We start from the raw sequence: 57,521 nt of genomic DNA on the forward strand, positions 1-57,521 counted from the left end.
CCCAGTAAGTGGTCGACGTGAGCCGCCAGTACATATAGCGGCCCGAGGTGACCACCGAGAGCATGATCATCACCATCGTCGCGTAACGGCCCGGCATGCGGCGGAACCACAGCGCGGTGAGGAAGCAGCAGGTCGCGAAGGTCAGTTGCTCATAAAACGCGAGCGGCACCGTGAACACGAAATACAGCATCACCAGCGCGAACAGCGTGACCAGACCGGTCACGATGCGGCTGTTCCAGAACCGGGCGTCGGCGAAGCGTTCGAGCCGCGACGGCTCGGCGCCCTCGAGGCTGTGCGAAGAAGGCGTGCTCATGCGACTTTCCCCGGTGAGACGGCAATGGCATCGACCGCCGTCATGAGCCAGTTGCCGCACGAGCGGAAATCCGCGGCCGCCTGGCTGAGTGGATCGTAGTGAATCAGCGTGGTGTCGCACGCGAGCGCTTCGCTCACGCCTTCGTCCAGATGGATCACGCCCGGGAAGAGCTTGTCGCCGAGCATCTGGCGCAGGACCTTGAGGACGTCTTTGGTCAACTGGCGCGACTGGTCGATCTGGTTGACCACGTAGCCCACGCCGCCGAACTCGGGGCGCGGCGCCGCGTAGGTGTCGATCAGCCGTTCCATTAGCGGAATGGCCGCGTAGGAAGCCGCGTCGGCCAGCACCACGTTCAGCGCGAAGGTGGCCGCGCATAACGCATTGCGCACATACGCGGACGAACCTGGCGGCGTGTCGACGATGACGACGTCGGACGGGTCGAGCCGCAGCGCTTGCAGCGACTGGGCGAGCCAGCCCGGCTCCTGGTCGATATAGGCTTCGAAGCGGCGCCGGTCGTCTTCGATCAGCGCGCCGTAGGGCAGCACCGTCACGCCGTCTACGCCGTCGAACATCACCGTTTGCCACGGATCGCCGGTCAACGTGGCGCGCGACAAACCGTCGATGCTGTCGAGCGGCACGCCGAAATGCAGGCGCAGCGCGTTCTGCGGGTCGAGGTCGAGCGCGATCACGCGCCGGCCGCCGGCGGCCAGCACGGAGGCGAGATTGGCGGCGAGGGTGGTTTTGCCGACCCCGCCTTTGGCGGACACGACCGCAATGACTTTCATGAGCGACGAGGGCCGTTGACCAGCCACGAGTTGGAGGCGCCGGGCGTGGCCGCACGCGAGGTGCCGGCCGGCGCCGGCGCTGTTTGAGCGGGGGTGCCGCGCAGACGGTCGAAGACCGATTGCAGCGGTGCGGATTCGCCCGGATTGCCGGCGGCGGGTTGCCGCGGCGCGGCGGCGGCTTGAGTGGCGAACAGTTTGCCGAGGATCGACGCGGGTGGCGTGAGCGCCGCCGGCGCGGTCGGGTAGGTCGGAGCGTGCGCCTGAGCGGGTGTCTGCGCGGGCGCCTGTGCCCATGCTGAAGGTGCGGGTGCCCGCGCCCATGCGGGTGCGGGGGCGCGGGGCGCCGTCGGGTTGAGTGGCACGCTCGCCATCGTTTGTGTGACAGGTAGCGCCGGCGTGCGGAACTGGCCCAACGGCGCAATACTGGCAGGCGGCACGGCAGCGCGAGCCGGTGCAGCGGCAACCGGCGGTATTGATGTCGATGGCGGGGCGACGGCTGGCGCGGCTTGCCTCGCCAAGGGCGCCGCCGCGTCGGTCCGCGTCACGGCCGGGGCTACCGGTGCTGTCGGTGCTGTCGGCGCGGCCGGGGCAGTTTCCGCGCCGGATGAGACCGCGGTGCCGTCGTTCGTTTCGAGCGCGCCGAAACGCGATGCGCCGCTCGGCGCGGCAGATTTGGCGGCAACGACGACAGGCGGGATGTCCCGCCGATGTGATCGTGTAAACAGCGGCGCCTTCGCCCGCGTGACCGAGGCGGCGTCTTTCGGCACGTCATCCTGACGATCGGCAGCCGCTGCCGCTTCCTCGGCCGCCTTGCGGGCCGCTTCCTGTGCCAACGTCTCGCTATCCGCCTCGCGGCGTTGCCGGATCGCCGGGATCGTGGGCTGCGTCAGATCCAGCGTCACCAGCAATGGCCAACGCGTGCGCGCCGAACGCGCCTCGTTTTCACGGCCGATTTCCTGGTATGCGTTGGCGTCGCCCCCAAAATGATCGAACAGTTTCTCGATGTCGCTCGATGAACTCATAGTGCCGCCGTGTTTTTAATGAACTGCCTGACTTGCTTGACTTGCTTGACTTGCCTGACTTGCTTGACCTGCATGACCTGCCTTGAGCCAAACCAGCCACCTGCTCGCCGCGCCGGCAATGCTGGCGCCGCCACTTCACGCGCACCGGTCTGGCGCGTTCCTCTCCTGCCTGCTGCCTGAGACTCTCCGCCGGCTCATGCCCAATGGCTCGAACTCACGCTTTGCCCGGCGGGACCCTCAAGCCGGATGCCGGCCCAGCCGAAACTCGATCGCGGTGTCCGCGCCGAACTCGCTCGTTTGCACGACCGACAGACCTTGCGCGCCCAATGCGCTCAACCAGGTCTGATAAACGCCTTCGAGAAATGCCGGGGTCCATGCGAGCGCCGGATTGCCGAACGCCTGCAGCGGCGCACAGTAATGCACGATGCGCAAAGACTCGGCTTCGTCGGACAGTTCGACGTAGCCCCAATCCATGTCCTGCCAGAGCAGATTCAACGCATGAGCGAGTTCCGCCGTGGACCCGCAAGCGGGCAGTTGATGCGCCGCGGCAAACCGGCAGCCGACTCGGTACATCAGTTGGCGCAGTTCGTCGCGGCCGATCTGCGCTTCGAACTCTGTTGCCAAGGCGCTCAGCATGCCGCGCCATTGCGGCGAGATCTGACGTTCCAGCAGGTAATCGAGAATTGGGACCATATTTTCCGGGAAATGGCCGTTGCTTCAGCCGTGTATGAAAACGGGCGCCGACGGTTGAATGCAAATGAAAGTGTTAGGGAAAGCCGCGCGTTGCACGCGTCCGATGTTATTTTTACCGAACTGTCCAGTCTGTCCGCCACACTTCGCAGGAGTCTACTTAAGACATTAACTTTTAGCCACTTTACATTCGTCTGAGATATACACGCAAACGATTGGCTTAACTTTCTCGCAACCACGTAATACTTACGTCATTTTTGCGGTCTCAACTTTCATCCGGGCCGGTAAGCTTACGAATTTGCGCGGCGCTATTGCGCATGCAACGGGAAGTCCTGCAGACGGCAGGAATGCAGCGTGTCATGACGATGCCGTCTGTGATTCAAGACAATAAATGTTCAATCCACTCACTATTCTGGTTGTCACGGTGCTGTCGAGCGCCATGGCGATGGCCGTGCTCGGTTCACTATGGCGCGCGGCGATACCCGGCGTCGGCTACTGGATCTCGGCCAATGCGGTCGCGATCGCGGCGCTTCTTGCCTTTGCGCTGCAAGGCCACGGCCCGCGCTGGCTGACTATCGTGGCGGCCAACGAACTGCTGGCTATCTCGCTGCTGCTGCTGGTGGAGGGCTGCTACCGCTTTCTGGGGCGACCCACGCGGCCATGGGCGGCCTACGTCGGCGTGCTCGGCGTGTTGATCGGCATAACTTACTGGACTTTTGTCACGCCCGATTTCAGCGCCCGCGTGACCGTGGTGTCGGTGTATCACGGGGGCCTCTACGCGATGCTCGCCGTCATCATGCTGCGCTACCGTCCGTCGAACCGGCCGCGCTATTGCTATTACTTCCTCGCGGTAGCGTCGGTGCTCTTATGCGCGGGGCATCTCTCGCGTGGTGTCATGTACAGCTTCGGCGTGCTGCTGCAGACCAGCTTGCTGCAGGTGACGCCTGGCAATGTCGTGTTTCTCGCCATCGGTATCCTCGCGCCGCCGTGTCTTTCGATCGGGGTCATGATGCTGGCGCACGATCGTCTCGCCGAGCGGCTCGAGCGGCTTGCCAATGTGGACGATCTGACTGGCGCGCTGTCGCGCCGCGCCTTTCTCGCGATCGGCGAGGCGCTGCTGGGGACGACGCAGCGCACCGGCTCGCCGGTGGCGATGGCCATTATCGACATCGATTCGTTTAAAGCGGTCAACGATCGCTATGGCCACGCTGCCGGCGACCAGGTGTTGGGCCATTTCGCCGCGTTCGTCAGCGCCAACCTGCGGGGCGGCGATGTGTTCGGGCGACTGGGCGGGGAAGAGTTTGGCGTGTTGTGTCCGGCAACCACCAGCGCCGAGGCGGTGCGTTTAATGGATCGTGTGCGGGCGCGGCTCGCGTCGGCTGGGGCGGGGGAGTTGCCGCGTGGACTGGAATATACCTTCAGTGTCGGCGTGGATCAGCACCGGCCCGGCGAATCGCTTGCCCAGTTGATGGCGCGTGCCGACGGCGCGTTGTATGCCGCCAAGGCCTCGGGACGCAACCGCGTGATGGCCGCATAGCCCTTACGGGGCGGGGCGCAATTCTATTTGCGGACAGGGCATAAATATTTGTCAGACGGTTGCCGTTATACATGGGCCAAGTGACCGGAGCCAGCCTGATAACTATCAATATGCTTTCCACTTCAACGAAGCAACTGTCCGATTCCGGTTTGCGCGATCGGTTTCATCGACGGTCCCTGGAGCATCAGCGTCCGCTTTCGACCGTGACGATGGCGTTTACCGTGATCGCCTTCCTGTGTCTCGTCGCGGCGCGCAACATGGTTGCCGGGCCGGCGACGCCGCTTCCCTACCGGCTTGCCTGCGCGCTGGTGCTGGCGCTGCTGGTGATGGCGATTCCACGGGCGGGCTCGACGTGGATGTTCGGCGCAATCGGCGTCGCGTACTCGCTGGTGCTGGTGGCCGGTCTTGCGCTGAATGTTTCGGGCGTCGAGCATCCGTTGCTGTGGATTCTGCCGGCCATGGTGGTGATCCCGATCTGCGCGGCGCCCCTATGGCTTACACCGCTGCATTTTTTCATCGGCAGCGCGCTTTTCTATGGGGCGGCATTTGCGTTGCTGTTTGGCGGGCCGCGCACGCATGACGTCGACGTTATCGTGTGGATGTGGATCGTAGCGATCGGCGCCCCCACTTCCATTGTGTTTCACTTCGGCTTTTATCGCTTCCGGCGCAATCACTTTCTGCTGGAGAGCCAACTGGCGCAGCTTGCTGCCACCGATCCGCTGACCGGGCTGCAAAACCGCCGCGCGTTCGTCAAGCAGGCCGAGCGCCGCCTTGAAACCATGACGGGGGATGCACGGGTCAGTGCGATTTTTCTCGACATCGACAATTTCAAATCGCTGAACGACCGCTTCGGCCATGCGGTCGGCGACCATGCACTGTACCAGGTTGCCCAGGTGCTGATGGAGGAGACTTCCGCGGACGACAGCGTGAGCCGGATCGGCGGCGAGGAGTTTGCCGTGCTGCTGCGTGACGGACTGGCCGGCGCCCTGGCGCTGGCCGAGCGCCTGCGCGGCGCGATTGCCGCCATCGAGCGGCCGGACGGTTTTATGACCGCGAGCTTCGGCGTGGCCGAGCACCGGGGCGGCGAAAGCATCATGGTGCTGCTCGACCGCGCCGATGAAGCTTTGCTGCGCGCCAAGCATTCGGGCAGAAACCGCGTGTGCGCCGAACGCGCACTACCGTTCGAGGCGCTGCAAATGCTTTCCGATGCCGCACACGGGGAGGGCGGGGCGACCGCGCTGCGGCATCGCTGGGACGACTATTATCTGACCTCGCACTTCCAGCCGCTCTACAGTTTGTCGCATCAGAAGCAGGTGGGGTTCGAGGCTTTGCTGCGCGGCGAGCAGGATGACGGCACGCTGGTGCCGCCCGTTGTTCTGTTCGCGCCGAAGCCGTCCAGCGACGAAGGCGAACTCGATCGCGCGAGTCATGCCGTGCATCTGGCCAATGCGCGCAAGGTGCTGCCCGGCGACGCGTGGCTGTTCCTCAATATTTTGCCGGCCACGTTTATTGCCGACGGCTATGCCGACCAGCTCGCCCTGATTGTGCGAGCGGTGGGGTTCGAGCCGGAGCGGGTGATTCTGGAGATTCTCGAATCGCATGGCGGGAGTGTCGACGACATGTCGCGCGCGGCGGCTTTATATCGTGAGCATGGTTTCCTGATTGCCGTCGACGATTTCGGCGCGGGTCAATCGAACCTTGACCGCCTGTTGCGGATTCGGCCGGATATTGTGAAGCTTGACGGCGAGTTGATTCGCGCGACCAGCCACGGCTCCGAGCAGCCGATTTTGCCGAAGCTGGTTTCGCTGTTGCATCAGGCGGGGATGCTGGTTGTGGTGGAGGGTGTGGAGACCACGGAGGAGTTGATCCTGGCGGTCGAGTCGAATGTGGATTTCGCGCAGGGGTATCTGCTTGGCCGGCCGGCGGCGGAGCTTGCGCCGCCGGAGTCGGTGCATCGGCGGATTGATGATGCGTTCGACGTGATTGCCCAGGGGCGGGCGCATCAGTATGCGTTGTTCGAGTCGGAGGTCGAACCTTATCGGGGTGCGTTGAAGCTGGCTGCCGATGCTTTGCTGCTGGGTGTTCCGATGGAGGAGGCGTTTGCTTCGCTGGCGACGTTCGAGCGCTGTATCAGCGGGTTTATTCTCGACGATTCCGGACGGCAGATCGGGAATGAGGTGCGGGGGCCGGCATGGAGTAGCGATGGCGCTTCGTTGCATCCTGTGGCGAATCCGCAGGATGCCAGATGGGATCATCGGCCGTATTTTCGTAATGCGGTTTTGCTGCCAGGGGTGGCTGTGGCTAGTAATCCTTATCTTTCTTTGGCCAGCGGGCGGCCTTGTGTTGCGGTTACTTTGGCTGTGCAGTTTGCTGGGGGAAGGTGTGTTGTGGGGGTGGAGCTGGATTGGTCGGTGGTGGGGTTGCCGTGGCCGGCGGGGGATTGAGGTTGCGCGGGGCGCTTTTTTGTTAATCTGGATTTTTTGGCATTGCCGTCTTGCGCTCTTGGTCTTTTTGTCTTTTGGCCTTTCCTTGCTTTGTTAGTGGTCTATTAGCGTTGCCCCTGTGCGGGGCGGCACCTACTTTTCTTTGCCTGCCGCAAAGAAAAGTAGGCAAAAGAAAGCGGCTCACACCGCCAGCTCATAAGCGGGTCCCCCGCACAGCCACGGTAGTGGTGCATCTGGAATCTGTCGCCTCGCACATTCGGCTTTAGTGACAAGGCCGTCATACCTCCGGCGGCGCTACGCGCGCCGATACCCCGTTCACAAAACCGGTGGTCGTGTTTCGCGGTCAGCCGAACTTGACGCGGCGGCGCTATCAAAACCTACGACATTTGTGCATTCGGCACCTCGCGGAGGCGAAGCCGAAGGCTCTCGCTGCGCGAAGCCCCCCGGTTTCCCTGGCAGACCCGTCCGCGACGCACGCAGTGCGGAGTGGGAACTGATGAGTCCTTTGTCAACGGCGCGGAGTGTGCGAGGCGACAGATTCCAGATGCACCACTACCGCTACTGTGCGGGGGACCCGCTTAAAAATTAGCGGTGTGAGCCGCTTTCTTTTGCCTACTTTTCTTTGCGGCCGGCAAAGAAAAGTAGGTGCCGCCCCGCACAGGGGCAACGCTAATAGACCGATAAGAAATCAAGGAAAGGCCAAAAGACCAAAAGACAAAATGACCAAAAGACCAGAAGGGCAACGCCAAAAAGCCAGCTCAACAAACCCGCCGAGCAGGCAAAAACCTCTCCCCGCTGCGAAGCAGCCTAATACCCTCCTTTAACACCCGCAACCACCCCAGCGGTATTCTTATACAAGGCGGCCAGATCAGCCGCCGCCCGACTTAACAAACCCGTATCCGTCCCCACCGCAACAAAACTCGCGCCCGCCGCGAGATACTCACCGGCAATCCCAGCATCAGGCGCCAGCACCCCCGCCGCCTTGCCTGCATCCCGAACCTTCCCGATACCGCTGCAAATCGCCTCGCGCACGCGTGCATCCCCTGGCTTACCCAGCAACCCCATCGAAGCACTCAAGTCCGCCGGACCGAAAAACACACCGTCAACACCATCCACCGCCGCAATCGCGGAAAGATTGTCCAGCCCCTGCACGGTCTCCACCTGCACCAGCACACACAACTCATCCGCCGCGGTGTTCAGATAGTCCGGGATCCGGTTCCACCGCGAGGCCCGCGCCAACGCACTCCCCACGCCACGGATACCCTGTGGCGGATAGCGCGTCGCCGCAACAGCATCCGCGGCTTGCTCAGCCGTATCGATCATCGGCAGCAACAACGTCTGCGCGCCAATATCGAGCAACTGCTTGATCAACGCACTATCGCTTCGCACCGGCCGCACCACCGGATGCGATGCGTAAGCGGCTACCGCCTGCAATTGCGCCAGCGTGCTGCGGACGTCGTTCGGGGCGTGCTCGTTGTCGATCAACAACCAGTCGAAACCGGCAGTGGCCAGCAACTCGGTCACGTACGCGTCGGCCAGGGCCGCCCATAAACCGAATTGCGGCTTGCCCTCGGCCAACGCGCGCTTGAATGTGTTTTGCGGTAGAGACATGTCGCCCACTCAAATGAAATTCAAACCGATACCACCCAGCGGACCATAGTCGACATGGAACGTGTCGCCCGCTCGCGCGGGGATCGGGCTCGTGAACGAGCCGCTCAGAATCACGTCGTTCGCATTCAGCACTTCATCGTAAGGCGCGATCTTGTTCGCGAGCCATGCGACGCCCGTGGCAGGGTGATTCAGCACGGCCGCAGCGAGTCCGCTTTCTTCCACCGCGCCGTTCTTGTAGAGCAAGGCGCCTACCCAGCGAAGGTCGACGTCCAGCGGGCGCACCGGCCGCCCGCCCAGGACAATGCCGGCATTCGCCGCGAAATCGGAAATGGTGTCGTAGACCTTGCGCGGCGCCTTCGTCTCGCGGTCGAACTGTTCGATGCGCGCGTCGATGATTTCCACCGCGGGTGTCACGTAGGCGGTGGCGTCCAGCACGTCGAATAGCGTGACGCCTGGGCCCTTCAAGGGTTTGCTCAGCACGAAGGCCAGTTCGACTTCCACGCGCGGGGAAATGAAGCGGTCGGCGCGGATGTCCTGGCCGGCTTCAATGAACATGCTGTCGAGCAGCGGCGCGTAATCGGGTTCGTCGATCTGTGACGAACGCTGCATCGCGCGTGAGGTCAGGCCGATCTTGCGGCCCTTGATCACGTGCCCCGCAGCGAGTTTGAGTTTCACCCATTCGCGTTGAATCGCATAACCGTCCTGGACGGTCATCTCGGGATACTGGGCGGAGAAGTGACGCAGTTGGGTGCGGGTCTTCTCGGCGTTGTCGAGTTGCAATGCAAGCTCGCGGATAGTCTGTTCGTCTAGCATGATGGATTCTCTATATGCGGCGGCCGGCCCCGGAATCAGGTCGGCGTCCTAGCCTTGAGCAGCCTTAAGCCGCGCGTGCAAATTGTTGTGCTTCCACGTGCCGGATTCGCTGAATTCATTGATCTCCAACGACAACGCGAGGCCGTGTTTTTCAAACTCCGTGGCGAAGTGCTGTTTGATTACCTCAAACAATGCATCGCCTGTGGCTTTCTTCGCGGCGTCCGAGCGGCCCGCGCCGATCTTCAGGTCCGCGTGCAGGAAGGCGGCGTCCGCCCGGCCGTCGGCAATGCTGTATTGCGCGCAGCGCAAAGCGCGCACGCGGATGCCGCCGAGCGGATAAACGCGTTGTTCGTTCTCACGCTGCGCATCGAGGCATTGCGCAAGCGATCTGCAAAGCCGCCCGATGCTGTCTTCATCAGCAAGATTGGCGCTGTATTCGAGTGTCAAATGCGGCACGGCAAGCTCCTTTCTCGTGGCTTAAGCGGGCAGCGGCGTGACGGGAAAGATCGCATTGATCTGGCCCGTGCCCGAACTGCCGAAATACGGCGTGACGACTTCCACCTTGCCCTCGTAACGATCCCAGCCGAGTGCGCCGAGCAGCATTGCGGTGTCGTGCATGCCGCCTTCGCCCCAGCATTTTTCGTTATAGAGCGGCAGCATCTCGCAGAAGGTCTTCCAGTCGCCGGCTTCCCACAACTCGACCACCTTGCGGTCCATCTGCTCGAGAAACGGGCTCCACACCTTGTGCATGAACTGTTCGGCGGTACCGTTGTTGGCGAAGTGGTGGCTCAACGAGCCGCTTGCCAGAATCGCCACGGTGCCGTCGTAACGCTCCTCGATCGCCTTGCGCACGGCAAGACCAAAGCGCGCGCTGGTTTCGAGTTCATGCCACATGCACCAGCCGGATACCGAGACGGTCTTGAAGTGCTGGTCGCTATTCATATAGCGCATCGGCACCAGCGTGCCGTATTCGAGTTCGAGCGTGGTCTCGCTGTGCGCGCGGCTCTTTACGCCCATTTCATTGGCGACTTCCGCAATCAGATTGCCGAGCCCGACATTGCCGGGATACGCGTACGGCATGTTCTTGATGAAGTGCGGCAGTTCGTTACTCGTATAGACACCCTCGAACTTCGGCGCGCAATTGATGTGGTATTCGCTGTTCACGAGCCAATGCACGTCGAAGACGACGATCGTATCCACACCCAGTTCGCGGCAACGCCGGCCGATTTCATGATGGCCGTCGATCGCGGGCTGCCGGCAACCCTTATGAGGGCCGTCAAGTTCGGACAGATATAACGACGGGACGTGAGTGATCTTTGCTGCCAACGCGAGTTTGCCCATCGCGATCTCCTGTTCAGTGTGGCGCGAGACCCGCTGGCCTCGCGCGCCATGGCGACGCGGGTCAGGCGCCCCAGTGCGGAATATGATGCGAGCCGAGCGATACGCACACGTTCTTCGGTTCGAGGAACACTTCGTAGCTCCATGTGCCGCCTTCACGGCCCACGCCCGATGCCTTGGTGCCGCCGAACGGCTGGCGCAGATCGCGCACGTTCTGGCTGTTGACGAAACACATGCCGGCCTGGACCGCCGCGGCAACCCGCAACGCGCGCCCGGTGCTCTCGGTCCAGATGTAGCTCGACAGGCCGTAGGAGATATCGTTGGCGAGTCTGATCGCGTCAGCTTCGTCGTCGAACGGAATCAGGCACGCGACCGGGCCGAAGATCTCTTCCTGCGCGATCCGCATGCGGTTGTCGACGTCGACGAACACCGTTGGCTGAACGAAGTTGCCTTTGCTCATGGCTTGCGGCAAGTCGGGTGCGTCGAGGCCGCCGCAGGCGAGGGTGGCGCCTTCTTTCGGACCGAGTTCGATATAGCTGCGCACCTTGGCCAGGTGTCCCTGGCTGATCATCGGGCCGACGATCGTGCTGTCCGCCAACGGATCGCCCACCGTCAGACGTTTTGCGCGTTCCACGAAACGTTCGGCAAAGCGCGCGTAGATCGAGCGTTGCACCAGAATGCGCGAACCCGCCGTGCAGCGCTCGCCGTTGTTCGAGAAGATCATGAACACGGCAGCGTCGAGCGCGCGTTCGAAATCGGCGTCGTCGAAAATCACGAACGGCGACTTGCCGCCGAGTTCCATCGAAAACTTCTTCAGGCCTGCCGTTTGCACGATACGGTTGCCGGTTGCCGTCGAACCGGTGAACGACACCGCATGCACGTCCGGGTGCGCCACCAGCGGTTCGCCGGTTTCCTTGCCGAAGCCGTGCACGACGTTCAGCACGCCGGCGGGAATCCCGGCTTCGAGCGCGAGATTGCCGAGCATCGAAGCGGTCAGCGGCGACAGTTCGCTCATCTTCAATACCGCAGTATTGCCGAACGCAAGGCAGGGCGCGACTTTCCACGTTGCCGTCATGAACGGCACGTTCCACGGCGAGATCAGCGCGCACACGCCGACCGGGTGGAACAGCGTGTAGTTCAAATGCGTATCGGTGGGATACGTATGGCCGTCGACGCGCGTGCACATCTCCGCGAAATAGGTGAAGTTGTCGGCAGCGCGCGGCACGAGTTGCTTGCGCGTCTGCGAGATCGTCTGGCCGGTGTCCTTCGTCTCGGTCTCCGAGATTTCCGGCACGTTCTTCGCGATCAACTCGCCGAGCTTGCGAATGGCTTTTGCGCGCTCCGTCGCCGGCTTGCCGGCCCATGCCGGGAACGCTTCTTTAGCCGCGCGCACGGCGGCGTCGACTTCTTGCGCACCGCCGCTGGCGACTTCGGCGAGCACCTCTTGCGTCGCGGGATTGACTGTCTCGAAGTAGTCTTTTGCGGCGCTCGATTTGCCGTTGATCAGATGTTCGATTCGCATTGCCTTGTCCTTTCTCTTTTACTGTCCCGATCAGGCGCGGCCGAAGTCCGCATCCGATGCAATCGTATTGACGAGACGGCCAAGGCCGTCGATTTCACAGACCACTTCGTCGCCCGCATTGACGTTGACGATGCCTTCCGGCGTGCCGGTCAGGATCACGTCGCCAGGTGCGAGCGTCATGAAGCTGCTCAGGTACTCGATCAGCGCCGGGATATCGGTGACGAGATCGCGCGTGTTGCCGTGTTGCTGCCGCGTGCCGTTCACGAAGGTGCGCAGTTCGAGTTGCGTGACGTCTTCGACATCGGCGGCATCGACGAACCAGGGGCCGAGCACCGTGCCGCCGTCGCGATTTTTCACGCGCAGGTTGGGGCGGTAATAGTTTTCCAGGTAGTCGCGGATCGCGTAGTCGTTGGCGATCATGTAGCCGGCCACATGTTGCATGGCGTTTTCGCGCGTGACGTTCTGCGCGGTTTGGCCAATCACGACAGCCAGCTCGCACTCGTAGTGCATGAAGGTGACGTCGGCGGGGCGGCGCGTGAAGCCGCGGTGACCGATCACGGTGCCGGGGCCCTTGAGAAAGACCAGCGGCTCTTCCTGTTTGTTGAACTGCAATTCCTTCGCATGTTCGGCGTAGTTCAGTCCTAGCGCGAAGATCGTGCCGATTTCGATCGGTGCGAGCCACACCACTTCATCCTCACGACGCACGCGGCCGTCGGCGAGACGTACGCCGTGAGCGTCCGGATAGGCTTCGTGAATCGCGCCTGCATAGGCAACGCGGCCGCGCATCATGGTTGTTCTCCAGCTTGTTCTTTTGCACCGACAAACGACACCTCGAGCGGCGGCAGTCCGCCAATCGACAGCGTGGCCGTGTCGCCGATATGCGCGACCGGCGAACCATGAGGCACGCCCAGCGTAATGACGTCGCCGGCATTCAGTGTCATGAAATCGGTCACATCCGCAATCAGTTGCGCGACGTTGCGTACCGACGATGCGGTGCTGGCAGTAAAGACTTCCTGTCCGGCAAGCGCGACCTTGATGCCCAGATCGTCAGGTGCCGCGACATGACGTGCCGCAACCACGGCCGGTCCGATCACGCAGAAGCCGTCGCGTGCGCGGAACCGCACCGAGGGGCGGTACACGCTCGCGTGCGGCACGCTCAGGTCGGCGACCAGCGTGTAGCCCGCGATGTAGTCGAACGCCTCGCCCGCGCCGACGCGGCTTGCCGTGCGGCCGATCACGATGCCCAGCGAAGCGCCGACTTCCACGCCCAACGCATTGTCGGGGACGACGACACGGGCGCGATGACCGGCGAACGTATTGCGCGGCTTCAGATAGAGAACAGGCGCCTTCGGCGGCGCTTTGTAAGGCGCGGCGTGTACCGCGTCGCCCAATGCCTGCAGCGCGGCGCGGTCGTTCAGCAAGGTTCCATACACGGCGCCGGAAACGGGGGCGCGGCAGGCCACGCCGCGCGCGAGCAGCGCGGCAGCGGTTTGCGCGTCCACGTCGCGAGGCAACGCGTCGCCCTCGGGATGCAGCAGGTGATCGGCAAGTGCAAACATAAATCAGTTGTCTCTCGGAGAAAACACTAACATGTTAGTAGTATTGCGCTTGATATCATCCACGGTCAATAGCCTGTCGGCTGATTGCGGGTTTTCCCTTAAGCTTCGACGGCTGCTTTTAACTATCTTCCGCCATGTCCGCTTCTGCTTCGATTCGAGTTTTGCATCGCAACCTGCCGATGCTGTTGCTGCGCGCCAGAGAAAAAATGATGGAGCGGTTCCGCCCGCTGATTACCGCTCACGGGCTGACCGAACAGCAGTGGCGCGTGATTCGCGCGCTCAATGAGCACGGCCCGATGGAGCCGCGCCACATTTCCGACATCTGCACGATTTCGAGCCCGAGCATGGCGGGCGTGCTCGCGCGCATGGAAAGCATGGAACTGGTGACGAAGGAACGTTTCGCGGAAGACCAGCGCCGCGTGCTGGTGTCGCTCACCGATACGAGCGTGGAACTGGTGCGCGTGATCTCGAAGGATCTCGAGGCGCACTATCGCGAACTGGAGCGCAAGGTAGGGCCGGAGATCGTCGAGCGTGTGTATCGCGCGGTCGACGATCTGCTTGCGGGCCTCGAAGAAGAGGACGAGTAAAGCGGCAGGTCAATCGCCCTGGCCGGGCGCCGGGGTATTTGCCGCGGCGTTCTCCCTGAGGCCGAGCAGCCACGGAATCTGGCTTTTGTCGTGCATGCCGAGCTTCTTGTACGCGCAGCGCAGATAGTGGCGCACGGTGGTGGGCGAAATCGCCATGCGCTGCGCGACTTCCTTATGTGAGAGCCCGTCGCCGTACAGCTTGATCGCATTCAGTTCGCGCGGACTCAAACGGTCGAGCGGCGAGCGTTGGCGCGCTTCCAGCTGAAACAGACCGACTACCGGCGAACAGCTTACCGTCACCGATTCGCCGACATACGGCTGGCCCGTATCCGCATGCAGATGCGCGATCAGCGGCGCGGGCAGATGCTGGTTCTGATAGCCCGGCCACTCGCTGCGCAGAATAGTCTCGAACGCTTTATCCGCCTGGTGCACCGCACCAAAACCGTCGCAGATCGCACGCGCCGGCGTTGAGACGCTCCCGCCACGCTCGCGCGTCAATTGAAACGAACGGTTGATCGTGAGTGCCGCGCTCAGATGCGGAATCACATCCTCCAGCGTTTGCGCATCCGCCGCGGAAAACGGTTTGTCGAGCGCGCGGCGATATACCGAGAAGAACGTCGCGAGCCCGAAGCGATGATCGAGCGCCGACACCACCATCAACTGCGCGAGCCCGTACTTGATCGCCCAGTTGCGAAAGCGCTGATCGATGCCGGGCGCCACGATCGACACGGCCAGCGCGCGGCCGTAACTGTTCATCGAGCCGAGCGCGAGCGGATCGCAGTCCCGCACGCGCTGCCAGTCGGTAAAGAATTCGCCCGGCAGGCCATAGACGAAGCTGTTGTGCATCACCGGACCATTGGCTGTGTGCGTAGTCACGCCGGTCCAGCCGGCGTCGAATGGTAAATGCTGCGAGAGCAGACGAAAGAAGCCATGCTCGAATTCGCCGATGCCGGCGCGGTTGGCGAGCGCATACAGGTCGAGCAGGAAAAGGCTCAGGCCGCGCGTCGCGGTGCCATTGCCGGAAAGCGTGCCTTCGAAATCGGCGCTGCGCTGTTCGAGCGGCGCGCCCGCGTAATCGTCGAGCGCAATGGCAGCGGGCATTTCACCCCACTGATCGAGAACCCGCCTGGTGTCCGCGGTGACTGTCACGCTGTTTCCTTCGGCTGTCGATAAGGCGCGTCTGGCCGCGCGCGCGGCATGCCGATCGATTATACGTGGCACTTTTTTGAAAAACGCTGCGGCCAAAATGGCCTTACACCCCCTCATTTGAACGGCCCCGGGCCGCGGATGCCGCGCCGCGTCGGCACGCCGGGCCGTTCAACTTCGCGGCGCATGCCAATCGCAGCAAGGCCGCGCGCAATCGCGTGCGGGTTTTCCTTACCGTTCATCTGGACGTCTAGTCAGCGCAATTGCCGCTACGGACACTGCCGTTGCACTGGATCGGAGATGCAACCCGCAGTGACGGACACATTACAAAAACATTGGACGGTTTGGAGCTTCTCGATGAAACGAAACGAATCACGGCAGCGTGGAGGTCGACGAAAGACGCTGGCGGTATTGAGCGCGGCGGCCGGCTTGTGCGCCACGGCCGCCCACGCGCAATCGAGTGTCACGCTGTACGGTTTGATCGATGCCGGCATTCAGTACCGCACGAACGCGGACGGCCAGCACAGCGCGGTCAACTTGCAGAACTACGGGGTGTTGCCCTCGCAGATCGGTTTGACGGGTAAGGAAGATCTGGGTGGCGGACTGCAGGCAATCTTTCGCCTCGAGCAGGGTATCAACGTGAACGACGGCACGGCTACGGTGCCGGGCTATGCATTTTTTCGCGGTGCTTACGTCGGCTTAACCGGCAAGTTCGGCACCGTCACGCTGGGGCGGCAATTCAGCGTGCTGTTCGATCGCACCGTTTTCTACGACCCGCTGCTGTACGCGGCGTATAGCGGGCAGGGCGAACTGGTGCCGCTATCGGCCAACTTCATCGACAACTCGGTGAAGTTCAAGAGCGCCGATTACGGCGGTTTCAGCGCCGAGGCGCTGGCTGCGACCGGCGGTGTGGCCGGCAATTCGCGCTCGGGCCGCGTGCTGGAAATCGGCGCGCAGTACGGCGGCAATGGCTACGGCATCAGCGCCGCGCTGCATCGGGCGCAAGGCACGGCGTCCGCGGATGGCGATACCTCGGGACTGCAGCAGACCATCGGCACGCTGGCCGCGCATTGGGACATCGCGACGCTCTCGCTGTATGGCGGCGCGGAACGGCAAACCGGCACGCTCGCGCCGTCGAAAACGGTGGCATGGGGCGGGGCGCGTTATCAGGTCAACAATTTCGTCGGCCTTGCGGGCGGCGTCTATCAGACCTGGTCGAACACGCCGAGTGTCGGTCATCCGACGCTGTTCATCGCGAGCGGTACCTATGCATTGTCAAAGCGCACGGTGGCGTATGTGAATCTCGGCTACTCGCGCAACAGCAGTCAAAGCTCGCAACCCGTCTATGAATATGACGCCACGCCGCTCAATGGCGCCTCGCAGTTCGGCGCGATGCTCGGCATGTACCACACGTTCTGAGTGTGCGTCGCGCCGGCGTGGCGCTTCGGTGTCGACAACGCCGGCCTGGTTTCGCTTTTTCCTGGACCGCATACCGGCCCTCGTTGCAACGCAACCGTTACCTCACGAGCCCCATGAAAACTTCTTCGACCTCCTCATTTGCCACAGCCGGCGCGTCCGCGACGCCTGCGGCCGCGCCACGCGAATTCGCGGCGTCCACGCTGCTGTCGCTGGTGGTGTTCGCCGCCATCACGCCATTGTTGTTGCTGGTCGCGCCGGCCGTGGCGGCGCAGCTCGGCGGACAGCTCGGTTTGAGCGCCTCGCAGATCGGCACGTACTTCTTCGTCGAACTCGGCGCGTTCAGTTGCGCGACCTTGCCGTCGCTCCTATGGCTGGGCCGTGTCGACGCGCGCCGTGTCGCGGCGATCGCCACGGCGGTGTTTTGCCTCGGCAATCTCGCCACGGCGGTGCTCATGCCGGGCTTCGTCGCATTGCTGGTGCTGCGCGCGTTGACCGCGCTCGGCGGCGGCACGCTGATGGTGCTATGCATGACGAGCGCGGCGACGAGCGGCAATCGTGACCGCGTGTATGGCTTGTGGGTAGTCGGTCAGCTGGTGGCCGGCGCACTCGGTCTCGTCGTGCTGCCGCATCTGTTCGAAGCGTTCGGCCTGCGCGCCCTGTATGTGACGCTGGCCGTGCTCGCGCTGATCGCGTCGCCGCTTACGCGCGGCTTCGATCCGGCCCTGGGCGGAGCTAGTGGCAAGCAGGCGCAACAGGCCGCGTCCGGTAACCACGGTGGCCGCAGCAGCAGGTGGTTTCTGGCGACGCTGGTGATCGGTGGCGTGCTCACCTTCTATGTGGCGATCGGCGGCGTCTGGACCTTCGCGAGCAAGGCGGCATCGCTCGCCGGACTCGACGCCGGGCATACCGGCGAACTGCTGGCTATCGCGAGCGTGATGGGAATCGTCGGCGCGGCGTGCGCGTCGTTTATCGGCAACCGGATCGCGCGTGCCGCGATGCTGCTGACGGGTTACGCGATTCTCGTCGCGGCTTTGCTCGGACTGTCGGCGCATCCGGGTTCGACGGGTTATGCCGCCGCGATCTTCGCGTTCAAGTTCGCGTGGACCTTCGTGCTGCCGTTCATCCTTGCCGCAGCCGCAAAAACCGATACGTCGGGCCGTTTGATCGCCACGCTGAACTTCGTGATCGGCGCGGGGCTAGCGGTCGGTCCGCTGATCGCCGGCGTTCTGCTCGACGCCGGCGCGGGACTCGATACGTTGTTTCAGGGCGCGGCAGCGATCTGTGCGTTGTCTTTCATTTGCCTGCTTCGCGTTGAGCGTAGCGGGCGCGAAATGCCGGGTGCGCAGCCGTGATCGTGCTGCCGAACCCGGTCGATCTGAATCCGCAGGTGAACTACAGGTAAGAGACATGATGAGCAAAACGGCATTTTTCACGGACGAACGCACTTTCTGGCATACCGGTGGCACGCATGCGCTGTTCTTTCCGATCGGCGGCTGGGTGCAGCCGCCGTCGAGCAGCGGTTACGCGGAATCGCCCGATTCGAAACGCAGACTGCTGGCCTTGATCCAGACCTCGGGGCTGGCGGCCTCGCTCGACATGCAGAGCGCGGCGCTTGCTACTGAGGAGGATTTGCTGCGCGTCCATCCGCGGGATTATCTGAACCGTTTCAAGGCGCTCAGCGATACGACCGGCGGCGATCTGGGCGAGCTCGCACCATTCGGCAAAGGGAGCTACGAGATCGCCGCGCTTTCCGCGGGGCTGGCGATTGGCGCGATCGATACCGTGCTCGAGAAGCGGGCAAGCAACGCATTTTCGCTTTCGCGGCCGCCCGGCCATCACTGTCTGCGCGACAAGCCGATGGGTTTCTGCCTGCTCGCCAACATTCCGATTGCGATCGAAGCGGCCCGCGCGAAGCATGGCGTCGAACGCGTTGCGGTGATCGACTGGGATGTCCACCACGGCAACGGCACGCAGTCGATCTACTACGACGACCCGAACACGCTGACGATTTCGCTGCATCAGGATCGCTGCTTTCCGCCGGGCTACAGCGGTGCGGACGAGCGCGGCGCGGGTGCCGGCACGGGGGCCAACCTGAACATTCCGCTGTTGCCGGGCGGCGGCCACGACGCCTATCTATACGCGTTCGAGCGCATCGTGCTGCCTGCGCTCGACGCGTTCAGGCCGGATCTGATCGTGGTGGCGAGCGGGCTCGACGCGAGCGCGGTCGATCCACTCGCCCGCATGCTGCTGCATAGCGAGAGTTATCGCGCGATGACGCAGTTGATGCGCGATGCCGCCGAACGCTATTGCGGCGGGCGTCTGGTGATCGTGCACGAGGGCGGGTATTCGGAAGCGTATGTGCCGTTCTGCGGCCACGCGATTGTCGAAACGCTGGCGGACGTGCGCACGCTGGTGACCGATCCGATGCTGGATCTGGCGATTGCGCAGCAGCCGAACGAGCGCTTCAAGGCGTTTCAGCGCGGCTTGATCGATGAACTGGCGGATGAATTCGGGCTGCCGGGTCTTTGACTGCTCGATCGCGTTCAGAACGCTTTGAAGCGCGGGCGTTGTCATCCTTATGGTTGATGCCGCCGCACCCGCGCCCTCCGTACAGTAGTCAAAGGCGCCGCGGCACCTCGCTAGAGGCGGCCCTAGCCGCGGCAAATCATCGAACTACTGGAGCCATACAGACATGACATCTCAACCCGTTTTCATCCAGGTCGGCGCACTGGCCGAAGGTTTCGCACCTGACAGCCACATCTTGCCGCCGGTCGACGATCTGACTGGCCGCACGTTGCAGCTTGAATTCGCGGATAGCCCCGCCGAGACGTTGACGTTCGTCTCCGCCGGTGTGGTGCGTACATCCAACGGTCAATTCCAATGCCGGATCACCTCGGTGCGCGACGGCATTTACTTTGTCGATTACATCGGCGGTGGCGACGGCTCGCGGCCGGCAGCGACGAGTCACGTGCTCGACGTGAAGCAGGGCCTGTGCACCTCGGTAGCCGGCACCTTGCCGAACGAAAGCGAAGCGCGTACCGATGCGTTCACGCGCGTCGAGCGAGGCCTGGAGCTGACCGGCGTGCAGGTGCGTTTGCGTCACGGCAGGATCGTGGCGCAGGGCGCACAGGCGGGTGCGCAGGCAGGCGCTGAAGCGGCATTGCATCAGCCGACGCGCGAACTGATCGGCATGCGCAACCTGTACACGTATAGCGCGACGGAACAGTACGAGCACGTCTATCTGAACGACAACTTCTATGCGTGGCAATGCCTTTCGGGCGTGGAAGCCGGTCTCGCCGACGTGGATCGCTGCCACTACATCGCCATCGCCAAAGACCTGTACCTGTTCGTCTGGCGTGAAAAAATCATTCCGACGCTCGGCGTGGTGATGATCGACCTCGAACGCAAGAAGACCGACGGCAAGATTTTTGGCTACCGGGGCAGCCAGTTCGACTCGCTGTCGAATTTCCCGGTCGGCGCACTTGCGGAAGTGCTCAATGTGACACGGTATCCGCGATGAACGGCGCCGCGCAGCAAACGATCAGCGTGCGTGATTTCGCCGGCAAGGCCGTGCTGGTGACCGGCGGCGCGCAAGGCATCGGGCGCGGCATTGCCGAGGCGTTTGCCGCGCGTGGCGCCTCGGTGGCGATCGCGGATCTGCGCGTCGACGCGGCCTCGGAAGCGGCGCGGCCGCTCGTGCAGCAGGGCGGCACGGCGCGTGCCTACGCAGCGGACATGGCCGAGTACGCGCAGATCGAGCATCTCGTTGCCGAGGTAGAGGCGGATTTCGGCAGGCTCGACGTGGTCGTGCATAACGCTGCGTATTTTCCGCTCACTGCCTTCGAGGCGATTACGCCCGCGATTTTGCAGCGCACTTTCGCGGTGAATCTCGCCGCGCTCTTCTGGCTCGCGCAGGCGGCGACGCCCGCGTTTATCCGGCAAGGCGGCGGGCGGATGCTGGCGACCTCGTCGGTGACCGGACCACGTGTGGCGTATCCGGGGCTTGCGCATTACGCGGCGTCGAAGGCGGGCGTGAATGGCTTTATTCGCGCGGCGGCGCTGGAACTGGCGAAGCATCGCATCACGGTCAACGGCGTCGAGCCCGGCATGATCCGCACGCCCGCAATGGGCAACCTGGGCGACGACGCGCATAACCGCCGCATCGAACAGGCAATCCCGCTCGGGCGGCTGGGCGAACCGGCGGATATCGCGGCGGCCATGCTGTTTCTGGCTTCCGACGCGGCCGCGTATATCACCGGCCAGACCATCGTGGTCGACGGCGGCGCGACCTTGCCGGAGTCGGCCGCCGTGATGGGCTAAGGCCTCGCTGACCTCGCTTACATGTGTTCGAACGCGAGGGTCGGCACGTCGACGATCGAGGAGCCGCCATCGGCAACGAGGGTGGCGCCCGTCACGATCGACGCGGCGGGCGACGCCAGAAACTCGCAAACGCCGGCGATTTCCTCCGCCTGCGCGGGGCGGCGCAACGGCACATCGGCGCAAACCCGCTGATAGGCCGCGTCGAGGGATTCGTCATAGCGCTGCATCAGCGGCTGCATTTCCGCGTCGGCCATCGGCGTGCGGACCCAGCCGGGGCAGACCGCGTTGATGCGTACGCCGTGCGGGCCGTAGTCGCGCGCAAGCGAACGCGTCAGGCCGATCAGCGCGTGTTTCGAGGTGGTGTAGCCGCATACGGCCGGGCCCGCAGCGAGCGAAGCGATCGAGGCGACCAGCACGATGGCGCCGCGCTGTTCGATCAGATCGGGCAGGCAGGCGCGGGCGGCGACGAAGGCGGTGTCGAGATTCGCGCGCATGGCGGCGGACCAGGCCGCGTCGTCGGTCTCGGTGGCGGCGCCCATGCCGAAACCGCCGGCACAGGCGATCAATGCGTCGATAGCGCCGCCGTCGGCCTTGATTGCCGCAATGAAACGCTGCCAGTCGGCGGGGTTGGCTGCGTCGCCGTCGAGCGCGAGGCCGCCGGTTTCGCGCGCCACCCGTTCGAGGGGCGCGCGGCGCCGGCCGATCAGCGCCACGCGTGCGCCGCGCGCAGCAAACAGCCGCGCGCAGGCTTCACCGATGCCGGTGCCTGCGCCTGTGATGACGACGGTGCGTTGTCTGGACATGGGTTCCTTACGAATATGAATGAAGGTGATCTGGTGTGATGAAAGGAGGCAACGTGAATTCAGAGTCTAGGCGTGCGGGCCGCGACGCGGAATCAGGCAAAAGGATGACAACTCAGCCGTCGTTTCAGCAGGCAAGCCGCGTCGATTTGCCAATTCGTGCTCACGCCATGGAATTGGGCGTTCGTACGATGGGCCGGAGCTGGTGAACCGGGAGAGCGCCATGTTGAATACGATCCGCGACGCAGCCGCGTCTCCAGGCGCCTTTATGCCCGCGCTGGGCGCTGCGGTGAGCGCGCTCGCACAACTGTTGCGGCCATCGGCAACGGTTTTTTACTGGGTCGGCGCGGATAACGAGCCGTCGGGTTTCGAACTGTTCGGCATGACCGAGACGATGCATCGCACCTATTTGCAGCGTTACTGCACGCTCGATCCCATGCATCCGTCGCGTTTTTCGACGCGGACCGGCAACGTGCTCACGCTCGCGGGCGAGTTGCCCGAGATGGTGCGCGGCGCTTCGGTGTACTGGCGGCGCTTCCTGAATCCGCATCAGGTGGTCGATGTGATGGAGGTCTTGCTGCGAGACGACGCATCCGGCGCACCCGGCGCCCCCGGCGCGGAGGGCACGCGGCCGGCGGCGGCGTTCTCACTGCTGCGCATGGCGCCGGCCGCCGCGTTCTCGGCGGACGACCAGCACCACGCAAGGGCAGTGCAACCGCTGCTGGAAGCGGCGCTGGTGCCGGCGCTGCGTGAGCAGCGGGCGATGCGCACCCACGCGCGCCACGGCACGGAGGTCGAAAACGATATCCGTCCAAACCTGACGCATCGCGAACAGCAGATCGCGCGTCTCGTGCGCAACGGCTTGTCGAACAAGGAGATCGCACGCGAGCTCGCGCTCGCGCAGCCCACCGTCAAAACCCACCTGTTGCGCATGTTCCGCAAGCTCGGCGTGTCGAGCCGCACGGAGATGATCGGCGCGCTCTTTCTATAGAGGACCGAAGCCATGATCGACACCTGGCCGATGGCGGGCGCGCGCGTCGAACCGGTCGAGGCCGATGGTTCGATGCTGCTTTATGCCGTCGCCGCTGTCGCGGTGGAGCGCGCCGATAGCCGGCATGGCGCGCGCTGGTTCCAACGCCGGCCGTCTGCGCTCGCCGCGGTGATTTCGCGTGAAGAAGACGTGTCCGACATTCTGCTGCGCTTGCCCGATAGCTGGAACATCGTCGATGGCGCGCGGTGTGTCGGCCTGCATGACGACGCCGACATTCTGTCCGGCGACCCGCGCTTTTGCCGCGGTTTCGTCGAAACGAATTGCGCCATTGCCGGCCATAGCGATGGCGTGCGTTTTGCGCTGTTCTTGCAGATCAACGCAGCCGAAGCGGTGTTGCTGCCCGAACGGCTATTCGTGCAGCGAGACGCTTTCGAGCGTTGCCTGTATGCGCAACCGTGAGCGTGTCATCGAGCGCACCCGAGTGCACCTGAGCGCACGCGAGTATTAGATGTTTTCCCTAATGCACGGGCTCGCTGCCGATTTGCGCTAACGGTCGAAAAAACTGCGTGACACCATGCTTCACCGCGATGGCCTCGTGGCCATCCGCAGTCAGTAAAAGACACCAACGAGAGACCCCGGATATGAGTAACGATGCAACGGTTATCGTCAGCGACGCGGTTCGCGCGTTCGTGCAACGCGATTTCGGCCTGTTTATCGGCGGCACACAGCAACGCGCGCATTCGGAGCGCCGGCTGGACGTGTTCAATCCGGCGAGCGGCGAGCGCCTCGCGACGGTAGTGGATGCAGACGCAGCCGACGTCGATCACGCAGTGAGCAATGCGCGCGCCGCGTTCGACGCGCGGGTGTGGAGCGGCCTGCGTCCCGCCGATCGCGAACGCATTCTGCTGCGCTTTGCCGACCTGCTCGAAGCCAATGCCGAAGACCTCGCGCAACTCGAAACGCTGAATCAGGGCAAGTCGATCAACATTGCCCGCGCGGTGGAAGTGGGCGCGACGATCGAATACGTGCGCTATATGGCGGGCTGGGCGACCAAGATTACCGGCGAAACGCTGGACGTGTCGATCCCGTTTCCGCCCGGTACACGCTATACGGCGTTCACGCGTAAGGAGCCGATCGGCGTGGTGGCCGGCATCGTGCCGTGGAATTTCCCGCTGATGATCGCGGTGTGGAAACTGGTGCCGGCGCTCGCGGCGGGTTGCACCATCGTGATCAAGCCGTCGCCGGAAACCCCTCTGACGGCGCTGCGGCTGGCCGAACTGGCACTGGAGGCCGGCGTTCCCGCCGGCGTGTTCAACGTCGTCACCGGTGGCCGCGAATGCGGCGCCGCGCTGGCCGCGCATCCGGGCCTCAGCAAGATTTCGTTTACCGGCTCGACACCGACCGGCAAGCTGGTCGGCACGGCCGCCGTGCAGAACATGACGCGCTTCTCGCTTGAACTCGGCGGCAAGAATCCGGCGGTGATGCTCGCCGATATCGACGTCGAGCAGGCGATTCAGGGTGCGCTGGCCGGCGGCTTCTTCAACCAGGGGCAGGTGTGCGCCGCGGCCTCGCGCATCTACGTGCATCGCAGCAAGTACCGGCAGGTGGCCGACGGTTTGGCCGATATCGCCAACGCGATGACGCTCGGACCCGGCCTCGATCCGGCGGCGCAGATCAATCCGCTCGTCTCCGCGCTGCACCGCGACCGCGTTAATCAGCACATCGCGCGCGCTCAGTCAGCCGGTCTGAAGTTTCTTGCGGGCGGCAAGCCGGTCGATCTGCCGGGCTACTACGTGCGCCCCACGGTGATCGCCGACGTGCCGCACGACGCGGCAATCGTGCGTGACGAAGTGTTTGGTCCCGTGCTCGCCGTCGTCCCGTTTGACGACCCGCTCGAAGCACTACGCCTCGCCAACGATTCACAGTACGGCCTCGCCGCGAGTCTGTGGAGCAATGATCTGAAGACCGTGATGAACCTCGTGCCGCGAATGGAGGCGGGCACTGTGTGGGTCAACTGCCATGTACCGCTCGACCCTGGCATGCCGTTCGGCGGTTTCAAACAGTCGGGCATCGGCCGAGAGTTCGGCAAGTACGCCATCGAAGGCTTTACGGAAACCAAGTCCGTGTGCATCGCGCATTGAAGCTCGCGTATTGAACTGGGCGGGCACGCGAACCATACTTAATGGAGTAAGCACTATGGGAACGAACGATTCCGCCTTCTGGCATCCGATGCAGCACCCGGCCGAAATGAGGTCGAAGCAAACCCGCGAGCCGATCGACCCGGCTCCGGGCTATGCCAACGCGGTGGCCGAAGTGGCGCGCGCTCACGGCGCACTGAAGCGGCCGATCGGCACGAAGATTATTCTGTCGCCGCCGCTGGTGGTCGAATTGGGGCAGCTCGACGCGCTAGTCGGTGCGCTGGCCGCCGGCTTCGACGAAGTGAAATTTGCATAATTGACTTGGTCAAGTGTTGAGGCGCGCTGCAGAATGCACAGGTGCATTCCAGGTTGGGGCCGCGCGCGATGAAACTGAATCCGTGGAAGTGTCGCGGTTTTTCTGAATCGAACCGCATCCGCCAGCCTGGCATTACATTGCTTCTTCATTGGCAGAACGAGGCGCCGCGAGCCGCGGTCTTCGCCTGCGTCCAGGTTGGCGCCCGTTACGACAGGCCGGGCCGTCATCGCATGAATGTAGCCTGTTCGAAGTAGGCGGGAGGGGACATGGACTTCCGGATCAGCACGCTTGCCGACGTGCACGATCATTCGCTGGCCGTGAGCGGCTGGGAGCAGGTCTATCGTCAGATGACGCCGGGCCGCTTCCAGAGCACGCTCGTGCAGGCGATCTCGAACGACTTTCATTTCTTTCGCGAGACCACCAATCGCCGTGTGGCGCAGCATGGCGTCTCGCCGGCCGGTCTGGCTTCGATCGCGGTGCCTTTGTATGCGCCGCTCGTCGGCACGTTTCAGGGGCGGCGCGTGGAGGGTTACGCGCTGCTGCTGCTCGGCGCGGGCGAGGAGTTTCGCTTCTACACGCCCGAGTCGATGCACTATGCCGGCATCAGTGTCGGCGCCGACATGATGGATGAGTTGCTGGGCGTGATGGTGGGCGAGCACGCTAGCCGTCAGGCAAGAGGCGGTGTACTGGCGCTTTCCGATGAGCAGGGCGTGATGCTGCGTGAGCGGCTCGCACCGTTTCTCGACGCTGCCGAGCGCAATGCGGCCGCGTTTGCGCATCCCGCGGCGACCAAGGTATTCCGCGACGAAATGATCAGTGTGCTTCTTGGCCTGATCGAAAGCGCGACGCAGACGCCGCCGCGAGACCTTACGCACACCACCTATAGCGACATCGTGCGGCGTTGCGAACGCATTCTGCAAGACAACGCCGAACAGCCGATCACCGTGCTCGATCTGTGCCGCGCGCTGCGCTGCAGTCGCCGAACCTTGCAAACGAGTTTCCAACGCGTAGCCAATGTGACGCCTGTCGAATACCTGCGTTCGATCCGGCTCAATGCGGTGCATCGGCTGTTACGTATGACGAGCGCGGAAGAGCTTCTGATCGGCGATGCCGCTTGCCGCTGGGGCTTCACGCATCTCGGCTATTTTGCGCGTGAGTATCGTGACCTGTTCGGCGAATTGCCGTCGCAGACACCGCGCCTGAGCTAACGGCCCGCGCGAGCAAATGGGCCCGCCGGCCCGATGTTCTGTTCGATTCTCCGCGCGGATTTTCACCATGAATGGTTCCCGCTTGCGGACGTGCCTGCGCACGTCCCGCCTGATCTTGCACGTCCGCAATCGGCTGCGTGACCAGCGCCTAAGCGTAAACCCCGGTTCGTGCTGCGTTGCCGATTTGTGCTCCCGCTCAGCATTTTTGGTTTTCTACAGTGCGTCAACACTTGCGCTGCGCCCGACTTCGTCGTGACGCGGACGAAGGAAAATCCAGGAGCCAAAACTATGAATGTCGTCGCTGAACCGTCACCGTCCACCGAGTTACGCAAAGGGGCGCTGGGACTGGGCTTCATCATTTTCTTCGTCATCTCGGCGGCCGGGCCGCTGGTCGCGATCGCCGGCGGCTTTCCGATCGGCATCATGCTCGGCAACGGCGCAGGCACGCCGGCCTTGCTGATCGCTACCGTAGTGATCCTGCTGATGTTCTCCGCCGGCTATACGGCCATGTCGCGGCACGTGACCAACGCCGGCGGCTTCTATGCGTTCACGGCTCGCGGTCTCGGCGGCACCGCGGGCGGCGCGGCGGCATTGATCGCACTGCTCGGCTACAACACGATGCAGATCGGTTTGTACGGCATGTTCGGCGCGGTGGCCTCGGACTTCCTGCACACCCACTTCAACCTCAATACGCCGTGGTGGATCTGCTCGCTTGCCGCGATGGCCAGCATCGGCGTATTCGGCTACCGGCAAATCGATCTGTCGGCGAAAGTGCTTTCGCTGCTGGTGTTCGGTGAGTACATCGTCGTGTTGATCCTCGATCTGGCGATTCTGAAGAGCGGTGGCGATAGCGGCATCAATGCAGCCTCGTTCACGCCACACGTCTTCATGAGCGGCACGCCCGCGATCGGCTTTCTGTTCTGCTTCGCCAGCTTCATTGGTTTCGAAGCAACCACGATCTATAGCGAAGAGGCGAAAGACCCGCAGCGCACGGTGCCGTTGGCGACTTACATTTCGGTGCTGCTGATCGGCGTGTTTTATGCGTTCTCCGCGTGGTGCATGGTGATTGGCGCGGGCAGCGACAAGATCGTCAACACGATCACCGCGTTGAGCGATCCGACCACGTTCCTCTATACGCTCTCCGATCACTATGCCAACAGGACGCTGACGGCGGCGATGAGCGTGCTGTTCATCACCAGCGTGTATGCGGGCCTGCTGGCTTTCCACAACTCGGCGTCGCGCTACTTCTTCGCGACTGGCCGTGAGGGTTTGCTGCCGCAAGCGCTTGGCCGCACGCATCGTGTGCATCTCAGTCCGCATATCGGTTCGCTTGCGCAAACGGCGGTGGCCGCGATCGTGGTGCTGGTGTTCATCGTCGCCCATGCCGATCCGGTTCTGACACTGTTCTCATGGCTCACGAATGTGGCGACGCTTTGCATCATCGCGTTGATGGCGCTTTCGTCGGCGGCCGTGTTCGTGTTCTTCAGACGTACCGGTTGCGACGACGCGGGCGTGATGCGCGTGGGCGTGTTGCCGGTGCTGTCCGGTCTCGCGCTGGCGGTTGTGCTGGTGCTCGCAATCTCGAATTTTCCGCTGCTGACCGGTGCTGGCGCAGGTGTGTCGTACGCGTTGACCGCGTTGCTGCCGATTTTTGCGGTGGCGGGCGTGCTCGCGGCGAAGAAGCTCAAGCAGCGCGACCGTGAAGCGTTTGAGCGGTTAGGGCGCTCAAGGTTGTAAAGCGTTCCGTAACATCCTCGCGGCGACAAGACTTGATTCGAGCTTAAAAAAGACATCGTGGAAATGGAGATCAAATGAGCTTTCGTACCATCCTTGCAGCAACGTTCGTAGGCGGCGCGTGTACCGTCGTGATGCCGCCCGTGTCCGCGGCGGACGCGGCTCTCCCGGCATCCTCATCGGCTGGCGCGGTTGCTGCGCCCGGCGTGCATCCCAATGTGCTGCTGATCGTCGCCGACGATGTCGGACGCTCGGACCTCGGCGCATTCGGCAGCGAAATTGCCACGCCGAATCTCGATGCACTGGTGGCGCACGGCCGCCTGCTCGACACGATGTATGTCGCACCGACCTGTTCACCAACCCGCTCGATGCTGCTGTCCGGGATGGACAATCACCTCGCCGGCGTCGGCAATATGGCGGAGATGATCACGCCGCATCTGACGCCCGAAGAGGTCAACCATCCCGGCTACGAGGGCGGCCTGAATCAGCGGGTGGCGGCCTTGCCGGAAATCATGAAAGACGCCGGCTACTGGACCGTGATGGCCGGTAAATGGCATCTGGGCGGCAGCGACGGCATGCGCCCGGATCAGCGCGGCTTCGAACGCTCCTATGCGTTGATGAACGGTGGCGCCTCGCACTTCAGGCAGAAAGTGATGACGATCACATCGGATGCGCCGGAGCCGACCTATCGCGAGAACGGCAAGAAGATCGACTTGCCTGCCGACTTCTATTCATCGCGGACGTACACCGACAAGCTGATTGCCTATCTGCAGGATTCGCAGCGCGGCGGCAAGCCGTTCTTTGCATATGCAGCCTATACGGCGGCGCATTTGCCGCTGCAAGCCCCCGACGACGAATTGCAGAAAGTGCGCGGCAACTACGACGTCGGCTACGACGTGATCGCGCAGCGCCGGATCGACAAGATGAAGCGCCTCGGTCTCGTGCCGAGCGACGCGAAGCCCGCACCGCTGCCCGAAGGCACAAAACCGTGGAGCGCCTTGAGCGCCGACGAGAAAGCACGTTCGGCCCGCACGATGGAAGCTTACGCGGCGTTGGTGGCCGATCTCGACCGTAACGTCGGCCGCCTGATCGACTACCTGAAAGCGAGCGGTCAATACGACAACACGCTGATCGTATTCCTGTCGGACAACGGGCCGGAAGGCAACAAATGGGACGAGGACAGCGGCAACGCCAAATGGATCGCGCAGACCTTCGACAATTCGCTCGACAACATCGGCCGCGCCAATTCGTTCGTGTTCGAGGGACCGGCGTGGGGGCAGGTGAGCGCACAGCCATTCCGCCTCTTCAAGGCCTACACGAATGAAGGCGGAATCCGTTCGCCGGCCTTCGTCTCGTTTCCTGGGCATGTTCAACCGGGCAAGAGCGAACAGGTGCTCACGGTCAAGGATCTGACGCCGACCATCCTCGATTTCGCCAATATCCAGCAGCCTGGTATCGAGTTCCACGGCCACACCGTGCTGCCAATGCAGGGCATGTCGATGAAACCCTATCTGACCGGCGAGCGTAAGCGCGTGCATGTGGACGACTACGTGTACGGCATGGAGCTGATGGGACGTAACGCGCTGCGCAAGGGCAACTGGAAGCTGGTCTACTCCTACGACAAGGCTAAGGGCCACTGGCAACTGTACGACCTCGCGCACGACCGCGCCGAACTGCACGATCTCTCCGCGAAGCGTCCTGAAGTCCTCGAGCAGATGCTGACCGAGTGGGCGCAATACGTGCAGCAGAACAACGTTGTCGAGACGTGGCGCGATACGTCTTACCCACGCATGGATTACTGAGGAGTGCGGGCATGAACATGCACATCCGGAAATCGACCGTGCGATATGGGCTAGCGATGGTGTGCGTCGTGCTCGCTCGGGCGGCGCTGGCGGCCACTGTGACGGCCGGCGCGGCGCCGCAAGCCGTGCCGCTCGGCAACCTGCAGGCGTGCAAGGCGTTCAGCGGTTTGCCGCCGGCATCGTCGGAAAGCGATCAGGTACGTGTGCCGGGCGGCAGCTTCGTGATGGGTTCCGACGGCGATTATCCGGAAGAAGCACCGGCCCGGCGTGTCAAAGTGGGCAGCTTCATGATCGATCGCTACGACGTGACGAACGCGGAGTTTGCCCGCTTCGTTGCGGCGACGGGTTATAAGACGCTCGCCGAACGCGGACTCGATCCGAAACGCTATCCATCGTTGCCGGCGGAGATGACGCGGCCTGGCTCGACGGTTTTTCTGCCGCCCAGGGACCTGCTGGTCGGTGCGATGCAGTGGTGGCATTTCGTGCCCGGCGCCGACTGGCGGCATCCCACCGGGCCCGGCAGTTCAATCGACGGGCTTGGCAATCATCCGGTCGTGCATATCGCCTATGAAGATGCGCTGGCCTACGCGAAGTGGCGTGGCCGCGATCTGCCGACCGAAGCCGAGTACGAGTACGCGGCGCATGGCGGCACCTCGACCCCCTATCCGTGGGGCGACACCTTCGCGATCCGCTCGAAGATGATGGCCAACACCTGGCAGGGCGCGTTCCCGTTTCAGAACACCGCGAAAGACGGCTTCGTGTCGACTTCACCGGTCGGTTGCTTTCCGGCCAACGGTTATGGGCTATACGACATGGTCGGCAATGTCTGGCAGTGGGTGAAGGACCCATGGCAGCAGAACCATGCGCAACAGGTGAGCGAGCCGCCGCCGAACCCGAACGTCGATCTCGAAGACGCGCTGGTGGCGAAGGCACGCAGCACGGACCTCGGCACGATCAAAGGCGGCTCGTTTCTCTGTTCGCCGATCTATTGCAAACGCTATCGGCCGAGCGCGCGCCATGCGCAGGACGTGACGATGGGCACCAATCACATCGGCTTTCGTACGGTGCTGAGACTGCCCGGGTCATAAACGCGTCGGCGTGAGCGCCGGTCAAAAAAACTAAACAACTGGATCTGGAGAGTACTTTTGAAATCACGAGAAAAAACCGTGAGGATGACGCTCGTCGCTGCGTCCTGTGCATGGCTGCTCGGCGCGCCTCTCGCCGCTCATGCGCAAAGCAGTGTGACCCTGAGCGGCATTATCGATGCGGGCATCCTCTACGCGAACAATAGCGGTGGGCATTCCGACTGGTCGACGACGAGCGGGCAGTTGACGGCGTCGCGCTGGATCATGACCGGCAGCGAAGACCTGGGTGGCGGATCGCACGCAATTTTCCGCTTGATGAGCCCGTTCAATGTCCAGAACGGACACGGCACGGGTCGCGCGTTCAATGTCGCGTACGTGGGTCTCGCCGACGATCGTTTCGGCACGGTGACGGTGGGCCGGCAGTGGGACACGACGATCGACACGGTCTCAGGTTTCGCGACCAACGAGACATGGGCCGGCTATATCGGCGCCCATGTCGGCGATGCGGACAACACCAATGCGAGCTTCAAGGTTAGCAACACCGTTAAATACGCGAGTCCGCAATTCGCCGGGCTGAGTTTCGGTGCGACCTATGGCTTCAGCAATCAGGCAGCGGCCTCGGACGGTTCGTCGGGCTTTGCGAACAATCGCCTGATGAGCGCCGGCGCCGCTTACACACGTGGACCCTTCGCGGCAGGCCTCGGCTTTCTGCAGGCGGACCGGCCCGACGCGCAACCTGCCGGCGCATTGGGCGCGCCGGGTGCCGGCGTGTACGACGACTATGAGAATACGTTTTCTGGCAGCATCGCCAGTACAGCGGGGGTGAAACGGCAGCGTATCTGGCTTGCCGGCGCTTCGTACCGGTTCTTCGGTGCGCTCACATTGGGTGGTATGTACTCGAAAACGCAGTACCGTTATCTGGACGCGACCGCGTTGACGCTCGATAACTACGAGGCGAATCTGACGTGGCAGATCACGCCGGCCTGGCAAACCGGTGTGGCCTACATCCGGACCAATGGGCGCTACTCGGGCACTGGCACGGGCGATGCGCAGCCAGGCTGGGATCAGATCAACCTCGGCACGGAGTACGCGCTATCCAGGCGCACGACGCTCTATCTGATTGGCGTTGCGCAACAGGGGCGTCATGCGGCGGCGCAGATCTATGGCGTGTCGCCATCGAGTACGCGGCGGCAACTGGTGGTGACCTCAGGCATCCAGCATCTGTTCTGAATCGATGAGGACGGCACGGCGGTGCTGTTGCGCGCCGTGCCGGTGATTCGCTGATCCTCACCAGCCTTGAAAACGCCGCCATTCGACGCTTTCGCCGTCCGCCGAAACCGCGTGATACTCGGGGAACTGTGCGCCGGTCGCGCAGGCGTGATTCGGCAGGATGCGCAGTTTCATGCCGATCGGAAAGCGCTCCGCGATGTCGTCGGCCGGTGCGCCTTCTTTCGATGACGACAGAATTCCGTGTTCCTGATTGGCGCCGCTCACGACATAGCCGTCAAGCGGGGTGCCGTTCAGCAGACAGGGTTGGCCGTAGCCGAAATCATGAGCTTGCTTCGAGGTGCCGCGGTCGCGGCTCATCGCCATCCAGCCGGCGTCGAGAATTGCCCAGCCTTTATCCGCCTGATGCCCGATCACGGTGGCGAGCACGCTGAGCGCGATATCTTCGAGCGCGCATACGCCGACGTTGTGCATGACCAGATCGAAGAAGACATAGACGCCCGCTCGCACCTCGGTCACGCCATCCAGTTGCGCGGCGGCGAGCGCTGTGGGCGTTGAGCCGACGCTGACGGCCGGGCACGGAATGCCCGCGTCGCGTAACCGTTGCGCCGCGCGTACACAGCCGGCGCGTTCCTGTTCCGCAAGCGCGGTGAGCGCCTGCGGTGTATGAAGCTCGTAGCTGGAGCCCGCGTGAGTCATCACACCGCCTACGGTGACGCCGTTCTCATGCAGAATGCGGCCGACTTCGAGCAGCGTGTCCTGTTCCGGCGTGATACCGGAGCGGTGCCCGTCCGTGTCCACCTCGATCCAGACCTCGAAGGTTTCACCGTGCTGATCTGAAAATGCGGCGACGGCTGCCGCGGCGGTCGGATTGTCCACGACCAGTTTCAGATCGCAACCCTGGCGGCGTAACGCCAGCGCGCGCGGCAGTTTGGAGGGGGCAATGCTGACCGCGTAAAGGATATCGCTGACGCCGGCCGCGAAGAAAGCCTCGGCCTCTTTCAGGGTCGAGACCGTAATGCCGCGCGCCCCGGCGGCGATCTGCGCGCGGACCACGTCGATGCATTTGGTGGTCTTGACGTGCGGGCGGAATGTCACGCCCAGCGTGTTCATATGAGCCTGCATTCGCGCGATGTTCTTCTGCATCCGGGGGATGTCGATCAGCGCGGCGGGGGTGTCGATATGGTCGAATTTCATGTTTTCACTGGGAAGCAGGGTGGCTTGAAGTTAAGCCGAACTGGTTGAGCCATGGGACCAGTGCGTCGAGCGTCGGGGATTCCACCTCGGGCGGCTGTGCGCCGGCCACGAGCGGCAATCCCACGCGGTTATGCCAGTAGGTCCGCAGGCCGACCGCGGCCGTGCCGAACATGTCGTAGCTGGAGCCCGCTACGAACGCGGCTTCATGGGCGCCGACGCCGAGTTTGTCCAGCGCGAGCCGGTAAGGCAACGGATCCGGCTTGTACATACCGGCTTCTTCCGCTGTGACGACGGCATCCCAGTGAATCGGGAAAATCTCCGCAGCCTGGGAGCCGAGACGGATGGAGCAGTTGGTGACAATCGCCAGTTTGCAATGCGGTTTGAGCGCATGCAACGTATCGACGGCGCTGCTCCAAGGGGCGAGCTTCAACCAGTTGGCTTCGAGCGCGATTGCCGCGGATTCCGGTAAGCCCACTTCCACGGCGGCTTCGCGCACCAGTTGTTCATACGCGATGTATTGGCCGCAGCCGTAAGTCCGGCGCAAATAAGCCGCGCGCCACGCACGGCCCGCCGCTTCGGAGCCCGCGGCGTGATTCCATGACGTCCACGAATCGAGCAGGGCGGTCAGGAGATCGAAGAGGACCGCCTTGGGATAGGCGGTGGAGGGCGATAAGGAGGTCATGATTTAACCGGCGAGGAACGGTGAGCCGATTATAGAGTTCCGATACGTGCGCGGCATTCAGCGAGGCTAACTCTCAAATTCAGTTTCAATGAATTTACCGCACTTGATTATCTATCTTCGCCACGGCGGCAACGGCCTGAATCGGCCCTGTAAATACTGCATGAAATGCCGCGTACGTGCCGGCAAGCCGGCTCGCTGATGCGTGAGCGCGATGACGTTGGCGTCAGGCGCCTTCCAGCCTGGCAGCAGGCGCACGAGCCTTCCCTTCGCGAGGTCGTCGGCCACGTCCCATTCGGAACGCAGGATGACCCCCCGGCCTTCGCATGCCCATTGGCGGATCACGTCGCCGTCATTGCAGCTCAGATGCGAAGAAACGCGCACGCTGCGCCGCGTGCGGCCCTTGCTGAACTGCCATAGCGAGACATCTTCGTTGTTCTCGCGCAGCACGATGCACGGCAGCTTGCTCAGTTCCTCCGGCGACTCCAACTGACTGAAGCGCTTGACCAGCGCCGGCGCGGCGCAGACGAAACGCGCATTCGGTGCAATCGTATAGCCGACCAGATTGGATACCGGCAATTCGCCGATATGCACGACGACGTCGAAGCGGTCCATCGTCTCGGTCAGCGGCTGGTCGGACAGCGTGAGCGCAACGTCGATATCCGGGTTCTGCTGCTGGAATTCGGCAATGGCGGGCGCCAGGTGGCGCCGTCCGAATCCCAGCGGCGCGTTGATCTTCAGCGTGCCGATCAGACCGCCCCGACGGGTCTGAAAGTCTTCGAACAGCGAGTCAAATTGCCGGACCAGTTCAGCGCCGCGTTCGCATAGAAGCGTGCCTTCTTCCGTGAACTGCAAGCGGCGCGCCGTGCGGTTCACCAACTGGGCGCCCAGCTTCTTCTCCAGTTGCTGCAGGCGTTGGGTCACCGCCGAGGGTGACAGTCCCAGTTTTCGCGCCGCGGCGATCAGGCTGCCGCTTTCGCGGATGGTCAGCAGAAACCGGATATCGGCCGAGTCGTTCATGGTGGAAATTTTAGGGGCCTCGGCCGTTTTCGCAACGTTATCAATGTTTAGCCGCCGCTCGAAGGGCGCGCATAACTCGAAACATAGTCGTACTCCTGCGTGTTTACATGAGTGACCCGGTACTCGACCGGCTGTTCATTGTACGAATACGCGACACGCTCGACTTCCAGAACGGGCGCGCCCGAAGCGAGTTCGAGCAGCCCGCTCTCGAGCTCGCTCGCCTGTCCGACGCGCACCCGCTCATCCGTACTCACCACGTTGATGCCGAACGCGTCCTGATAGAAGTTGTAAAGCGTGTTGGGACGGTTGCGCAGCGCGGCTTCCGTGAGGTCGGGGAAGCGCGCCTGCGGCACCACGATGTTCTCGACGATTACGACCGCGCCGTGCAGCGCGAGCTGATTCGTGAACTGAAAGACCGGCGCCCCCTCGCTGATGTTCAGCCGCGCCGCGACTTTTTGCGTGGCTTTCGTTTTACGGAAGTTGACGAGGCTCACGGTGGGGTAGGTCTTGTCGCCGTCGTTGCGCACGATGCGAAAGAAGCGGAAGAAATGCCGGTCGCGCTGATGCATCGCAACGAAGGTGCCAAGGCCCTGGTGCCGGATCAGTATGTTCTCAGCGCACAGTTCGTCGATCGCCTTGCGCAGCGTGCCGATCGAAACGCCGAAGCGTTCCGCGAGACGTTTTTCCGCCGGAATCGCCTCGCCACCCTTCCACTCGTGCGCCGCCAGCGCCGCCAGCAGCGCGTTCTTGACTTCCTTGTACCGCGTGCCGCCAACGGCGGCCGGCGTCTCCGTCATGGTGCTCATGGTTCTCCCTGAATTCTTCTGAAGCGCATTGACGCGATTTTACGGCAATAAGTCACTCATGTAACACATATATATGATCTAGTTGACATGGATGAATTTGACGCCTAGGATGAATCAACACAAACGCAGCGGCGACTTCTGAAGCGCCGCCCGGCACGCACCGGCCACTAATTGAACTCAACCAGGAGACGCAGATGAGTCAGGCAGCAGCAGAAACGCATGGCGCCGCGAACACGGCGGCGAAGACGGGCGAACGCAAGACGATCCACATCGTGCTGCACGAGGCTAAAGACACGGTGGGTGTGGCGGTTGTCGAAGGGATTCAGGCAGGCACGCAACTGAACGCGTGGATCATGGACGAGGACGAGATCGTGACGGTGGCCGCGAAACAGGACATTCCAATCGGCCACAAGGTGGCGCTCAAGGACATGGCGGTGGGCGACACGGTGTTCAAGTACGGCGTGGATATCGGCAAGGTGGTCGCGCCGATCAGCGCGGGCGAGCACGCCCATGTGCACAACATCAAGACGAAACGCTGGTAAGCCGCGCGCCTCCCAGGCAGTCGAAAAACATTTCGCTTCCCCATATCGAGAGAGACACCATGAGCGTCATTGAACTGGATACGACTTTCCGCGGCTATCGCCGCAGCAACGGCCGCGTCGGCGTACGCAATCACGTGATCATCCTGCCGGTCGACGACCTGTCGAACGCGGCGGCGCAGGCGGTCGAGAACAACATCAAGGGCACGATGGCGCTGCCGCATCCGTATGGCCGTTTGCAGTTCGGCGCGGACCTCGATCTGCACTTTCGCACGCTGATCGGCGCGGGCAGCAACCCGAACGTCGCGGCGGTCGTCGTGATCGGCATCGAGGAAGGCTGGACCAAGCGCGTGGTCGACGGTATCGCGGCATCGGGCAAACCGGTCATGGGTTTCGGCATCGAACTGCACGGCGACCACGACACGATCATGCGGGCGTCGAAAGCGGCGAAGGAAATGGTGCAATATGCGACCTCGCTGGAGCGCGAGGAATGCCCGATCAGCGACCTGTGGGTATCGACCAAATGCGGCGAATCGGACACCACCTCCGGCTGCGGCGCGAATCCCACCGTCGGTAACGCGTTCGACAAGCTGTACGGCTTCGGCACCACGCTCGTGTTCGGCGAGACGTCCGAGCTGACGGGCGGCGAGCAGATCGTCGCCGCGCGCTGCGCGAACGACGGCGTGCGCGAGCGCTTCCAGTTCATGTTCGATCGCTACCAGGACATGATCAATCGCTGGAAGACCGACGACCTGTCGGAGTCGCAGCCCACCAAGGGCAACATCGCGGGCGGCCTCACGACCATCGAGGAAAAGGCGCTCGGCAACATCCAGAAAATCGGCAAGAAGTGCATGGTGGACGGCGTGCTCGACAAGGCCGAAATTCCGACGCATCCAGGTCTCTGGTTCATGGATTCGTCGTCGGCCGCAGCCGAGATGGTCACGCTGTGCGCGGCATCGGGTTTCGCGGTTCACTTTTTCCCGACGGGACAAGGCAACGTGATCGGCAATGCGATCGTGCCGGTCATCAAGATCTGCGCGAATCCACGCACCGTGCGCACGATGAGTGAGCATATCGATGTGGACGTATCCGGCATTCTGCAGCGCGAGCAGAACCTCGACCAGTCCGGCGACCGCCTGCTCGAATGCATGCTTGCCACGGCGAACGGTCGCTGGACCGCGGCGGAAACGCTCGGCCATCGCGAGTTCGTGCTGACGCGGCTGTTCGAAAGCGCCTGATCCGTCGCAGGCGCAAACGCACCACAGCAGCGCCGCAGCACAGCAGCACTAGCAGCACCGCAGCACCGATAGAAGCAGCAGGGCAAAACGAAGTCCCCGTCCGGTGCGCGCCGGCACGACACCGCTCGGCGAAGCGGGCGTGCCGCACGGCGCGCCCGTCTATCTTCTGGCAGCAGCGAGTGGAGGAGACACCATCTTGCGCGTGCTCAAGCATCTCTATGTGCAGGTCCTGATCGGACTTGCGGCCGGCATTCTCGTCGGCCATTTCGCGCCGTCGCTCGGCGTTCAGTTCAAGCCGCTCGGCGACACGTTTATCCGCCTGATCAAGATGTTGATCACGCTGCTGATCTTCTGCACGGTGTCGGTCGGCATCGCGCGCATGGAGAACCTGAAGCAGGTCGGGCGTGTGGGCTTCAAGACGATTCTCTATTTCGAGGTGGTGACGACGATTGCGCTCGTCATCGGCCTCGTGGTCGCGAACGTCGTGCATCCGGGCGCGGGGCTCAACGTCGATCCGGCAACGCTCGATGCGAGCGGCGTTTCGCGCTTCGTGAGCGAGGCACATACGCAGTCGCAGTCGAGTTTCCTCGATCAGATCGTGCCGAACTCGGTGGTCGGCGCGTTCGCTCGCGGTGATCTGCTGCAAGTACTGCTGTTTTCGGTGCTGTTCGGGATCGCGTTGTCGATCATGTCGGGGCGCAGCCGGATTCTTCAGCGCGGCATCGAACAGTTCGGCGACGTGCTGATGCGGATCGTCGAGATGATCATGCGGCTCGCGCCGCTCGGCGCCTTCGGCGCGATCGCATTCACGGTCGGCAAGTACGGCATCGGGAGTCTGCAGCAGCTCGGCCTGCTGATCCTGTGCTTCTACATCACGAGCATCCTGTTCGTCGCGATCGTGCTGGGTACGGCATGTCGGTGGGCGGGCGTAGGTCTCTGGCCGCTGCTCAGATACCTGCGCGAAGAACTGCTGATCGTACTCGGCACGTCGACCACCGAATCCGTGCTGCCGCGCCTGATGGAGAAACTCGAACGGCTCGGCTGCCCGAAGTCGGTCGTCGGACTCGTGCTGCCAACCGGCTATTCTTTCAACCTCGACGGCGCCGCGATTTACCTCACGATGACTTCGCTGTTCATCGCACAGGCGACCAACACGCACCTCACGCTGATGCAGCAGATCGGACTGCTTGCGATCCTGATGCTGACGTCGAAGGGTGGGGCGGGCGTCGCGGGTGCGGCGCTCGTTGCGCTGACGGCGACACTTTCAACGCACCAGATCATTCCGGTGGCGGGCATCACGCTGATCATCGGCATCGACCGCGTGCTGAACGAAGTGCGCGCGATCGTGAACATGATCGGCAATGCGGTGGCGACGCTAGTGGTCGCGCGCTGGGAAGGGGTGTTCGATGTCGAAACGGCGCGTGCCGTGCTTGCGTCGCCGCGCGGCGAAGCGCTACAGGAAAGGACGAACGAAGTGGACGGCGCGATGATGCCGCTGTCTTCGCGCCAGACGATGCGCGAAGGTCACAAATGAGCGATCAGGGCCTGCGCTACGTTGCGGCTGACGAACTGGGCAAACTGGCTCGCGCGGCCCTGCTTGGAGCGGGCGCGACGACTGCCACCGCCGACGCGACGGCGCGCGCACTCGTCTATGCCGACGCGCGCGGGCTCGCTTCGCACGGCGTTGCGCGGCTGCCGATGTACCTCGCGCAACTGCGCAACGGCCGGGTCGATTCGGCGGCGCTGCCGGCCATCGTACGGGACAAGGGCGCGGCTTTTCTGATCGATGCCGCCGACGGCCTCGCGTTCGCGGCCTGCGAGCTGGCGATCGCAACCGGTATCGAGCGGGCGCGACAGTTCGGAACGGCGGCGGCGAGCATTGTGCGCAGCCATCATTTTGGCGCAGGGGCGTATCACCTCGAAGCGGTCGGGGCGGCCGGGCTCGTCGGACTCGCCTTCAGCAATGCGCCTGCTTCGATGCCGGCCTGGGGCGGCAAGAAACCGCTCTTCGGCACGAACCCGATCGCGGCCGTGTTTCCTCGTTCGAAGGGTCGTCCGCTCACCATCGACCTGTCGCTATCGCAAGTGGCGCGCGGCAAGATCATGGTTGCGGCGCGCGATGGCAAGCCGATCCCGCATGGCTGGGCGACGACCGCGGACGGCCAGCCGACGACCGACGCGCAGGCCGCGCTCGACGGCATGATGCTGCCGTTCGGCGGCGCCAAGGGGGCGATGCTCGCGCTGATGGTCGAACTATTGGCTGCCGCGTTATCGGGCGCGCAATTCGGCGCGGAAGCGGGGTCGTTTCTCACCGCCGAGGGTGCGCGTTCGCGCGTCGGGCATCTGTTCTGGATCGTCGATCCGGCGGCGCTCGCGGGCACCGCGATATACGAGGCGCGGCTCGAGACGCTGATCGACCTGATGCTCGCGGACGACGGCGTCCGTCTGCCGGGCTACCGGCGAGACGAGGTGGCCGAAGCTGCTGCGCGCGACGGCATTGGCCTGCCGGCGACGCTGCTTGCGCAACTGGAGGTGTTCGCGGCAGCCGCAGGGTAAACTGACGCTTCCGTGACGAAGCCGACAGTCTGACCCGTATGCCGAACGATCCCGCTTCCCAGCCAGCCGAAGACCCGCAGCACAGTGTCCTGCAACACAGTGCCCTGAAACAGGCGGTATTTCTGCACACAGGCTGGCGTAGCGCCGGAACGTGGATCTGGTCGCGCCTGCGCGCGCTCGACTCCGTGACGGGGTTCTATGAGCCGTTCAGCAACGTGCTCGCCGATCTGAGCCTCGCGGACGTTTCCGCGTCCCGTCCCACGCTGACGTCTGGACACCCCCCGCTAGCCGCACCGTATTTCGAAGAATACCGGCCGTTTCTGCAAGAGGGCGCGCGCGGCGTAGCCGGATACCGCAAGCGCTTCGGCACCGATCGCTTCTCACCTGAGCCGGACGCGGAATTCCCCGCGTTGCAGGCTTATTTGACCCATCTGTGCGAGCGCACGGCCGGGCAAGGCAGCGTACCTGTCTTCAAGTTTTGCCGCTCGTCGGGCCGGCTGCCGTGGCTCAAGCGCGCCTTCCCTCAAGCGATGCATGCCGCGGTGCTGCGCAACCCCGCCTCGCAGTTTGCCTCGGGGTGGCTGCTCAATCAGCAATGGAGCAATCCGTTCTTCGTCGCCGCACCGTTTCGCGTGCTGGGTCTGAATCAGTCGGAGCCCCTGGTCCGGCAGGCCATCGAGATCTGCGGTGTAAGTTTGCCGCCAGTGGCGCCGGGTTCGGACGACGCTTACGCGATGGCATGCGAGCAATATGCACGCACGGCGGAGGGCAACAACGCGTATCGGGCGTTCGTCGCGTTATGGATTCTCTGCGCGTTGCGGATGGCGGACGGCGTCGATCTGATGATCGACATCGACCGCCTTGGACAGTCGCGCGACTATGCGGCCGGGCTGCGCGCCGGGTTTCTGGCGCAGAGCGGCCTGTCGCCCGACTTCGGCAGCGCGCGCGATCTGCTCGAGGAAACGCGTCGCAGCGCGGCACGTATGGCCGGGATCGACGGCCGGTCGATGCGGGCGGTTCATTCCGCGGCGCTGAAATTCCTCAAGGCGCAGGGTGTGGCGGACGCCGACTTTGTCGAACTCATCCGGCAGAAGATGGTGCTCGCCAACGAACTGACCGAGCAGTGGCACTGAAGGCCCGCAAGGAACGCGGCGATCCGGCGCGCCGCGTTCCTTGCACAACCTGATGGCGCCGTCCCGCACGGCGCGCCTTCTCTTTCTCCCGGCGTAAGCCCCGTTTCGTCTGTCTCGCCGACCCCATCGGCCAATACAGTTGCCGCGCAAAAAACAATACAGTGAGGCGCGGTTTTATTGTGCTGTATCGGGAATATGACCGGCGCCGTCGATACAGTTGGCGGGTCTTGATGGCGCCTGCCGATGCGCGCGGGAACCGTCCCAAGCTACGTTCCCGGCATGCCACCGCTCGCGAAGCCGCGCGACGTCGCCTGATCTTTTTGCTTTGGCCCAGTGGTCCGCGCTTGCGGCCTTTCCCGAACACGAGGTAACGAAATGAATGCAGTGAACGAACAAGCGAAGTTGTCGGTACAGCAACTGGGCCATTACATCGGCGGCGCGCCGGTTGCGTCGGCCAGCGGCCGCTTCAAGGACGTGTTCAATCCCGCTACCGGCCAGGTGAGCGGCTCGGTCGCTCTGGCGTCGGTCGAGGAAGTGGACGCGGCGGTCAAGGCCGCGAAGGCCGCCTTCCCGGCATGGAGCGAAACCGCGCCGATCAAGCGCGCGCGCATTCTGTTCAAGTTCAAGGAATTGCTCAACCGGCATCACGACGAACTCGCGATGCTGATTACGCGCGAACACGGCAAGGTGTTTACGGACGCGCAAGGCGAAGTGGTGCGCGGTATCGAAGTGGTCGAGTTCGCTTGCGGCATTCCGAACCTGCTGAAGACCGATTTCACCGACCAGATCGGCGGCGGCATCGACAACTGGAATCTGCGTCAGGCGCTGGGTGTGGTGGCGGGCATCACGCCGTTCAATTTCCCGGTGATGGTGCCGATGTGGATGTTCCCGGTGGCGCTGGCGTGCGGCAATACGTTCGTGCTGAAGCCGTCGGAGCGCGATCCGTCGGCATCGCTGCGCATTGCCGAACTGCTGAAGGAAGCGGGTCTGCCGGACGGTGTGTTCAACGTCGTCAACGGCGACAAGGTCGCTGTGGATGCGCTGATCGAACACCCGGACGTCGCGGCGCTGTCGTTTGTCGGCTCCACGCCGATCGCCGAATACATCTATACGGAAGCGTCGAAGCGCGGCAAGCGTGTGCAGGCGCTCGGCGGCGCGAAGAATCATCTGGTGGTGATGCCGGATGCCGATCTGGACCAGGCCGTCGACGCGCTGATCGGCGCCGCCTACGGTTCGGCGGGCGAGCGCTGCATGGCGATCTCGGTCGCGGTGGCGGTCGGCAATGTCGCCGACGAACTAATCGAACGCCTCGTGCCGCGCGTGAAATCGCTGGTAATCAAGAACGGCGAGAACCTCGACGCGGAAATGGGTCCGCTGGTGACCGCCGAACATAAGGCCAAGGTGGCGGGCTATATCGACGCGGGCGTCGCGGAGGGTGCAAAGCTGATCGTCGACGGCCGCGCTCATCCGGTCGCGCAGGAAGCGGGCTTCTTCATCGGCGGCACGCTGTTCGACCAGGTCGGCACCGGGATGAAGATCTACAAGGAAGAAATCTTCGGCCCGGTGCTGGCGGTGGTCCGTGTGCCCGATTTCGCGAGCGCGGTCGACCTGATCAACGCGCACGAGTTCGGCAACGGCGTGTCCCTCTTCACGTCGGACGGTGGCGTGGCGCGCGCATTCGGCCGGCAGATTCAGGTGGGTATGGTCGGTATCAACGTACCGATTCCGGTGCCGATGGCATGGCACTCGTTCGGCGGCTGGAAGCGCTCGCTGTTCGGCGACCACCACGCGTACGGCGAAGAAGGCGTGCGTTTCTATACGCGCTACAAGAGCATCATGCAGCGTTGGCCGGACAGCATCGCGAAGGGTGCGGAGTTCACGATGCCGGTTGCGAAGTAAGCACGCAGACGCTATTGCAGCGAAAAAAAGCCGCGCCTGATTTCAGGCGCGGCTTTTTTGTTCGTGTGGCCGCAGTCAGGCTGGGCGGGCACGTTGCCGTGTTTCATGCAGCGGGCGGATCAGCACACGTTAAACGCCGGCGGACGAATCCTCTTCCGCTTCGCTTAGTACGGCGTTCTGTATCGCTGTGACAGGGCTCACGTAAGGCGGCGCCTGGCGCGGATCGTCGATGCTGTAACGCAAGCGGCCGGCCTCGACATACACGCGCAACTGGCGGTACTTCACCAGATACATCAGGCCGACCACCGCCGCGGCAAAGCCCGATGCCGCGCCCACGCCAAGCGCCCAGCGCGGGCCGAAGCGATCCGCCACCCAACCCACCACCGGTGCGCCGAGCGGCGTGCAGCCAAGCGAGATGGCCAGCAGGATCGCGATCACCCGGCCACGCATAGCCGGCTCGGTGGAGATTTGTACGAGGCTGTTCGTCGAGGTATTGAACGTCTGCGTTGCCGCGCCGACCACGACGAGCGCGAGGCCGAACAGGACGTAGTTCGGCATCAGCGCAGCCACCGTGCAACTCACGCCGAAAACTGCCGCTGCGCCAAGCAGGATCGCCATGCGCGGCCTGGCTCTGCGGGCGGCGAGCAGCGCACCGGTCACCGAGCCAATCGCCATGGTCGAGCTCAACACGCCGTATTGACTCGCGCCCGCATGAAACGCGGTGACCGACATGGTCGAGATGAAGATCGGGAAGTTCAGCCCGAAGGTGCCGATCAGGAACAGCATCAACAGTGCGGCCTTCAGATCGGGACGCGTCCACACATACTTGAAGCCTTCCACGAAACTGCCACGCGAGCGTGTCGCGCGCGGTTTCAGCTTCAGTTCGCTGAGGCGCAGCGTGCGCAGTGAACCAAGCACGGCGACGAACGAGAGCGCGTTGATCAGAAACACCCAGCCGGTGCCCACCGAAGCGATCAGAAGCCCCGCGACGGCAGGGCCGATCATGCGCGCCGCGTTGAACGAGGTGGAGTTCAGCGCGACCGCATTCGACAGATCGGCTTCCCCCACCAGATCGGAGACAAAGGTCTGACGCGCCGGCGAATCGAACGCGGTGACGCAGCCGAGCAAGCCCGCGAACACGTAGACCTGCCATAGCTGCACGAGGCCGGTCACGGTGAGCAGCCCGAGGCATAACGCAAGCGTGCCCATTGCCGCCTGAGTGAAGAACAGCAGCTTGCGGCGATCGAAATGATCGGCCGCGTAACCGGTGAGGGGCAGCAGGAGCATCTGCGGCCCGAACTGCAGCGACATCACAATGCCCACGGAGGTGGCATTGTGATGCGTGAGCTCCGTGAGCACGAGCCAGTCCTGCGCCGTGCGCTGCATCCATGTGCCGATGTTGGAGACGATCGCCCCGCTGGCCCAGACGCGGTAGTTGAACGTGCGCAGCGAACGGAATGTGCCGCTCACCGGGACATCTCCGGGTGAGCGATTCGCGCCGCGCAGCGGTTCAAACAGGTGGTCATGCGCGCGACTTCTCGAGCAGATCGATGACGTCTTGCGTCGTGCCGGTTTCGCCGAGGCGCGGGAAGATTCGCGTGATGCTGTTGGTATGAGCGTCGGCGTTCATGTCCGTCATGGCGTCGATCGCGAACGTGACGTTGAAGCCGAGTTCATGGGCGAAACGCGCGGTGGACTCGACTCCGATACTGGTGGCCACACCGACCAGCACCACTTGCGTGACGCCTTGCTGGCGCAGATACGTTTCGAGGTCCGTGTTCGTGAAGGCGCCCCAGGTGCGCTTGGTCACCAGATGATCCGACGGCTGTTGCTTCAGTTCGGGGACGAGGTCCGCGAAGCCGGCCGGGAAATCGCCCGTGGGGCGCGATTGTTCCGCGCGGCCCGGTGCGCCGCCCGCCACGTTGACGAGCACGACGGGCAAACCGTGGCGGCGAAATGCATCGGCCAAACCCGCGGAGAGTTTGACGATCTCGGCGGTGGGGTGGGCGGTGGGCAGCGCGACGATGCCTTGCTGCAAATCGATAACGACCAATGCGGTCTTTGGGTCGAGTGTAGTGAGAGCCATGGTGTTTTCCTGTGCGTTACGAGTCGATGAGGCGTTTGAGCAAGTCGACGCCAATCGCGAGTTGTTTCTGCTCGGCGGCGGAGAAGCGGGTCTGCATCGTACGGAATAGCCAGTCTTCGCGTGCCGCGCGACTGGCTTTTATCTTCTTGCGGAAGGCCGGTGTGAGGGAGAGAACGGTTTGCCGCCCGTCGTTCGGGTCGGGTGCGCCGCTGACGAGTCCGGCAGCTTTCAACGCTGAAAGTTGTTCGCCCATGGATTGCGGACGCATACCCTGGAGACGCGCGAGCGTGGTGACCGTTGCAGGACCTTCGCGTTCCAGCAGGAGGAGAACCTGCACCTGCGACGGCGTGAAATCGCCCACATGCGCCTCTTCACGCAAGCGGCGGCGCAACTTGCCGATGAGGATGCGCAGGTCTTCCGCCGTGGCGTGCAAGGCGTCGAGATCGGCGGGGGTGTCGTTGCTGGACATGCGGGCAGATGCGAAGGTTACCTTCACAGGTTACCTTCGCATCTGTCGGGAGTCAAGGTCTAGCCAGGCCCGCAAGCGTCGCGCGAAATGCCGAAATGCTGCTTGAGTCCTTCCCAGCCGAGCGCCGTAACGCTCACCGAGCGCGCCGAGGACGACCTGCTGATCCAGCCCCATGCAAGGAAGGCGTCCATCAGCCGGGCGCCCAATGGCCCCGCGACGTGATACTGCCGCTCGGTCCAGTCAAGACATTGGCGTGCATGCTCCAATGCCTGGCTGAATGCCGGCTCGTTCATATCGATGCCGAGTTGCTGCAGCCATTCGCAGCCTGGCGCGGTGACAGCGTATTGACGCTCACCCGCTTCGACGAGGAAACCCCGCGTGAGCATGCTTTGCGTCACCGCAATGCTGATCTGTCCCGCCAGGTGGTCGTAGCAGCAGCGCGCGAAACGCAGCGCCTGAGCGGGACGATTGGGTGTATGGCGCCAGGCGGGGGTGACCGGTCCGATCGTCGCGAGGCTTTCGAGCACATGGGAAACGTGCGGGCCGGCGAGCCGGTAATAGCGATGCCGGCCTTTGCTTTCGACACTCAGCAAACCGCCGTCGAGCAGCTTGGCGAGGTGCGAACTGGCGGTCTGCGCGGTAACGCCCGCCGCTCGCGCAAGCGCGCCGGCCGACATGGCGCTGCCGTCGACGAGGGTGATCAGTATCACCGAACGAACCGGCTCGGCGATCAGATGCGCAACGCTCGAAATATTGTGCTGGCCCATGTGTTTGCTGCGTCCTCGATTGATGCGTGTTTGACGCGTGTCGGCCGGTGAGAACCGCCCGTTTATGCGGTTCGATACTTCGATACAGCCCGAAGCATTCTCAGTGCGAGCCGTCTTATAGTCAACGGCGAACCGATCACCAGGGGCTGGAACTCTTGAACAATGAACGTGAATACCAGAAACGGGTAGTGATCGCGACGTGCCTCAGCTACGTCATTGTCCTACTCGATACATCGATCGTAAATGTTGCGCTGGAGCCGGTGGCGATGAGTTTGCACTCGGATATCAGCGGTCTGCAATGGGTGGTCAACGCCTATACGCTGACATTCGCCAGCCTGCTGCTGAGCGGCGGCGCGCTAGGCGACCGGATCGGCGCAAAGACCGTTTATCTGGCCGGTCTGGTGATTTTCGCCTGCGCGTCGGCGCTATGCGGATTGGCGCCGAATTTGCCGGTTCTGGTTGCCGCCCGGATCGGGCAGGGCGTCGGCGCGGCCTTATTGGTGCCGTGCTCGCTGACACTCATCAACCGTGCTTTTCCGGTCGCGCGGCAGCGAGCCAGTGCGATCGGCATATGGGCCGGATGCGGCGGCATCGCGATGGCGGCGGGGCCGCTCGCCGGTGGTCTGCTGATTCATCTGCTGGGCTGGCGAAGCATTTTTCTGGTGAATGTGCCGATCGCGCTGATTGGCGCCTGGCTGACCACGCGAGTCGACTCGGTGCGGCCGGACGTTACGGACAGGGAGATGGACATTGCCGGTCAGTTGCTCGCTATCGTGGCGCTCGGCGCATCGGTCGCCGTGTTGATCGAGGGCGCGAAGCTCGGCTGGCACATGGGCATGATTCGCGTGGGCGCCGTGCTTGCGCTCGTCGCCTGGATTGCGTTCGTGCTGGTCGAGACCAAACGCAAACAGCCGATGCTGCCTTTACACTTCTTTCGTAGTCCGGTGTTTTCTGCGTCGGCGTTTGCTTCGTCGATTTCCGGCCTGGTGTTTTACGGGTTGTTCTTTCTGCTGAGTCTCTACTTCCAGTCCGCTCGTGGATGGTCGCCGTTGCAGACCGGTCTGGCATTTTTGCCGCTGACCGCCATGGTGGCGATCGGCAGCTTTGCATCGGGCGCATTGAACAGGGCGTATGGCGCGCAACGACTCGTCTGCGGTGGCTTCCTGCTGTACGCGCTGGGTTTCGCCGGACTCCTCGCGCTCGCGGACAACGCGCCGTATTGGCGTATCGCGCTGTGCTTCCCGGCGGTCGGTTTCGGGGCCGGTGTGATTACGCCGGCGGCGACCGCCGCGTTGATGACGACCGTGGACAAGGCGCGCGCCGGGGTCGCGGCGGGCGTGCTCAACGCGAGCCGGCAGACCGGCTCCGCCTTTGGCGTGGCAATCTTCGGCGCCTTGATGAGCGCGGTCCAGCCGCTCGATACCGGGATTCGCGTGGCGGTCTATCTGGCGGTCGGCTTGTCGCTGCTGGCCGCGCTGGTCTGGCGTATCGCGTTGGCCGTGGCGACGCGTTATGTAGGCAGCGACGCCTGCTGAGCCTGTTTTGGCCAGCAGCGCGGCCACAAACGAGCCACGCGCGTCGATAACAGGGCGTTTGGCGTGCCAGTTCCGGCTGGCACCATCGAAAGGACGCCGCTGGCACTACGCGGGCGTTCGGAATATTGCGAAGATACCGGCCCTTTCCTGAAGCTGTCGTCGTGCGCAAAACGTAGCAATCGATTTGACCTTCGATTCTCCGTCCATTGCGAACGAACGACTTATGAATGTTGCCGATACTCCTTCCATCCTGGGATGTCTGGCCCTGGTGACCATGGTGGCGGGCATGGCAAAAGGTCTGACCGGATTCGGCGGCGCGCTTGTCATGGCGCCGCTGTTCGGGCTGCTGATTCCCGCACCCGAAGCCGGTGTGCTGATCGTCCTGATCCATTTCGCGACCTCGCTGCAAGGCGTGCGCAGTTGGGCGAACGCGGTGCGCTGGCGCACGGTGATTCCTCTCGCGCTGGTCGCGATGGCCTGCACGGCAGTCACGACCCTATGGATGGCGAGCGAGAACGCGGTGGAACTGCGCCGGCTCGTCGCGCTCGCCGTTCTTGCCTCCACGGTGATGCACATCCGCGGCTGGCGCTGGCTTCACGATAGCGGCTGGCGGCCGACCTTCACAGCCGGCGCAATGAGCGGCGCGCTGACCGCGCTGGGCGGCATTGGCGGTCCGCCGGCCGTCTACTATCTCAACGGCATTGGCCAGGGCGCCGCGCTGCGTGCCAATCTTCTCGCTTATTTTGCGGTGCTCTATGTGGGCGTGGTGGCCCTTTTTGTGGCCGAACATCAGGTTCACGCGCCCCAGCTCAGCTCGATGGTGCTGCTCGTGCCGGTGTTTGTGCTTGGTGTCTCCGTGGGGGAGCGTCTGCGGCGGCGCGTGCCGGTGCGCCGGGTCGATCATTTCGTGAGCGCCTTGCTGCTGTGTTCCGGACTGGTCGCGCTGCTTACGTAACGGCGCGTAAAAAAAACACGTAAAAACGACCTTGCCATCGAGGTATGAGCGGGTGCAATGTCCGCTCAAGGTCCACGCTCATGTGGACCAGGCGATTTATTATCGCTGGTACTAACCAGGTGCATTTTCGGCCACCGATACTGAAATCATTGTAATCGTCTGCTACGGCCGTCGTGCCGCATCCGCGTGCCGCGGATCAGCAAAGGTAATTTCACTGGTTACAAAAAAGCTGACGGAGACTTCATGCTCAAGTTCCTGATCGGGATCGGCATCCCTTATATCGGCGTGATCGGCCTGCTGCCCTGGGTGGCCTCAGTCGACCGGTTCGTGCTGGGCGTGCCGTTCATTTATGCGTGGATTTTCATGTGGTTTGTTCTGACGTCGATCTGCCTGCAGATTTGCTGGCGTCTGTTCGATCGCCACGCGGATGATGCAGATCCGCAAACCCACTGAAGCAGCAGGAGAGCCCGGATGTCCACCGTTGTCTTTCTCGGTTTGATTCTCTTCTCGCTGTATCTGGCGATACGCTCCAAAAAAGGGCATGGCGCGCAAAGCGTGCATGACTTCTTTGTTGCGTCCCGTCAGTTCGGCGCGTATTTGGTCTTTTTCCTCGCCGCGGGCGAGATCTACAGCATTGGCACGATGGTCGGCTTTCCCGGCGGCATTTATGCCAAAGGACCGACGTATGGGGTCTGGTTTCTTGGCTATATCCTGCTGGCGTATCCCGTCGGCTATTTCATCGGACCGAAAATCTGGGAGGCCGGCAAACGCTATAACGCCATTACGCTGCCCGATCTGTTCAAAGGCCATTTCGGCAGTCGCTCATTGGAGTTGATCGTCGCCGGATCGGCGATTCTGTTCCTGCTGCCGTGGGGGGAGTTGCAGTTCACGGGGCTGGTTGCCGCGTTCAAAGGCCTCGGCTGGAATTTCCAGCCGCTCTATCTGATCCTGATCTCCGCGGTATTGGCATTTACCTACATCGCCATTTCGGGCGTGCGGGCGTCGGCCTACATTGCGATCCTGAAAGACGTGCTGATGGTGTTGGCGATTGTGATCACCGGACTCGCGGTCGCGTGGCAATCCGGCGTCACGGAGGTTTTTCACGCCGCGAGCCTGCACGTCAGCAACAGCATGAACGCCAGCCAACTGACGTTCTCGATGAGCACCATGCTGTTCCAGTCGCTAGGGTTCTACGTGATGCCGTTCGCGGTGCAGGTTTTCTTCACGGCGGCCAGTCCGAACACGATCCGGCGCACCCAGGTGGCGATGCCGCTGTACATGCTGATGTATCCGTTCCTGGTGCTCGCCTCCTACTATGCGATCAGTCAGAACCTGCATCTCGGCTCGCCGAATGAGGCGTTCTTCGCGGCGGCGATCCGCTTGCTGCCGGGCTGGCTGCTGGGTCTGGTGGCGGCCGGCGCGTCGCTATCCGGCCTGCTGGTGCTGACCGGGATCTGTCTTGCGATCGGCCCGATCGTAACGCGCAATCTGTTGCCGAAGATGCCCGAGAACCGGCAGAAAGCCACCGCGAAAACGGTGATCGTGATCTACCTGCTGGTCTCGATCGTGATGACGCTGCTGACTCCGAATCTGATGCTCACGCTGATCAATACCGCGTACTACGGCGTGACCCAGTTTTTCCCGGGCGTGATGATCATTCTGTTTTCGCTGAGAGTCAAACCGGCCGCGATTGCAACGGGTATCCTGACCGGCCAGATACTCGCGATCATCCTGTACATGCTTCATGCCGATCTTGGTGGATTCAACCTGGGCCTGCTGTGTCTCGTGATCAACGTCGCGGTGACCGCCATGTTGAACTATGGCTGGAAGCGCAAACCGGTTCACGCGCTATCCTGAGCATTCGGCCCGCTTTCTGAATCTGAGACCATCTATTTATGAATTCGATTGAACGAGGTCCCGTCACGGTATTCGTCGCCAGAAAGATTCTGACCATGAATCCGGCCCAGCCGCATGCCACGCACGTTGCGGTGCGGGACGGCAAAATTCTTTCTGTCGGCAATCTGGATGAGGTTAGTCGTTGGGGCGAGGTCGAGATCGTCGATACGTTTCAGGACAAGGTGCTGATGCCGGGTCTTGTCGAAGGGCATTGTCATCTGATGGAAGGCGCCATGTGGGACGCCGTGTATCTCGGCTACTACGACCGGCGCGGTCCCGACGGCACGTTGTGGCCCGGTCTGAAAACGCTGGACGCGGTGATCGCGCGGCTCGCGGACGCGCAACGCAGTATGACCGACGCGGCGGCGCCCTTGCTCGCATGGGGCTTCGATCCGATTTTCTTCGGCACGACCCGCCTGTCGGTCAAGGAACTCGATACCGTTTCGACTACGCGACCCATTGTCGTGCTGCACGCGAGTGTGCACCTGATGAACGTCAACTCCGCCATGTTGGCGCTCGCGGGGATCGACGAAAACACCGATATCGACGGCATCGACAAGGACGAAGACGGACAGCCGACCGGCGAGCTGCAGGAATTCGCCGCCATGTTCCCGGTGTACGAGGTGATCGGCAGTCAGCTTTCCATTGCGGCCAGCGAAAAGAAAGCGGCGATCTGGAATTTCGGTAAGGTCGCTCAACTCGCCGGTGTGACCACCGCGACGGATCTGGTCAACGATCTGTCGGCGCTGGGCAATCGCAATCTGCGCGAAGTCACGGCCGATCCGCAGTATCCGATCCGGATCGTGCCCGCGTTCGCGCCGCAGCGCAGCCCCGAAGGCGGCGCTGAAAAAGTACTGTCGGCGATGCGTGACAGCACGGAAAAACTGAGCTTCGGCCCGGTCAAATTCATCGTCGACGGATCGATTCAAGGCTTCACCGCGCGGCTGAAGTGGCCTGGCTATGTCGGCGGGCAGCCCAATGGCTTGTGGCTGATTCCGCCGAGTCAACTGGAGGAAGTGTTCACGCCGTTTCACCGCGCGGGGCTGCAACTGCATATTCATACCAACGGCGACGAAGCTACCGAGGTCGTGCTGAACGCCGTCGAGAAGATGCTAGACGCGTGCCCGCGCAGCGACCATCGCCACACGCTGCAACACTGCCAGATGGCCGACGGGAGCCAGTTGGCGCGCGCGGCGAAACTCGGCATGTGCATCAATTTTTTCTCCAACCATATCTACTACTGGGGCGACGCCCACTACGCGCAGACCATGGGCCCCGACCGGGCGAACCGCATGAACGCGGCGGGCTCGGCGCGGCGGCTGGGCATCCCCTTTGCGTTTCACTCGGACGCGCCGATCACGCAGTTGAGCCCGTTATTTACCGCGTGGTGCGCGGTGCAGCGCAAGACCGCGAGCGGCCGTGTGCTGGGCGCGAGCGAGTGCCTCCCCGTGGCGGACGCGTTGCGCGCGATCACGCTCGGCGCGGCCTATACGCTCAAGATGGATCATCAGATCGGCAGTATCGAAGTGGGCAAATTCGCGGACTTCGCCGTGCTGGCGGAAGACCCGAGCGAAGTCGCCGCCGAACGGCTGAAAGACGTCGAAGTGTGGGGCACGGTGCTGGGCGGTCGCGTATTCCAGTCGCCGGAAAAATGAACGTCGTAGTGAACGACGCCGCGGCGCCGGGTGTCCGGCCGCCCATTCCGCTGGTGGTGCTAGGCGGCTATCTGGGGGCGGGCAAGACGACCTTGCTGAACCATGTGCTGTCGATGGCGGGGCAGCGCAAGGTGGCCGTGCTCGTCAACGATTTCGGCGATATCAATATCGACGCCGCGCTGATCCGCGAACGCACGGACGACGTCATCAATCTGGAGAACGGCTGCATCTGCTGCTCGATCGGCGGCCGTCTCGTCGACGTGCTCGTGAAAATCAGCGCGCGGCCCGAACGTCCCGAGTTGTTGATCATCGAAGCGAGCGGCGTTTCCGATCCGGTGAAGATCGCGCAGATCGGCTTGCTCGACCGGGCCTTCAGGCTGTTCGGGATCATCGTTGCCGTGGATGCCGAGCGCATCGGCGCAACCTTGCTCGATCCCTACGTCGGCGATATTGTGCGTCGCCAGATCGCGGGTGCAACGGCCCTTGTACTCACCAAGACCGACCTCGTGACCGAGCAGGAGAAGGTCGCGGCAACGCAGGCCGTGCTAGCGCTTGCGACCACCTCCATCCTGTTCGAGTCGGTCGATGGACAGATACCGCCGGCGTTGATCTTCGACGCTAGCGTGGCGCCTCGTCATCAAGCGGGTGGGCGAGGCGCGATGACGGCTGGCGCTTCGAGCCTGCATCGGGATATCAGCAGTTTTTCGTTCCGTTCGGACTTTCCTCTGGACCGGAAGAAACTCCGGGCCGCGCTGCGCGGCCTCTCCGCCACGCTGTTGAGAGCGAAGGGCATTGTCTGGCTGGATCAGGACAGCTCGCCGCAAGAGCTGCATGTAGCAGGCGGCCGCATTCTCATCACCCCATTCGCGGGTCACGCGGCGGCCGAATCGACACTCGTCCTGATCGGCCGTTTCACCGGCGAAGACGAGCGCGCAATCAGGCGTTGCCTCGAAAGCACGCAAGTGCTGAACTGACTTCCGTTGCGCGGTAGCGTGGCTCGCACACGCAGCACACACAGAATACCCACGGCCTGAATCCAGAAAACGCGCTTCGCGGTCCGTCAACCCGCGCCTTCTTTGCCACGCGCCGCATCACACCGCACCACACTGCACCAGGCGAAACCAGCGCACTGGCCCTACCGTCGAGCCGACACCAAACTTACACTTTTCCATAACAGATCGCCGCTTAGGCAAGCTCACGAGTCTCACCCAAATCACCAAGCAGGAGACATGGATGGCCACAACAGAAACGTCCGCAGCGAAGGTCACCGCGGACACACTCGCTGCATTTTCCGATGCATTCAACCGTCACGACGCCAATGCGCTGATGGGCTTCATGACCGAAGACTGTGTGTTCGACACGGCCGGCGGAAACGAAGTTTACGGCACGCGTTTCGTTGGTCGCGAGGCGGTGCGCGCGGCGTTCGAAACGGTCTTCAAGACTTTCCCGGATGCGCATTGGGGAGAAGGACGTCATTACGTCATCGGCGAGCGTGGCGTGTCCGAGTGGGTGTTCACGGGCACGCATGCGGAGGGCTGGCGCATCGAAGCGGAAGGCTGCGATCTGTTCGAGTTCCGCGACGGCCTGATTGCGGTCAAGCGCGCGTTCCGCAAGGAACGTCCGAAGCAGAACGTTTGACGCCGACGAGGAGCTTCACATGGCGCAAAGTGTCATCACACGGGTCGGCGACGGTCTGTCCACAGGACGCGACGGCGCGACACAGTATGACCCGCGATACGACCCGCTGGTCTCGCCGGGGCCGGGGCACGGCAAGCAGTACGCACCGACTTATTGGGCCGCGACTGCCGGCACGCCGCCGCCCGACGACGGTCCGATCACGAAAGATATCGACGTGGACGTGGCGATCATCGGCGCGGGCTATACCGGGCTCGCGACGGCGCTTTGTCTGGCGCGCGAGCATGGCATCAAGGCGGTGGTGCTCGAGGCCAACAAAACCAGTTGGGGCTGCAGCAGCCGCAATGGCGGACAAGGGCAGAACGCATCGGGACGTCTGTCGCGTTCGCAATGGATCGAGCGTTGGGGTAAAGACGTCGCGCTGAAAATGCACGACGAGATCCAGGAAGGCTTCGACAATTTCAAGTCGCTGGTGGCCGAGATCGATTGCGATCCGCAACCCGGCGGCCACTTTCTGATTGCGCACCGGCCGCGCATGATGGCGAAACTCGCCGCCGAAGCCAAAGTCTGGAAAGACGTGTTCGGCTATCCGTCCGAGCTCATCGACCAGGCGACGTTGCGCCGCGAGTACGTCAACGATTCCGAGGCGGCCGGCGCGCTGCACGAACCCGAAGGCATCGGCATTCACGCACTGAAACTGGCGTATGGCTATCAGCGGCTGGCGCGCGAAGCTGGCGCGCGGGTTCATCCGTCGAGCCCGGTGATCGGCTGGGAAACGATTAACGGCATTCATCATCTGCGCACGCCGGGCGGCATTGTGCGGGCCCGTTCGGTGGGTATCGCGACCGGCGCCTATACGGCGCCGAACCTGCATCCCTCGCTGACGAGCCGGGTGATGCCGATCCTGTCGAATTCGATGGTGACGCGTCCGCTCACGCAGCAGGAAATCGCAGCCTGCAATTTTCGAACGACGCAGGTGCTGACCGATACGCGCACTTTGCGTTTCTACTATCGCTTCCTGCCGGACAACCGGTTGCAGATCGGCAGCCGTAGCGCGATCACCGGTGCGGATGCGCCGAATCCGCGCCACTACGAGTTGCTCATCGAAGGAATGGGCCGCAAGTTCCCGGCCTTGCGCGGTATCCAGATCGATTATTCGTGGTGGGGCTGGGTGGATGTGAGCCACGACATGATGCCGCGTGTGTGTCAGCCGGATCCAAAGCAGTCGGTGTTTTACGCACTGGGCTACGGCGGCAACGGTGTGTCATATTCGCAGCAGGCGGGGCGCCGCCTCGCCGAACGGATAGCCGGCAAAGGGGCGAAGCAGACACTGCCTATCTTCACCTCGCCATTGCCTGGCCATCCGTTCGCACCGTTTCGCCGCATCGGCCAACGCATGCTCTACCAGTTGTACTTCCGGCGCGACGAGAAACCTTGAACGCGCTCTGCGTGCCGCGCCGCTTGCGGCACGTCATTCGGCCGCCGTCGCGCCGCACGCGCACGGCGGCGCTGCGCGGCCGGACAGGTCCGCGCGTTAAGCCATAAGAAAAAACACGATGCAGCGAGGCGCGCAGGCGTTCTCGCTCGATCCGAATTGACGGTGCCTTGGTTCCAGGATTGCGCACGCAGTCCCGCGCAACCGGCGCCGACATCAACAGGATGTGGAGGTGACATGCAAGTATCGAATCGAAGTGAACTGAAGACCGGCCTCAAAGAGCGGCATATGACCATGATCGCGCTGGGCGGCGTGATTGGCGCGGGTCTGTTTGTCGGTAGCGGTGTCGTGGTCCAGCAGGCCGGCCCGGCGGCGGTGCTGTCGTTTCTGATTACCGGCGGCCTGATCGTGCTCGTCATGCGCATGCTCGGAGAAATGGCCTGTGCGATGCCGGCGGTGGGCTCGTTCTACGAATATGCGCGCATGGCCTTTGCCGGCAAGCGCGGGCCCGGCAAACTGGCCGGCTTTCTGACCGGCTGGATGTACTGGTATTTCTGGGTCATCGTCGTGGCCGTCGAGGCGGTGGCCGGCGCGAAACTGGTGCAATTCTGGCTGCCGGATACGCCGGCGTGGGCGATCAGTCTCGTGTTGCTGGTCGTGTTGACGGCGACCAATCTGATCTCGGTGGGCAGCTACGGGGAGTTCGAATTCTGGTTCGCGTCCATCAAGGTGGCCGCGATTGTCGTGTTCCTGTTTCTTGGCGCGCTCTATGTGCTGGGTCTGTGGCCCGCATCGATGCACACCACGGCCGTGATGCCGACACTGCTTTCGCACGGCGGCCTGATGCCGAAGGGCATTGGACCGGTGTTGAGCGGCGCTGTTGCGGCAACGGGCTTTTACTTCGGCGCCGAGATCGTCACGATCGCCGCCGCTGAAGCGCATGAGCCGGTCAAGGCGGTCGCCAAGGCCACCAATTCGGTGATTACCCGTGTGCTGATTTTCTATGTCGGCTCGATCCTGCTGGTGGTGGCGCTGGTGCCCTGGAATTCACCGGCTATGGCCACGCCGTATGTGAGCGCGCTCAATGCCATGGGTATTCCCGCTGCCGCTAACGTGATGAATGCCATCGTGCTGACCGCGGTGTTGTCCGCACTCAATTCCGGCCTGTACGCGGCCTCGCGGATGATGTTCGCGCTGACCCGCCACGGCGACGCGCCGGCTGCGCTGGCCCGGGTCAATCGCCGCGGCGTTCCGGTTCGCGCGATCCTGGTCGGCACCTTGTTCGGCTATGTGTCGGTCGTCATGTCGTATGTATCGCCGGACACGGTGTTCGCATTCCTTGTCAATTCATACGGCACGGTGGCCATTTTTGTCTACGTGCTGATTGCCGTGTCGCAACTTAAGCTGCGCGCCCGGCTCGAGCGCGAGGCGCCGCAGATGCTGCGCGTGCGGATGTGGTGCTATCCGTACCTGACCTGTTTCGCGATCGTCGGCATGCTCGGCATTCTGGCGGCGATGGCATTCATACCGGATCAGCGCACGCCGCTGTGGCTCGGTGTGGTGAGTCTCGGCGTGCTGCTCGTCGCGTATGTGTGGCGGGCCCGGAAAAGCGGC

At 63.1% G+C, this 57,521-nt stretch carries 52 protein-coding genes and 1 pseudogene (2 of these 53 cut by a window edge); 32 read left to right on the forward strand and 21 right to left on the reverse strand.

What is annotated here, in order from left to right; translation table 11 throughout:
* From bcsA to bcsD, 4 genes are all read right to left on the reverse strand, one after another.
* Positions 1-313 carry the start of a UDP-forming cellulose synthase catalytic subunit gene (bcsA, locus tag HWX91_RS35520; protein WP_028200609.1) on the reverse strand. 1,892 nt of this gene lie to the left of the window's left edge, so 313 of the gene's 2,205 nt are visible here — the first part of the coding sequence; its start codon is at positions 311-313; its stop codon lies off the left edge, out of view.
* Entirely contained in the window at positions 310-1,098 is a 789-nt protein-coding gene (gene bcsQ / locus HWX91_RS35525; RefSeq protein WP_028200610.1) for a cellulose biosynthesis protein BcsQ, read from the reverse strand. The genes bcsA and bcsQ overlap by 4 nt, the downstream gene beginning before the upstream one ends.
* Positions 1,095-2,120, reverse strand: coding sequence for a cellulose biosynthesis protein BcsP (gene bcsP, locus HWX91_RS35530; RefSeq protein WP_028200611.1), 1,026 nt, complete (start codon positions 2,118-2,120; stop codon positions 1,095-1,097). The genes bcsQ and bcsP overlap by 4 nt, the downstream gene beginning before the upstream one ends.
* 237 nt (positions 2,121-2,357) lie before the next feature.
* The gene (bcsD, locus tag HWX91_RS35535) at positions 2,358-2,813 is read right to left on the reverse strand and encodes a cellulose biosynthesis protein BcsD (RefSeq protein WP_028200612.1); all 456 of its coding nucleotides are present in this window, start codon (positions 2,811-2,813) and stop codon (positions 2,358-2,360) included.
* A gap of 388 nt (positions 2,814-3,201) precedes the next feature.
* Between bcsD and HWX91_RS35540 the strand changes: the two genes are divergently transcribed.
* Both HWX91_RS35540 and HWX91_RS35545 read left to right on the forward strand, forming a co-directional pair.
* A complete protein-coding gene (locus tag HWX91_RS35540; protein ID WP_028200613.1) occupies positions 3,202-4,347 on the forward strand; it encodes a GGDEF domain-containing protein in 1,146 nt (381 codons plus the stop codon).
* Between the two features lie 110 nt (positions 4,348-4,457).
* A complete protein-coding gene (locus tag HWX91_RS35545; RefSeq protein ID WP_028200614.1) occupies positions 4,458-6,791 on the forward strand; it encodes a bifunctional diguanylate cyclase/phosphodiesterase in 2,334 nt (777 codons plus the stop codon).
* Positions 6,792-7,598: 807 nt separating this feature from the next.
* Here HWX91_RS35545 and hpaI read toward each other — a convergent pair.
* From hpaI to HWX91_RS35580, 7 genes are all read right to left on the reverse strand, one after another.
* Positions 7,599-8,402, reverse strand: coding sequence for a 4-hydroxy-2-oxoheptanedioate aldolase (hpaI, locus tag HWX91_RS35550; protein ID WP_028200064.1), 804 nt, complete (start codon positions 8,400-8,402; stop codon positions 7,599-7,601).
* A gap of 9 nt (positions 8,403-8,411) precedes the next feature.
* Positions 8,412-9,215: a 2-oxo-hept-4-ene-1,7-dioate hydratase gene (gene hpaH, locus HWX91_RS35555; protein ID WP_028200063.1), complete on the reverse strand. Its 804-nt coding sequence runs from the start codon at positions 9,213-9,215 to the stop codon at positions 8,412-8,414.
* Positions 9,216-9,263: 48 nt separating this feature from the next.
* Entirely contained in the window at positions 9,264-9,671 is a 408-nt protein-coding gene (locus HWX91_RS35560) for a 5-carboxymethyl-2-hydroxymuconate Delta-isomerase (protein ID WP_028200062.1), read from the reverse strand.
* Positions 9,672-9,692: 21 nt separating this feature from the next.
* Positions 9,693-10,556: a 3,4-dihydroxyphenylacetate 2,3-dioxygenase gene (hpaD, locus tag HWX91_RS35565; protein ID WP_028200061.1), complete on the reverse strand. Its 864-nt coding sequence runs from the start codon at positions 10,554-10,556 to the stop codon at positions 9,693-9,695.
* 61 nt (positions 10,557-10,617) lie between these two features.
* Positions 10,618-12,075 (reverse strand): 5-carboxymethyl-2-hydroxymuconate semialdehyde dehydrogenase, encoded by a 1,458-nt coding sequence (gene hpaE / locus HWX91_RS35570; RefSeq protein ID WP_028200060.1) that lies wholly within the window; start codon positions 12,073-12,075, stop codon positions 10,618-10,620.
* A gap of 30 nt (positions 12,076-12,105) precedes the next feature.
* The gene (locus HWX91_RS35575) at positions 12,106-12,864 is read right to left on the reverse strand and encodes a fumarylacetoacetate hydrolase family protein (RefSeq protein WP_028200059.1); all 759 of its coding nucleotides are present in this window, start codon (positions 12,862-12,864) and stop codon (positions 12,106-12,108) included.
* A complete protein-coding gene (locus HWX91_RS35580) occupies positions 12,861-13,634 on the reverse strand; it encodes a fumarylacetoacetate hydrolase family protein (protein ID WP_028200058.1) in 774 nt (257 codons plus the stop codon). The genes HWX91_RS35575 and HWX91_RS35580 overlap by 4 nt, the downstream gene beginning before the upstream one ends.
* A gap of 179 nt (positions 13,635-13,813) precedes the next feature.
* Between HWX91_RS35580 and hpaR the strand changes: the two genes are divergently transcribed.
* Complete coding sequence (gene hpaR / locus HWX91_RS35585) at positions 13,814-14,221, forward strand: homoprotocatechuate degradation operon regulator HpaR (protein WP_042277081.1); 408 nt, start codon at positions 13,814-13,816, stop codon at positions 14,219-14,221.
* Between the two features lie 9 nt (positions 14,222-14,230).
* Here hpaR and HWX91_RS35590 read toward each other — a convergent pair whose 3' ends face one another.
* Entirely contained in the window at positions 14,231-15,370 is a 1,140-nt protein-coding gene (locus HWX91_RS35590; RefSeq protein ID WP_028200056.1) for a response regulator transcription factor, read from the reverse strand.
* Between the two features lie 354 nt (positions 15,371-15,724).
* Between HWX91_RS35590 and HWX91_RS35595 the strand changes: the two genes are divergently transcribed.
* The 5 genes from HWX91_RS35595 (at position 15,725) to HWX91_RS35615 (ending at position 21,106) form a co-directional block, all read left to right on the forward strand.
* A complete protein-coding gene (locus HWX91_RS35595) occupies positions 15,725-16,786 on the forward strand; it encodes a porin (protein WP_081833242.1) in 1,062 nt (353 codons plus the stop codon).
* 113 nt (positions 16,787-16,899) lie between these two features.
* A complete protein-coding gene (locus HWX91_RS35600; RefSeq protein WP_028200054.1) occupies positions 16,900-18,138 on the forward strand; it encodes an MFS transporter in 1,239 nt (412 codons plus the stop codon).
* 58 nt (positions 18,139-18,196) lie between these two features.
* Complete coding sequence (locus HWX91_RS35605; protein WP_028200053.1) at positions 18,197-19,315, forward strand: class II histone deacetylase; 1,119 nt, start codon at positions 18,197-18,199, stop codon at positions 19,313-19,315.
* Between the two features lie 163 nt (positions 19,316-19,478).
* Positions 19,479-20,306, forward strand: coding sequence for a MoaF C-terminal domain-containing protein (locus tag HWX91_RS35610; protein ID WP_028200052.1), 828 nt, complete (start codon positions 19,479-19,481; stop codon positions 20,304-20,306).
* On the forward strand, positions 20,303-21,106 hold the full coding sequence (locus tag HWX91_RS35615) for an SDR family oxidoreductase (RefSeq protein ID WP_028200051.1): 804 nt from the start codon (positions 20,303-20,305) through the stop codon (positions 21,104-21,106). Before HWX91_RS35610 ends, HWX91_RS35615 begins: the two co-directional genes overlap by 4 nt.
* Before the next feature lie 17 nt (positions 21,107-21,123).
* On the opposite strand, the gene HWX91_RS35620 is transcribed toward HWX91_RS35615, so the two are convergent.
* Positions 21,124-21,909 carry an SDR family NAD(P)-dependent oxidoreductase gene (locus tag HWX91_RS35620; RefSeq protein ID WP_028200050.1) on the reverse strand — a complete coding sequence of 262 codons (786 nt, stop codon included), beginning with the start codon at positions 21,907-21,909 and terminating at the stop codon, positions 21,124-21,126.
* A gap of 220 nt (positions 21,910-22,129) precedes the next feature.
* Between HWX91_RS35620 and HWX91_RS35625 the strand changes: the two genes are divergently transcribed.
* The 9 genes and pseudogenes from HWX91_RS35625 to HWX91_RS35665 all read left to right on the forward strand — a co-directional run bounded on the left by HWX91_RS35625 (position 22,130) and on the right by HWX91_RS35665 (position 32,410).
* Positions 22,130-22,897: a helix-turn-helix transcriptional regulator gene (locus HWX91_RS35625; protein ID WP_028200049.1), complete on the forward strand. Its 768-nt coding sequence runs from the start codon at positions 22,130-22,132 to the stop codon at positions 22,895-22,897.
* A 12-nt stretch (positions 22,898-22,909) separates the two neighbouring features.
* Complete coding sequence (locus tag HWX91_RS35630; protein ID WP_051743593.1) at positions 22,910-23,356, forward strand: hypothetical protein; 447 nt, start codon at positions 22,910-22,912, stop codon at positions 23,354-23,356.
* A 182-nt stretch (positions 23,357-23,538) separates the two neighbouring features.
* Positions 23,539-25,038 carry an aldehyde dehydrogenase family protein gene (locus tag HWX91_RS35635; RefSeq protein ID WP_028200048.1) on the forward strand — a complete coding sequence of 500 codons (1,500 nt, stop codon included), beginning with the start codon at positions 23,539-23,541 and terminating at the stop codon, positions 25,036-25,038.
* 115 nt (positions 25,039-25,153) lie between these two features.
* Positions 25,154-25,351: pseudogene (locus HWX91_RS35640) on the forward strand (aspartate aminotransferase family protein); the annotation flags it as partial.
* Positions 25,352-25,617: 266 nt separating this feature from the next.
* Positions 25,618-26,559: a helix-turn-helix domain-containing protein gene (locus HWX91_RS35645; protein ID WP_028200046.1), complete on the forward strand. Its 942-nt coding sequence runs from the start codon at positions 25,618-25,620 to the stop codon at positions 26,557-26,559.
* Between the two features lie 288 nt (positions 26,560-26,847).
* Entirely contained in the window at positions 26,848-28,296 is a 1,449-nt protein-coding gene (locus HWX91_RS35650; protein WP_028200045.1) for an APC family permease, read from the forward strand.
* A 74-nt stretch (positions 28,297-28,370) separates the two neighbouring features.
* Entirely contained in the window at positions 28,371-30,095 is a 1,725-nt protein-coding gene (locus HWX91_RS35655; protein ID WP_052660833.1) for an arylsulfatase, read from the forward strand.
* 11 nt (positions 30,096-30,106) lie between these two features.
* The gene (locus HWX91_RS35660) at positions 30,107-31,183 is read left to right on the forward strand and encodes a formylglycine-generating enzyme family protein (RefSeq protein ID WP_244144180.1); all 1,077 of its coding nucleotides are present in this window, start codon (positions 30,107-30,109) and stop codon (positions 31,181-31,183) included.
* A 57-nt stretch (positions 31,184-31,240) separates the two neighbouring features.
* Positions 31,241-32,410, forward strand: coding sequence for a porin (locus HWX91_RS35665; protein ID WP_127837965.1), 1,170 nt, complete (start codon positions 31,241-31,243; stop codon positions 32,408-32,410).
* A 57-nt stretch (positions 32,411-32,467) separates the two neighbouring features.
* On the opposite strand, the gene HWX91_RS35670 is transcribed toward HWX91_RS35665, so the two are convergent.
* The 4 genes from HWX91_RS35670 to HWX91_RS35685 all read right to left on the reverse strand — a co-directional run bounded on the left by HWX91_RS35670 (position 32,468) and on the right by HWX91_RS35685 (position 36,109).
* The gene (locus tag HWX91_RS35670) at positions 32,468-33,604 is read right to left on the reverse strand and encodes a DSD1 family PLP-dependent enzyme (protein ID WP_028200042.1); all 1,137 of its coding nucleotides are present in this window, start codon (positions 33,602-33,604) and stop codon (positions 32,468-32,470) included.
* A gap of 4 nt (positions 33,605-33,608) precedes the next feature.
* Positions 33,609-34,286, reverse strand: coding sequence for an HAD family hydrolase (locus tag HWX91_RS35675; RefSeq protein ID WP_028200041.1), 678 nt, complete (start codon positions 34,284-34,286; stop codon positions 33,609-33,611).
* Between the two features lie 111 nt (positions 34,287-34,397).
* Complete coding sequence (locus HWX91_RS35680; protein WP_028200040.1) at positions 34,398-35,303, reverse strand: LysR family transcriptional regulator; 906 nt, start codon at positions 35,301-35,303, stop codon at positions 34,398-34,400.
* A 47-nt stretch (positions 35,304-35,350) separates the two neighbouring features.
* On the reverse strand, positions 35,351-36,109 hold the full coding sequence (locus tag HWX91_RS35685) for a GntR family transcriptional regulator (protein WP_028200039.1): 759 nt from the start codon (positions 36,107-36,109) through the stop codon (positions 35,351-35,353).
* Between the two features lie 272 nt (positions 36,110-36,381).
* Here HWX91_RS35685 and HWX91_RS35690 point away from each other — a divergent pair, with 272 nt between their 5' ends.
* The 6 genes from HWX91_RS35690 to HWX91_RS35715 all read left to right on the forward strand — a co-directional run bounded on the left by HWX91_RS35690 (position 36,382) and on the right by HWX91_RS35715 (position 43,474).
* Entirely contained in the window at positions 36,382-36,651 is a 270-nt protein-coding gene (locus tag HWX91_RS35690) for a UxaA family hydrolase (protein ID WP_028200038.1), read from the forward strand.
* Positions 36,652-36,710: 59 nt separating this feature from the next.
* Entirely contained in the window at positions 36,711-37,886 is a 1,176-nt protein-coding gene (locus HWX91_RS35695; RefSeq protein ID WP_028200037.1) for a UxaA family hydrolase, read from the forward strand.
* 196 nt (positions 37,887-38,082) lie between these two features.
* Positions 38,083-39,420 (forward strand): C4-dicarboxylate transporter DctA, encoded by a 1,338-nt coding sequence (gene dctA, locus HWX91_RS35700; protein ID WP_042277098.1) that lies wholly within the window; start codon positions 38,083-38,085, stop codon positions 39,418-39,420.
* Positions 39,417-40,442, forward strand: coding sequence for an Ldh family oxidoreductase (locus tag HWX91_RS35705; RefSeq protein ID WP_042277074.1), 1,026 nt, complete (start codon positions 39,417-39,419; stop codon positions 40,440-40,442). Before dctA ends, HWX91_RS35705 begins: the two co-directional genes overlap by 4 nt.
* Positions 40,443-40,480: 38 nt before the next feature.
* Positions 40,481-41,575: a hypothetical protein gene (locus tag HWX91_RS35710; protein WP_042277072.1), complete on the forward strand. Its 1,095-nt coding sequence runs from the start codon at positions 40,481-40,483 to the stop codon at positions 41,573-41,575.
* 375 nt (positions 41,576-41,950) lie between these two features.
* Positions 41,951-43,474: a CoA-acylating methylmalonate-semialdehyde dehydrogenase gene (locus HWX91_RS35715; protein ID WP_028200034.1), complete on the forward strand. Its 1,524-nt coding sequence runs from the start codon at positions 41,951-41,953 to the stop codon at positions 43,472-43,474.
* Positions 43,475-43,603: 129 nt separating this feature from the next.
* Here the strand turns inward: HWX91_RS35715 and HWX91_RS35720 are convergent, their stop codons facing one another.
* The 4 genes from HWX91_RS35720 to HWX91_RS35735 are packed head-to-tail and all read right to left on the reverse strand — an operon-like array spanning position 43,604 to position 46,796.
* Positions 43,604-44,944 (reverse strand): MFS transporter, encoded by a 1,341-nt coding sequence (locus HWX91_RS35720; protein ID WP_028200033.1) that lies wholly within the window; start codon positions 44,942-44,944, stop codon positions 43,604-43,606.
* Between the two features lie 52 nt (positions 44,945-44,996).
* Positions 44,997-45,560, reverse strand: a complete 564-nt coding sequence (locus HWX91_RS35725) for an isochorismatase family protein (protein WP_028200032.1) — start codon at positions 45,558-45,560, stop codon at positions 44,997-44,999.
* Positions 45,561-45,576: 16 nt separating this feature from the next.
* Entirely contained in the window at positions 45,577-46,029 is a 453-nt protein-coding gene (locus tag HWX91_RS35730) for a MarR family winged helix-turn-helix transcriptional regulator (RefSeq protein ID WP_028200031.1), read from the reverse strand.
* 59 nt (positions 46,030-46,088) lie between these two features.
* Positions 46,089-46,796, reverse strand: coding sequence for an ArsR/SmtB family transcription factor (locus HWX91_RS35735; RefSeq protein WP_028200030.1), 708 nt, complete (start codon positions 46,794-46,796; stop codon positions 46,089-46,091).
* A gap of 155 nt (positions 46,797-46,951) precedes the next feature.
* Between HWX91_RS35735 and HWX91_RS35740 the strand changes: the two genes are divergently transcribed.
* The 9 genes from HWX91_RS35740 to HWX91_RS35780 form a co-directional block, all read left to right on the forward strand.
* On the forward strand, positions 46,952-48,331 hold the full coding sequence (locus HWX91_RS35740; protein WP_028200029.1) for an MFS transporter: 1,380 nt from the start codon (positions 46,952-46,954) through the stop codon (positions 48,329-48,331).
* A gap of 223 nt (positions 48,332-48,554) precedes the next feature.
* The gene (locus tag HWX91_RS35745; RefSeq protein WP_028200028.1) at positions 48,555-49,286 is read left to right on the forward strand and encodes a sulfite exporter TauE/SafE family protein; all 732 of its coding nucleotides are present in this window, start codon (positions 48,555-48,557) and stop codon (positions 49,284-49,286) included.
* Positions 49,287-49,529: 243 nt separating this feature from the next.
* Positions 49,530-49,739: a DUF3311 domain-containing protein gene (locus HWX91_RS35750; RefSeq protein ID WP_028200027.1), complete on the forward strand. Its 210-nt coding sequence runs from the start codon at positions 49,530-49,532 to the stop codon at positions 49,737-49,739.
* Positions 49,740-49,757: 18 nt separating this feature from the next.
* On the forward strand, positions 49,758-51,143 hold the full coding sequence (locus HWX91_RS35755; protein ID WP_028200026.1) for a sodium:solute symporter family protein: 1,386 nt from the start codon (positions 49,758-49,760) through the stop codon (positions 51,141-51,143).
* Positions 51,144-51,181: 38 nt separating this feature from the next.
* Positions 51,182-52,837 carry an amidohydrolase gene (locus HWX91_RS35760; protein WP_028200025.1) on the forward strand — a complete coding sequence of 552 codons (1,656 nt, stop codon included), beginning with the start codon at positions 51,182-51,184 and terminating at the stop codon, positions 52,835-52,837.
* A complete protein-coding gene (locus tag HWX91_RS35765; RefSeq protein WP_102857516.1) occupies positions 52,834-53,811 on the forward strand; it encodes a CobW family GTP-binding protein in 978 nt (325 codons plus the stop codon). Before HWX91_RS35760 ends, HWX91_RS35765 begins: the two co-directional genes overlap by 4 nt.
* Positions 53,812-54,070: 259 nt before the next feature.
* The gene (locus HWX91_RS35770) at positions 54,071-54,475 is read left to right on the forward strand and encodes a nuclear transport factor 2 family protein (RefSeq protein ID WP_028200023.1); all 405 of its coding nucleotides are present in this window, start codon (positions 54,071-54,073) and stop codon (positions 54,473-54,475) included.
* Positions 54,476-54,494: 19 nt separating this feature from the next.
* Positions 54,495-55,910: an NAD(P)/FAD-dependent oxidoreductase gene (locus tag HWX91_RS35775; RefSeq protein WP_028200022.1), complete on the forward strand. Its 1,416-nt coding sequence runs from the start codon at positions 54,495-54,497 to the stop codon at positions 55,908-55,910.
* A 234-nt stretch (positions 55,911-56,144) separates the two neighbouring features.
* Positions 56,145-57,521, forward strand: partial view of an amino acid permease gene (locus HWX91_RS35780; RefSeq protein WP_028200021.1) — the 5' portion only. The gene runs 51 nt beyond the window's last position; only the first 1,377 of its 1,428 coding nucleotides appear in the window; it begins with the start codon at positions 56,145-56,147; its stop codon lies beyond the right edge, outside the window.

It is taken from the genome of Paraburkholderia fungorum, from assembly GCF_902833645.1.
GTDB lineage: Bacteria > Pseudomonadota > Gammaproteobacteria > Burkholderiales > Burkholderiaceae > Paraburkholderia > Paraburkholderia fungorum.

Bases quoted from the DNA above. Each gene is read 5' to 3' on its own strand.
- HWX91_RS35670 (WP_028200042.1), bottom strand. From the start codon at position 33,604: ATGAAATTCGACCATATCGACACCCCCGCCGCGCTGATCGACATCCCC.
- HWX91_RS35755 (WP_028200026.1), top strand. From the start codon at position 49,758: ATGTCCACCGTTGTCTTTCTCGGTTTGATTCTCTTCTCGCTGTATCTG.
- HWX91_RS35540 (WP_028200613.1), top strand. From the start codon at position 3,202: ATGTTCAATCCACTCACTATTCTGGTTGTCACGGTGCTGTCGAGCGCC.
- bcsP (WP_028200611.1), bottom strand. From the start codon at position 2,120: ATGAGTTCATCGAGCGACATCGAGAAACTGTTCGATCATTTTGGGGGC.
- HWX91_RS35635 (WP_028200048.1), top strand. From the start codon at position 23,539: ATGAGTAACGATGCAACGGTTATCGTCAGCGACGCGGTTCGCGCGTTC.
- HWX91_RS35745 (WP_028200028.1), top strand. From the start codon at position 48,555: ATGAATGTTGCCGATACTCCTTCCATCCTGGGATGTCTGGCCCTGGTG.
- HWX91_RS35750 (WP_028200027.1), top strand. From the start codon at position 49,530: ATGCTCAAGTTCCTGATCGGGATCGGCATCCCTTATATCGGCGTGATC.
- HWX91_RS35680 (WP_028200040.1), bottom strand. From the start codon at position 35,303: ATGAACGACTCGGCCGATATCCGGTTTCTGCTGACCATCCGCGAAAGC.
- HWX91_RS35630 (WP_051743593.1), top strand. From the start codon at position 22,910: ATGATCGACACCTGGCCGATGGCGGGCGCGCGCGTCGAACCGGTCGAG.
- HWX91_RS35735 (WP_028200030.1), bottom strand. From the start codon at position 46,796: ATGGGCCAGCACAATATTTCGAGCGTTGCGCATCTGATCGCCGAGCCG.
- HWX91_RS35760 (WP_028200025.1), top strand. From the start codon at position 51,182: ATGAATTCGATTGAACGAGGTCCCGTCACGGTATTCGTCGCCAGAAAG.
- HWX91_RS35615 (WP_028200051.1), top strand. From the start codon at position 20,303: ATGAACGGCGCCGCGCAGCAAACGATCAGCGTGCGTGATTTCGCCGGC.
- HWX91_RS35775 (WP_028200022.1), top strand. From the start codon at position 54,495: ATGGCGCAAAGTGTCATCACACGGGTCGGCGACGGTCTGTCCACAGGA.
- HWX91_RS35610 (WP_028200052.1), top strand. From the start codon at position 19,479: ATGACATCTCAACCCGTTTTCATCCAGGTCGGCGCACTGGCCGAAGGT.
- HWX91_RS35770 (WP_028200023.1), top strand. From the start codon at position 54,071: ATGGCCACAACAGAAACGTCCGCAGCGAAGGTCACCGCGGACACACTC.
- hpaI (WP_028200064.1), bottom strand. From the start codon at position 8,402: ATGTCTCTACCGCAAAACACATTCAAGCGCGCGTTGGCCGAGGGCAAG.
- HWX91_RS35655 (WP_052660833.1), top strand. From the start codon at position 28,371: ATGAGCTTTCGTACCATCCTTGCAGCAACGTTCGTAGGCGGCGCGTGT.
- hpaD (WP_028200061.1), bottom strand. From the start codon at position 10,556: ATGGGCAAACTCGCGTTGGCAGCAAAGATCACTCACGTCCCGTCGTTA.
- bcsQ (WP_028200610.1), bottom strand. From the start codon at position 1,098: ATGAAAGTCATTGCGGTCGTGTCCGCCAAAGGCGGGGTCGGCAAAACC.
- HWX91_RS35710 (WP_042277072.1), top strand. From the start codon at position 40,481: ATGCCGAACGATCCCGCTTCCCAGCCAGCCGAAGACCCGCAGCACAGT.
- HWX91_RS35765 (WP_102857516.1), top strand. From the start codon at position 52,834: ATGAACGTCGTAGTGAACGACGCCGCGGCGCCGGGTGTCCGGCCGCCC.
- HWX91_RS35685 (WP_028200039.1), bottom strand. From the start codon at position 36,109: ATGAGCACCATGACGGAGACGCCGGCCGCCGTTGGCGGCACGCGGTAC.
- HWX91_RS35650 (WP_028200045.1), top strand. From the start codon at position 26,848: ATGAATGTCGTCGCTGAACCGTCACCGTCCACCGAGTTACGCAAAGGG.
- HWX91_RS35725 (WP_028200032.1), bottom strand. From the start codon at position 45,560: ATGGCTCTCACTACACTCGACCCAAAGACCGCATTGGTCGTTATCGAT.
- HWX91_RS35580 (WP_028200058.1), bottom strand. From the start codon at position 13,634: ATGTTTGCACTTGCCGATCACCTGCTGCATCCCGAGGGCGACGCGTTG.
- HWX91_RS35605 (WP_028200053.1), top strand. From the start codon at position 18,197: ATGAGCAAAACGGCATTTTTCACGGACGAACGCACTTTCTGGCATACC.
- bcsD (WP_028200612.1), bottom strand. From the start codon at position 2,813: ATGGTCCCAATTCTCGATTACCTGCTGGAACGTCAGATCTCGCCGCAA.
- hpaR (WP_042277081.1), top strand. From the start codon at position 13,814: ATGCTGTTGCTGCGCGCCAGAGAAAAAATGATGGAGCGGTTCCGCCCG.
- HWX91_RS35675 (WP_028200041.1), bottom strand. From the start codon at position 34,286: ATGACCTCCTTATCGCCCTCCACCGCCTATCCCAAGGCGGTCCTCTTC.
- HWX91_RS35620 (WP_028200050.1), bottom strand. From the start codon at position 21,909: ATGTCCAGACAACGCACCGTCGTCATCACAGGCGCAGGCACCGGCATC.
- HWX91_RS35595 (WP_081833242.1), top strand. From the start codon at position 15,725: ATGAAACGAAACGAATCACGGCAGCGTGGAGGTCGACGAAAGACGCTG.
- HWX91_RS35730 (WP_028200031.1), bottom strand. From the start codon at position 46,029: ATGTCCAGCAACGACACCCCCGCCGATCTCGACGCCTTGCACGCCACG.
- hpaH (WP_028200063.1), bottom strand. From the start codon at position 9,215: ATGCTAGACGAACAGACTATCCGCGAGCTTGCATTGCAACTCGACAAC.
- HWX91_RS35625 (WP_028200049.1), top strand. From the start codon at position 22,130: ATGTTGAATACGATCCGCGACGCAGCCGCGTCTCCAGGCGCCTTTATG.
- HWX91_RS35545 (WP_028200614.1), top strand. From the start codon at position 4,458: ATGCTTTCCACTTCAACGAAGCAACTGTCCGATTCCGGTTTGCGCGAT.
- HWX91_RS35715 (WP_028200034.1), top strand. From the start codon at position 41,951: ATGAATGCAGTGAACGAACAAGCGAAGTTGTCGGTACAGCAACTGGGC.
- HWX91_RS35645 (WP_028200046.1), top strand. From the start codon at position 25,618: ATGGACTTCCGGATCAGCACGCTTGCCGACGTGCACGATCATTCGCTG.
- HWX91_RS35695 (WP_028200037.1), top strand. From the start codon at position 36,711: ATGAGCGTCATTGAACTGGATACGACTTTCCGCGGCTATCGCCGCAGC.
- HWX91_RS35600 (WP_028200054.1), top strand. From the start codon at position 16,900: ATGAAAACTTCTTCGACCTCCTCATTTGCCACAGCCGGCGCGTCCGCG.
- HWX91_RS35575 (WP_028200059.1), bottom strand. From the start codon at position 12,864: ATGATGCGCGGCCGCGTTGCCTATGCAGGCGCGATTCACGAAGCCTAT.
- hpaE (WP_028200060.1), bottom strand. From the start codon at position 12,075: ATGCGAATCGAACATCTGATCAACGGCAAATCGAGCGCCGCAAAAGAC.
- HWX91_RS35660 (WP_244144180.1), top strand. From the start codon at position 30,107: ATGAACATGCACATCCGGAAATCGACCGTGCGATATGGGCTAGCGATG.
- HWX91_RS35705 (WP_042277074.1), top strand. From the start codon at position 39,417: ATGAGCGATCAGGGCCTGCGCTACGTTGCGGCTGACGAACTGGGCAAA.